General features: G+C 47.5%; 30 protein-coding genes and 2 pseudogenes (1 of these 32 cut by a window edge). 8 read left to right on the top strand and 24 right to left on the bottom strand.

Annotated features, from left to right (window positions below; all coding sequences use genetic code 11):
• The 10 genes and pseudogenes from DXT99_RS01415 to DXT99_RS01375 form a co-directional block, all read right to left on the bottom strand.
• Window positions 1-1,418, bottom strand: partial view of a glycoside hydrolase family 43 protein gene (locus DXT99_RS01415; RefSeq protein WP_115563713.1) — the 5' portion only. Its footprint begins 175 nt before the window's first position; 1,418 of the gene's 1,593 nt are visible here — the first part of the coding sequence; its start codon is at window positions 1,416-1,418; its stop codon lies beyond the left edge, outside the window.
• Window positions 1,419-1,679: 261 nt separating this feature from the next.
• Window positions 1,680-1,970, bottom strand: coding sequence for a glycoside hydrolase family 97 C-terminal domain-containing protein (locus DXT99_RS27460; RefSeq protein WP_262511348.1), 291 nt, complete (start codon window positions 1,968-1,970; stop codon window positions 1,680-1,682).
• Window positions 1,968-3,581, bottom strand: a pseudogene (locus DXT99_RS27315) (glycoside hydrolase family 97 catalytic domain-containing protein); the annotation flags it as partial. The pseudogene DXT99_RS27315 and the gene DXT99_RS27460, both read right to left, overlap by 3 nt.
• 67 nt (window positions 3,582-3,648) lie before the next feature.
• A complete protein-coding gene (locus DXT99_RS01405) occupies window positions 3,649-4,803 on the bottom strand; it encodes an endo-1,4-beta-xylanase (protein ID WP_115563712.1) in 1,155 nt (384 codons plus the stop codon).
• Between the two features lie 448 nt (window positions 4,804-5,251).
• Window positions 5,252-7,405 (bottom strand): endo-1,4-beta-xylanase, encoded by a 2,154-nt coding sequence (locus tag DXT99_RS01400; protein ID WP_115563711.1) that lies wholly within the window; start codon window positions 7,403-7,405, stop codon window positions 5,252-5,254.
• A 26-nt stretch (window positions 7,406-7,431) separates the two neighbouring features.
• On the bottom strand, window positions 7,432-8,463 hold the full coding sequence (locus tag DXT99_RS01395) for a DUF5627 domain-containing protein (protein WP_317048104.1): 1,032 nt from the start codon (window positions 8,461-8,463) through the stop codon (window positions 7,432-7,434).
• A gap of 52 nt (window positions 8,464-8,515) precedes the next feature.
• Window positions 8,516-10,264, bottom strand: coding sequence for a RagB/SusD family nutrient uptake outer membrane protein (locus tag DXT99_RS01390; RefSeq protein ID WP_115563710.1), 1,749 nt, complete (start codon window positions 10,262-10,264; stop codon window positions 8,516-8,518).
• Window positions 10,265-10,287: 23 nt separating this feature from the next.
• On the bottom strand, window positions 10,288-13,311 hold the full coding sequence (locus DXT99_RS01385; RefSeq protein WP_115563709.1) for a SusC/RagA family TonB-linked outer membrane protein: 3,024 nt from the start codon (window positions 13,309-13,311) through the stop codon (window positions 10,288-10,290).
• 44 nt (window positions 13,312-13,355) lie between these two features.
• Entirely contained in the window at window positions 13,356-15,242 is a 1,887-nt protein-coding gene (locus tag DXT99_RS01380) for a RagB/SusD family nutrient uptake outer membrane protein (RefSeq protein ID WP_115563798.1), read from the bottom strand.
• Window positions 15,243-15,252: 10 nt separating this feature from the next.
• Entirely contained in the window at window positions 15,253-18,363 is a 3,111-nt protein-coding gene (locus DXT99_RS01375; RefSeq protein ID WP_115563708.1) for a SusC/RagA family TonB-linked outer membrane protein, read from the bottom strand.
• A gap of 1,499 nt (window positions 18,364-19,862) precedes the next feature.
• Between DXT99_RS01375 and DXT99_RS01370 the strand changes: the two genes are divergently transcribed.
• A complete protein-coding gene (locus tag DXT99_RS01370) occupies window positions 19,863-23,972 on the top strand; it encodes a hybrid sensor histidine kinase/response regulator transcription factor (RefSeq protein ID WP_220273330.1) in 4,110 nt (1,369 codons plus the stop codon).
• Window positions 23,973-24,347: 375 nt separating this feature from the next.
• Here the strand turns inward: DXT99_RS01370 and DXT99_RS01365 are convergent, their stop codons facing one another.
• Together DXT99_RS01365 and DXT99_RS27670 are read right to left on the bottom strand one after the other, a co-directional pair.
• Window positions 24,348-26,039, bottom strand: coding sequence for a helicase associated domain-containing protein (locus tag DXT99_RS01365; RefSeq protein ID WP_115563706.1), 1,692 nt, complete (start codon window positions 26,037-26,039; stop codon window positions 24,348-24,350).
• Window positions 26,040-26,119: 80 nt separating this feature from the next.
• Window positions 26,120-26,251: a hypothetical protein gene (locus DXT99_RS27670; RefSeq protein WP_262511346.1), complete on the bottom strand. Its 132-nt coding sequence runs from the start codon at window positions 26,249-26,251 to the stop codon at window positions 26,120-26,122.
• A 589-nt stretch (window positions 26,252-26,840) separates the two neighbouring features.
• Between DXT99_RS27670 and DXT99_RS01360 the strand changes: the two genes are divergently transcribed.
• Together DXT99_RS01360 and DXT99_RS27915 are read left to right on the top strand one after the other, a co-directional pair.
• Window positions 26,841-27,077: a transposase gene (locus tag DXT99_RS01360; RefSeq protein WP_181884988.1), complete on the top strand. Its 237-nt coding sequence runs from the start codon at window positions 26,841-26,843 to the stop codon at window positions 27,075-27,077.
• Between the two features lie 33 nt (window positions 27,078-27,110).
• Entirely contained in the window at window positions 27,111-27,350 is a 240-nt protein-coding gene (locus tag DXT99_RS27915; RefSeq protein WP_115563704.1) for a DDE-type integrase/transposase/recombinase, read from the top strand.
• 97 nt (window positions 27,351-27,447) lie between these two features.
• Here DXT99_RS27915 and DXT99_RS01350 read toward each other — a convergent pair whose 3' ends face one another.
• Complete coding sequence (locus DXT99_RS01350; protein WP_115563703.1) at window positions 27,448-27,906, bottom strand: hypothetical protein; 459 nt, start codon at window positions 27,904-27,906, stop codon at window positions 27,448-27,450.
• Between the two features lie 260 nt (window positions 27,907-28,166).
• Here DXT99_RS01350 and DXT99_RS01345 point away from each other — a divergent pair, with 260 nt between their 5' ends.
• A complete protein-coding gene (locus DXT99_RS01345; protein ID WP_115563702.1) occupies window positions 28,167-28,718 on the top strand; it encodes a TetR/AcrR family transcriptional regulator in 552 nt (183 codons plus the stop codon).
• 246 nt (window positions 28,719-28,964) lie between these two features.
• Here the strand turns inward: DXT99_RS01345 and DXT99_RS01340 are convergent, their stop codons facing one another.
• Both DXT99_RS01340 and DXT99_RS01335 read right to left on the bottom strand, forming a co-directional pair.
• Complete coding sequence (locus tag DXT99_RS01340) at window positions 28,965-29,807, bottom strand: transglutaminase-like domain-containing protein (protein WP_115563701.1); 843 nt, start codon at window positions 29,805-29,807, stop codon at window positions 28,965-28,967.
• Window positions 29,804-30,547, bottom strand: a complete 744-nt coding sequence (locus tag DXT99_RS01335; RefSeq protein WP_115563700.1) for a peptidase — start codon at window positions 30,545-30,547, stop codon at window positions 29,804-29,806. Before DXT99_RS01335 ends, DXT99_RS01340 begins: the two co-directional genes overlap by 4 nt.
• A 288-nt stretch (window positions 30,548-30,835) precedes the next feature.
• Here DXT99_RS01335 and DXT99_RS01330 point away from each other — a divergent pair, with 288 nt between their 5' ends.
• Genes DXT99_RS01330 through DXT99_RS01320 form a run of 3 tightly spaced genes read left to right on the top strand, consistent with a single transcriptional unit; the run spans window position 30,836 to window position 34,138 of the window.
• Entirely contained in the window at window positions 30,836-32,182 is a 1,347-nt protein-coding gene (locus DXT99_RS01330; protein ID WP_246000386.1) for a circularly permuted type 2 ATP-grasp protein, read from the top strand.
• A 42-nt stretch (window positions 32,183-32,224) separates the two neighbouring features.
• The gene (locus DXT99_RS01325) at window positions 32,225-33,160 is read left to right on the top strand and encodes an alpha-E domain-containing protein (protein ID WP_115563698.1); all 936 of its coding nucleotides are present in this window, start codon (window positions 32,225-32,227) and stop codon (window positions 33,158-33,160) included.
• Window positions 33,161-33,169: 9 nt separating this feature from the next.
• Window positions 33,170-34,138 (top strand): transglutaminase family protein, encoded by a 969-nt coding sequence (locus tag DXT99_RS01320; protein ID WP_115563697.1) that lies wholly within the window; start codon window positions 33,170-33,172, stop codon window positions 34,136-34,138.
• A gap of 71 nt (window positions 34,139-34,209) precedes the next feature.
• Here DXT99_RS01320 and eutC read toward each other — a convergent pair whose 3' ends face one another.
• On the bottom strand, window positions 34,210-34,974 hold the full coding sequence (gene eutC / locus DXT99_RS01315; RefSeq protein ID WP_115563696.1) for an ethanolamine ammonia-lyase subunit EutC: 765 nt from the start codon (window positions 34,972-34,974) through the stop codon (window positions 34,210-34,212).
• Window positions 34,975-35,044: 70 nt separating this feature from the next.
• A pseudogene (gene eutB / locus DXT99_RS01310) lies at window positions 35,045-36,013 on the bottom strand (ethanolamine ammonia-lyase subunit EutB); the annotation flags it as partial.
• Window positions 36,014-36,613: 600 nt separating this feature from the next.
• Here eutB and DXT99_RS01305 point away from each other — a divergent pair.
• Window positions 36,614-39,049, top strand: coding sequence for a penicillin acylase family protein (locus DXT99_RS01305; protein WP_115563695.1), 2,436 nt, complete (start codon window positions 36,614-36,616; stop codon window positions 39,047-39,049).
• A 226-nt stretch (window positions 39,050-39,275) separates the two neighbouring features.
• Here DXT99_RS01305 and DXT99_RS01300 read toward each other — a convergent pair whose 3' ends face one another.
• The 7 genes from DXT99_RS01300 to DXT99_RS01265 all read right to left on the bottom strand — a co-directional run bounded on the left by DXT99_RS01300 (window position 39,276) and on the right by DXT99_RS01265 (window position 56,997).
• A complete protein-coding gene (locus tag DXT99_RS01300; protein ID WP_115563797.1) occupies window positions 39,276-42,089 on the bottom strand; it encodes a M14 family metallopeptidase in 2,814 nt (937 codons plus the stop codon).
• A gap of 87 nt (window positions 42,090-42,176) precedes the next feature.
• Window positions 42,177-43,535: a M20/M25/M40 family metallo-hydrolase gene (locus DXT99_RS01295; protein WP_115563694.1), complete on the bottom strand. Its 1,359-nt coding sequence runs from the start codon at window positions 43,533-43,535 to the stop codon at window positions 42,177-42,179.
• A 236-nt stretch (window positions 43,536-43,771) separates the two neighbouring features.
• Entirely contained in the window at window positions 43,772-46,234 is a 2,463-nt protein-coding gene (locus DXT99_RS01290) for a S9 family peptidase (protein WP_115563693.1), read from the bottom strand.
• Window positions 46,235-46,437: 203 nt separating this feature from the next.
• Window positions 46,438-48,864 carry an alpha/beta hydrolase family protein gene (locus DXT99_RS01280; RefSeq protein WP_115563796.1) on the bottom strand — a complete coding sequence of 809 codons (2,427 nt, stop codon included), beginning with the start codon at window positions 48,862-48,864 and terminating at the stop codon, window positions 46,438-46,440.
• Window positions 48,865-49,047: 183 nt separating this feature from the next.
• Window positions 49,048-51,945, bottom strand: coding sequence for a S9 family peptidase (locus tag DXT99_RS01275; RefSeq protein ID WP_115563691.1), 2,898 nt, complete (start codon window positions 51,943-51,945; stop codon window positions 49,048-49,050).
• Between the two features lie 430 nt (window positions 51,946-52,375).
• The gene (locus DXT99_RS01270; RefSeq protein ID WP_115563690.1) at window positions 52,376-53,845 is read right to left on the bottom strand and encodes a RagB/SusD family nutrient uptake outer membrane protein; all 1,470 of its coding nucleotides are present in this window, start codon (window positions 53,843-53,845) and stop codon (window positions 52,376-52,378) included.
• 11 nt (window positions 53,846-53,856) lie between these two features.
• A complete protein-coding gene (locus tag DXT99_RS01265) occupies window positions 53,857-56,997 on the bottom strand; it encodes a SusC/RagA family TonB-linked outer membrane protein (RefSeq protein WP_115563689.1) in 3,141 nt (1,046 codons plus the stop codon).
• Between the last annotated feature and the right edge of the window lie 674 nt (window positions 56,998-57,671).

Below are 57,671 nucleotides of genomic sequence, written 5' to 3'. Positions count from 1 at the left end.
GTTTTGCCATCCAGGCTATAATAGAAAGTGGCCACATCCCTGCGATCATTGAAATCTCCTTCAGCTTTCAGGTATACCTTTTTCTGTTTGAGCGGCACACTTTCCGCTACTACCGGGCTGCCTGTCTCGGCACTGACCATCACAATGGATGTAGCGCCCTTCTCATATGTGACTCCAACCAATCCGTACTGTTGCTGCAGAAGGGCAAGACCGGCAAAATCACCCGCCTTCATGTTCGACACATCGATTGCTGTTGAACCAGCGCTTTCAGGCCCAATAGTCCGCTGCGTTAAGGTATTTCTGGCCTGCAAAAAGTCCTTATCGACGCGCCCGGCTTTCAACCTCAGATGGCCTTTCCGCTCCGTAACCGACCAAAGCTCATCCACAGGATTGTGGTTCCACTGCCAAACTAAGGGCAATGCAGGCTCCCCTTTTTCGCGCGTAAACTCATCGGATGCCACAACACCTGGCATCAGGCCCTTGCTGGCAGGAAGACTTAGTTCATCAGGCACTTTGCCATCCATACCGATTACGGGCCAGCCAGCCTCCCATTTTACCGGAACAAGGTATGGGATGCGCCCGACCGCGCCATAATCGCGGAACAGGTAAGCGTACCAATCGCCATTGGGTGTATCAATCAGTCCTCCCTGCGCCACACCTTTATCCTCGAAGGCCACTCTGCTTTCGTAAGGACCTGTTAGCCTATCCGCCCGGTGAACGATAACGGTGCGCATTCCGCCTTTGGGCCAGGCGATATTAAACAGGTAGTACTTCCCATTCACCTTAAAAAGCTGGGACCCTTCGGCAGGCAGCCCTACATTGGGGCCAGCAGGTGCCGTTGCATTTTCTATCAGGACCCTTTCCGTACCTGGCTTTGTTCCTGAAAGGTCTTCCTTCAACTCTACCATCTTTAACTGCCCGCCGCCCCAGATCATGTAAGCGCGGCCGTCATCTTCGAAAAACAAAGTATGGTCATGAAGGGAAGGTTCGAAGGAATGGACTTTCCAGGGGCTTTTTTCGATGTCCTTCGTCGAATAAATATATGTCTTCCCGGTAGTTTGGGCGAAGGTGGTCACATAGTAGGTGTCGTTATGAAAACGGAGGCTGCTGGCCCAGGAGCCTTTGCCATAGGCACTTTCCCCATTGGTCAGATTCAATGCGTCCACGTCTCCCAGGGTGTCGTAGGCATAATTCACCAGCTCCCAGTTGACAAGGTCTTTGGACTTCATGATGGGCAACCCCGGGCTCATGTGCATGGTGGTGCTGCTCATATAGTACGTATCCCCTACCCTAATCAAGGCAATGTCAGGGACATCGGCATGAATGATGGGGTTCTGTGCACCTTGCCCTTGCGAAGGCAATGCCATGAACAGGTAAACAAGGGCTAATAAACTAAATTGCAAAAGCTTTTTTATCATTGGCATCATTCGCTTTCTATAAGGTATAACTATCCTTAAAAAATTGTTATCCTCTTGCTTTCATACTGAACGGGTATGACGGTTTCGAATGGCTACTTATTCCAAAGGTCCCGTCCGGACCTGCACTAAAACAAAGTGTGACTTCTGGTTCAGAGGGGTAGGCGAACTTCCAGGGAATGCAACATCTCTCTGCTTCAGCCATTCGTTTAGGTTAGGGCATCGCTAAAATCAATTTTCCATGTTGTAGCTCTCCAGGAATAACTATTGCTCTAAAACCACGCCACCCTGCGACTGAATCTCAATTGCCAGCTCTCCTTTTTTATTAACCTTCACCCGTTTCATATAGCTGGTTCCGTCTTTACGGTCTCCATACAGCTTTACCTCTTTTCCAGAAAGCATAGGTACACTTATTTTTAACTTAACAGGTTCTGAAAGGGCATTAACCCCTGCTACATACCATTTATCTCCGTGCTGTCGGGCCAGGACACAATACTTACCAGGATACCCGTCGATGAACATAGTCTCATCCCATGTAGTAGGTACCTGCTTCATAAAATCAATTGCGAAATCCGGGGCGTCGCTCAGGTTATTGGGCGTCAGGGCAAAAAACTGTACCGGGTTCTGAAAAAGGATGGCAGTGGCCAGCTGAAATACGTCGGTTGTTTTCCTGTAATTTCCTCCGTCATTGGTCCGGTTATAGCGCTTGTTTAAAACCACACCGCCAAATTCCATGCTGCCCACGGCATTTCTTATAAATGGATGCAGGGTGGCATGCAATGCCTCCATATCATTGGCTCGCTGGCTGAACATCAGGTTCTCAGATGCCAGAACAGCTTCACTTCCCACATAGTTAGGAAACATGCGTTCCCACCCGCGCGGCAGCGTCGTCCCATGAAAAACCGCCATCAAACCATAATCATTGGCATCTGATAAGATATCCTCATATAAACGCATGGTCTCTTGCTTATCGCCTCCGAAGAAATCCACTTTGATGCCCTTTACACCATTTTTCTTCATCCACTACATTTCCTTTTTCCGGGCGATGGCCGTGTTCATTTTGTTGATGGGAGTCTGGGGAGCATCATTAACTACACCGTTGGAGTTGTACCAGAGGAAAACCCCTACATTTTTGGTCCGTGCATATTCAATCAACGCCTCCATGCGCTCATAGCCAATGCGCTGATCCCACAGCGCATCTATTAAAATAAACTCGTATCCTAAGTTCGCCGCCAAATCAACATATGTAACCTGGTCCTCATACTTCATGCTCTGGTCCTGCCACATAATCCAGCTCCACGTTCCTTTGCCGTACGCATAGTCTACAGAAGGCTCGTACAGGGGTTCTACCACATCGTAGGGAATGGTTGTTTCTACAATGGGCTTCAGGCCCTGCCCAACGGTAATGGTTCGCCAGGGAGTTGTGGCTGGCAGGCCGATGGCTGCGCCAGTGCTTCCGAATCCGTTGTTCTCTGTCTCGTCAGGAAATGCAATGGTATAGATTCCATCAGGCGTCGGATCACTTAAATGAGAACCGCAGTAAAGCCCCCGCACACCGGTTTCAGAAATCATCGCCCATTTTTCGCCAATCTGAAAGAGGCATGGAAAGGTATAGCCCAGTCCGTTTGCTGATTGAGCTGCCATGTCCTGTTCTATCTGATATCCCTCTTCATAGCTGGGCTTTGTCCGTGCAAAGCCAACCATGCTCTTCGACTGCGGTGACAGAAATCCCTTCGCGCCCTGCGGTAAATTGAACCCGGTTGCCTCCCTCTCCACAACAAGGGCCAGCGGCTCTCCGGATGCCGGGATATCATACCGAAAGGCTATGTCATTATTGCTGACTCTAAACTCAACCTTCAGCTGTTTGCCGTCTTTGTTTTTTAAGGCGCAAACCAGTTTATTGGCCTGGTATTGAATTTCGGATTGCTTTATCTTATCCTGCCTATATGTTTCCTCGATAGCTTCCTGCTCTGTGCCTTCCCATGTCAGTTCTTTGGAGTAATCAACGAGGTTGGTGACCAGCCCTAAAGGAGAATCCTCCATGACTGCCTCACCTTTAAACGAGACACGATAAAAAGGCTGCCCACTTTGCAGGAACACCTCTACCTGGAGTTGTCCGTCAGGACTTTTGACTGTGCCGTTTTGTGCCTGTGCCAGGCATGGCATTAGGGTAAATAAAAAAAACAAAAGCTGAAATGATCTTTTTACACCTTCTGAACTCATGATAATCTTTTTATTGAGCAACCTGAATAAGAGCCTTAACGACGGACTTTGGTTGATTTTCTCTGTCGAAAAGCAGGGGATAGTCTGTCCTGCCTCTGACAGGAAAGTTGTTTTTCCAGGATTGCCCATCGTTTACGCCCCAAAGTGTCACCCTGGTAATCTTATCCTGATGCTTTAAAAAGAGCTTAAAGAAATCCACATAACGTGCGTTGAATGCCTCCGTCACGGAATCAGGAAGTCCTTCGGTATATGGGTTCAAGCTTTGCTGGTATTCAAAACTGGTAGCCACATCGGCCCCTACATTCCGTCTTGGAGAAGGAAGCGCAGAGAGGTCCAGCTCGGTAATGGAAACTTCCAGCCCCAGGTCAGAAAAGGCAAGAAGACTCTTTTCAAACTCCTCGAGGGAGGGATGGTCTAAGCCTATATGGCCCTGCATGCCGATCCCGTCTATCCGCACACCCTGCTGCTGCAGATCCTTTACCATGGCCACCACACCGTTTCTTCTGCCTGGCAGGGCCATAGAGTAGTCGTTGTACATCAACTTTGCATCAGGGTCGGCCTCATGGGCAAACTGGAAGGCCAGCTTTACAAAATCTTCACCGATGATTTCATAGAACTTAGTTTTCCTCCAAGACCCGTCGTCCATGATAGCCTCATTCACCACATCCCAAGTGTTCACCCGCCCTTTGTAACGGCCGACAACAGTGTAGATGTGGTCTTTCATGCGCTGGATCATCACTTCACGCGACACATCATTGCCCAGGCTGTCGGTGAAGAACCAACGTGGCGGCTGCGAGTGCCAGATGAGCGTATGTCCGTTGATGTACATGTTGTTCTGCTCACCGAACGCCACAAACTGGTCAGCCAGGTCAAATCGGAATTCACCCTCTCTTGCTTGGATCAACCCACTCTTCATGATGTTCTCGGCAACAACCGCATTGAAATGCTGCTTCACCACCTTGATGGCTGCCGTGTCCTGGCCTGTAATCTGCTGGGTGTTGAGCGCTGTACCAATGTAAAACTTGTTTTTGTAGGCGTCCTTGAGCGTTAGTTCGGCGGTATTGGTTTCAGCAGCACCTGTGTTGGCGACCTTACAGCCGCCACAGAGAAGAACAACTCCAAGAATAGCTACTATTGATTTATTTAATATTCCTCTTTTCATCATTCCTAAATTATTCGGCCCTTCGGAGTGTGCAGAAACATAGCTGCACTATCTAGTTCTATGCCATTCCAGTATGTTTAACTACTGCGTCTAACTAACATAACAACGCCCAAACTTGAACAAATATTAATATAAATCCAGATTAACAAATTTATATAATTAGTAAAAGAAAGTATACCTGTTTGTGGTACAGGCGTTTTACATCATGTTACATTGATAGAATGGATTGTAACATATACTTGCTCCCATGTAACATTTTAGCTGGATGTAGCCAAAACAAACTTTCCCAGTTGAGAAAGCTTGGCTGAAAGAGTCCGCTCTTAAGACAACAGCAATAGAAGGATAGGCAGAGACGTTTCCAATTGGGTTTTTTGTTGTTTATATGAACGCAAAAACCAAAATTGTAAAGTCTCTTGCCCCACCTTAACCTGTTGTATGTAATAAGAATCGCCTATTTCGCTCCACTTAGCCCTTTGGCAACTCCTGGATAAGCTGGTTTCCGGACAAAACCCTCTGTCCAAAGCCCAACCGGCTCATTGGCACGCCAGGAAGCAGTTTTAGGACTGTCTGTCGGGCTCCATACGGTTATGCCATAGCGCTGACTGGCAGGAACAATTTCCAGGTATTTCCCTACCACATACTGGTACATCTCTTCCTGAGCTCTGTAATCCTCTTCCGTGGCTGCGTCTGTCGTCACCCCTACCGCGACGTTTAACTCAGATACCTTTATTTGCTTTCCTGTATTGGCCAGCAGCTGGAACATCTCTGCAATTTGCTCCTTATCCGAATTCAAGTTAAGGTGCATATGGGTTCCTATTCCATCCACTCTTGCCCCTTTGCTTTCCAAATAGGTCACATATTCAATTAACCCACGGCATTTATCCAGGTTAGACTCGAGGTTGTTGTCATTGATAAACAACAGATCATTTTCATTTCCATACTTCCTGGCTAACTGAAAGGCCTTTACGCCATAATCCTTTCCAAGGTAGTCCTGCCAATAAAATTCATCCGCAGCTAAACCAGTTCTGCCTATCCCTGTTTTAAGTTCATTTGGTTTTGCCTCATCCATGGGTTCGTTCACTACATTCCATGCTTTTACATAGGGGGCACTATTGGTGACCATGCCAGAAATCCAGTGCTCCAACTGCCCGGCAATTATTGCTTCTTTTTCTTCCGGGGTTCTTTGGACCACCGTAGTTGTGCCTCCGGATAAAGAAGCACTGCTCAGACTGACATTATCAAGATGAACCGTTCCGGCAAACTCACCATAACTTATGACAAAGCGGCTTCTGTCAGCTGCCGTTGCGGTTGTGGAAATGTTCACGAGTTTCCATTCCTTTGTCACATTCACCATTCCAAAGCCATCCGAAGAATAATTAGGGCTCTGCAACTCAGGCCTGATAATGCCTTCTGCATCGCCTTTTACCCAGAAGCTCAGGTTATAGGTTTCTCCATTCTCCAGCGGCTCGGGTAGCTCGTAGGATGTCTGAACTTCCCAGTAACCACTGGTAGTGGATGGATTCGTAACATAGAAGGCCCGACCTTCATTACCGGCACCCTGGCCATCTTCTGTCACACCTCTTGTGGAGCTGTTACCCCAGCCTCCCCAGCCAGTTCCTGACTCAAAGTCGCCGTTTGCAATCAGGTTATTTTTGATAGGGTCACCTTGTGTATCATACACATAAAGGTTATTGACATCCAGGTAATAGGTTACATTGGGAACATAGCCCAGGTCAAACCGGATTTTGATGGATTCGCCCTCAAAATCACTGATCCTGAACCTAATTTCCTTCCAGCCGAGATTGGTGGTAAAGGTTTCCGTTTCCTCGCCGGTATTCATCCAGTCTTTCTGTGGCGTATTATTCATCAATCCTTCAAAAGTGATACGACCTTCTCCGGGAACATCTGACTTAAGGTAAAAAACAATCTCGTATTCATGCCCTGGCACCACCGGGATTTCCGGAGTTACCAGTTGCAAGTCCTCCGGTGCAGATGAGCCGGCACCCGAAGTCAGTTTCACGGCTTTTACTCCACCGCCCATTCCTTCATTTTCCACTACCGATGCGCTTGCTCCTCCACCTGTATTTGTCCATCCTTCCAAAGTTCCTGCTGTAAGGCCAGAAACATCCAAGGAGTTGGCAAAGGGGGGCGACTCCACAATCAGGGGAGAAAGTAAGCCGTTCAGGTAAGCAGCATTCTGATTACGATGCCAGCCAAGTGTGTGACCGTAAATTGTAGTGCCCGCCTTTTCAGCTGTAGTCAGCAAACCATTCACATTATTAAGGTTCAGGCTGCCGTCTGCCTGAACGATTGCCCCATGACTCATCCCGTTCATCAAAGTAATTTCATCGAAATTACTGTTAACAAGCCTGTACATGACACCTTTCTGCGTGTAGCCGGACAAGGACACACCCGCGCCTAACTTAAAAGCTGGATTGGCTTCCCGGTCTACATAGGTTTTAAGATCTGCATAGGCATTAATCTCCTCCTGCAATGCAAACTCTACTGGTTTATCAACGTGGAAATCCAGCGGATCATCATCGTCACAAGCCGTTACCATCGCTAAACCAGAAACGCAAAGCAAAATTTTATATAATTGTCTCATATGGTTTTGTTCTAACTACATAAAAATTATTTGATTACCGGAGAGAATGTTTCCATGGCGACCCCGCGATCCCGCAACACCAAGGTATCGGTAGAGGCAACGTGCATCTCCTCTAAATCAACCTCATATTGCAGATAGATGGCGTCGCGGTCTTTACTGCCCCAGCTATTCTTTTCTCCTCTTTTCACAAACTTTCCGCTACCAGTAGCTGTGTAACCCTCTGAACCGGCTCGTACTGTAATGTTACCTTGCTCATCAAAGTGCAGCAGTAGGGTCGCATCGATATTCTCTCCCTCGCTGTTCTTAAATACCAGCGGCAACTCTACCTCACCTAATGACTGAGTCGCTAACTTGATGACTTCATCTTGCTCCACATATTGTTTTTGTCTGACAATAGTCTGGTCCAGTGATCTATCTTCATTCTTCCCTGCTATTACATCTTTGCCTCTGCGAAGGTATATCCCGTGCCATGGGTTTACATACTTTACCGCATACAAGACGTAATCTTTCGGAGCGACACTCCAATTTGTTGCAACCACCCTTCTTGGGTTTTCAACCAATGGCTTACCTGACAAAATAGAATCTGCATTCACGACATTCGTCATGTACATCGGAAGAACATAAGTGTTCTTTAGAGCCAGCGGATCAGCAAAGAAGGCATCGGTGAGTTGTACTTCAACCCCGCCTATCAGTTCCCCCTTTGGAATGACAATCTTGTCTGATGCCAATGTATAGTAGTTACTGGGCAAAGGCAGAACTTCCGTTCCCCCCTCTGTGAAAAGCAAGCCTTCAGCCAGTGTGTTATCCACCACTACATCAATGGTTACATCTTTTGAATTGTCGTAAACACCTCCTGTCGTAGCCATTACCTTGAACTTGTGCTCATTGTCAAGTGAAGTGTCAAAAATGTCCTCCCCCAAGACGATGGTGCGCACAGGATACTGATAAGCGAAATAGGTTGACTGGTATTCGTAATCCGGGAACACCCATTCTTTGTTTTCACATGAAGACAGGGTGGCTAGTAAGAGCAAAAGCCCAAAGCATATATTTTTCATCATTCCTTATTTTAATTCTGATTTAGTAGGTAATTGGAATAAACTTCAACTTCTGTTACCATCCCACATTTTGAGAAAGCGCGTCGAATTTCAAGACTTCGCTGTATGGGAGAGGGCCATAATTCATATAGCTTCCATACACCCTGGCCTCTACTGGTATCGTCTCATGGTTTTCGTTTTCGATCCGAACACCCCTGGCTGTTTCCGTAAGGTCTTCGTTCCATCGGCGCAAATCCCAAAAGCGAAAACCCTCAAAGCACAACTCTAACCTGCGTTCGTTTCTGATAAGCGCCCGCATGGCCTCTTTGTCTGACTGAACAGACTCCAGGTAAGCATCAGGTTGGGCAATACCAGCACGCTTGCGGATAGCGGCTATGACATCATAGGCAGAAAACCCAAAAGCACCCGTGCCCATCGGCCCCCAGGCTTCATTGGCAGCTTCGGCATAGGCAAGGTAGAGCTCCGTGTAACGAATGCGGGGCTTATAGTGCTTTTGCCTGTTCGTCGTTGTCGGGTTAAGGTTCACATCCTGGCGAAGTAGCTTTCGCATGTAGTATCCTGTGCGTGTGGATGTTTCTACCCTGTTAAGGGCATCATTGGTAGTACCATCCACTGCCGTGATGATGTTGGAATTACCTGGTCCGGCCGTGCCTCCGTTCACCAGTATGTAGCGCTGTAAACGCGGATCACGGTTGGTGTATGGTGCCGAAGGATCAAACCCGCTGGACGCATCTGTAATGGGATAGCCGTTTGCCATCGGGAAGGAATTCACCAGGTTTTGAGAGGGATTCAACAGTCCGTTTCCATACAGCGTAGGGGGGAAATGCTGTCGTTCCAGATCATTATCTTCAGAGACATCGCTTCTCCAAAGAATCTCACGAGGATTGATACCTGCGGCCAAACCAGCAATTTCTGCAACATTGGAGTACCAGGTCGAACCATTAGGGTCCAGTCCATTTACACCTCCATTCAGATCCAGCACTTCCCCTGCGTAGTTTGCAGCATCAGCCCAGGTAGTACTGTTACCTGTGTTATAGGCAGGGCTTGCAGCCAACAAAGCGGCTTGCGCTCTGACTGCCTTCGCGATACGGGCTGTCATACGCTGGCGTGCGTACTGGCCAAACACGCGGTTGTAGTCGTCCATGTTACCGCTGTAATTAGCAGGCAGTTCCGATTCGTCTGATATACCCTCAAAATCCAGAGGAAGAAGTTCTTCTGCTTTCTTCACATCGCTGTAAATCTGCTGCATGCATTCCTCAAATGTTGCCCGCGGTTTATTGAAGTCTGAGTCCTTGTTCTCGGGTTCCAATACAATCGGAACACCTAACAATTCACCGCTTTGACTCCACCCTCCATGGTTCTGCAACAAATGAAACATGAAGAGTGCCCGTAACCCGTACGCTTCACCTTTCATGCGGTCCTTAAACATTTGGCTTACATTCTCATCTTTGGCCCAAGCCACTTTGTCTCCTTCCTGAAGCAGGATATTCAGATATTGAATGGCTGCTTTGGAATTGCTCCACTGATCAAACGGGTTGTTATTAGCTGTCCACTGCCCGGTGGCTACTTTCAAATAGTTGTTACTCCTGTTGTTGCTGACAGCATCATCCGTGGCCATATCACTGAAGGACCATCCGTTGGTCGGGATACGAGCATAGCCGTTCAGAAGAAATCCCTGGGCATACTCTGCCTCCTCATACATATCGTCAAGGCCCCGTAGGTTTTCTATGCTGGGTTCAAACATATCCTCGCAGCTGCTTACCATCAAGGCGACCGATAAAAATAACAGTAATCTCTTTTTCATATTCTTGAATGTTCAAATACCTATTAGAATAATGCTTTAACCCCGAAATTGTAAAACCGTGTCTGAGGAGAGCTTCCGACATTCAACTCCAACACTTCACGTTCCGGAGAAACTGTAAGCAGGTTGGAACCACTCAGATACACACCCCATTCATGAATAAAGGTGTTCTGCAGTATGCGTTCAGGAAGATCATAGGACACCTGCACTTTAGCCAGGTCAAACCGGTTTGTGCTGTAAAGCCAGAAGTCGGAAGAGCGGAAGTTGTTGTCACTGTTCAGTGTCGTCAGGCGTGGGTACGTTGCCGTGTTCATGGTTCCTTCGGTCCACCGCTCGCGTACCACTTCCGAATATTTATCCTCTCCGTCTACCCAGAAGTAGGAGTTGTTTTTCTGGGCGTGCGCGCCAAAGCGGCCAACACCCAAGGCCAAGAAAGTCAGGTTTCGCCACTTAGCAGTCAGGTTAAGACCCAATGTAAGAGGATCTCCGTACCAACCACCTTTTCCGAGGTAAACCTCATCCTGGGAATCGATGACACCGTCACCGTTCTGATCAAAGTATTTGATATCTCCCGGTTTCACCTGGCCGAATGCCTGAGTAGGTGAACCGTCTATTTCTTCCTGACTCATAAAGAACCCATCGCTTCTAAGTCCCCAAATTGCGTCCAGCGGTCTGCCCTGTCTGCTCTGGTATTCATTTTCGTACATTTCTGCACGCTTGGTGGCTTCAGTTCTATAGTAAGTTGCTGCCATCCCTAATGTCCAGTCTATCTCCCCCATGCGTTTGTTCAAATTAACATTGAAGTCAAAGCCCAGCCGCTGGTCATCGTTATAGTTGATGTAGGGAATAAAGGAAGAATTCGGCCAGCCTGTAGAAAAGTAGCTCGGATATAAAACAGAAGCCTGCACAGCATTACCCGTTATCCTGTTCGCAAAAAGGGACCCTTCGAACGTTAACAGTCTTTTAAGAAAAGATCCTTCCAGGGTAACATTGACTTCTTCTCTTTTAGAGAAAGTGAGATTAGGGTTCTCTCCACGCCTTGAGTCCGTGGTCCGGTTAAGGGCACCGTCTCTCCAACTGTACCATGCCCCGTCTGTCTGTGTGTATATGCTTTGATACAAATAGTAACCGGGTATGTTAAGGTCAGTATGCAATACGCCTCCCGATACCGATAACTTCAGGTTGTCAACTGCAGGTAAATCCTCCATGAAGCCTTCTTCACTGATGCGCCAGCCCAGCGCGAGGGTGGGCGAAAAAGCCTGGCGGTTACCTTCCGGTAATCGGGCAGAGTGCACCATCGCGCCATTAAAATCAACATAGTACTTATCCAGGTAGTTGTAACCTAAATGCAGCCCCAGGTTTGCATTGCTTGTTTTGTGGTACACCTCCGACACTGACTGTTGATACCCATTCGCTATCAGCATAGCGGAAATATGGTGGTTCTCGTTCACTGAGGCCAGGTAGTTGAATTGCCCTGAAAAGGCAATTGTTTGGCGGTACCAGCTGTTACTAATGTTCTGAACACCTGTTTTTGAATCCTCACCATATTTTGTGAGGCTACTGATCTGGTCGTATCCGGCGTAGTTGTTCCATGCCGCTTCATACACGGCATAGTTATTATTGAAAGACTGGTTATAGGAGGTGGAGTAATCCACTCCAAAGTTTGACAGGAAGGACAGCCCTTTCAGCACATTTTCTAAATTTGCACCCACTCCCGTGTTAAACTGAAACTGACGGCTGGTATACTTATTATTCCCTCCGGCATAGATGGACGCAAAGGGGTTTGTTTGGTCTAACTGGGTTCCACCGAGAAGATATTTGCCATCTATTAGGTTGTTGCTATTGTTTACCAGTTGCCACGAAGTCTCATCGCTCTCTTCTATCATGCTGACAGGGATAAGTGGTGAGAACCGGTGCGGACGAAGGGAGGCAACACCAGTCCAATAGTTGGTGTTTACGCCCCGCCCACTATTGTAAATGGCTGCGGCATCTACCTTCGCATAGATATACTTATTCAGATCAATGTCCACGTTTCCGCGGATGTTGAAGCGTTCATTCCCGTTGTTTTTTGCCTCACCAAAATTCAAAAGAGAACCTGCAGAATTGAAACCCACGTTAGTGTAGTAGCGGGCTTGCTGGTTACCTCCCGAAATTTCGACCGTACCATCGTAACGGTTGTAGGTTTCCTGCAGGTACTCCGATGAATAGTAATCGAGATTCGGATAGCGGTAAGGATTCGTTCCGGAGGAATGGTTATAAATGGTGGCACCCGTATACAGGTCATCCAGTCCGTCGTTGCGGCGCGCCTCATTATAAAGGGTCATATATTCCGCGGAGCCAAGGTACTTAGGATAACTCTTTGGCACGAACACGCCAGCGTTTACCCGTACATTGATTTGCTGATCCTGAGCCTCTCCCCTTTTTGTACTGATATAAACCACTCCTTTGGCAGCCCGACTTCCGTACAGGGCCACGGCCGACACTCCTTTTAGAAAAGTTACCTGTTCTATTTCCGTGGGCAGCACACTTTCGGCATCACGGGGTATCCCATCTACCAGTACCAGGTAGCTGTCCATTCCCCATATGTTAGCGCCGTTAAAGCCTCCTACGTAGGCTTCCAGGTCTTCTAAGCTGTTGGTGAAATAATTTTCTCTCAGGATACCTGGAACGTTAACAGCCGAGACACCTCCGAGCAGGTTCTTTTGGGCGACTTTCCGGAAAGCCACCTGTACCGGCTGAGCGCTTTTGTCGGACGCCAGGGATATTTCATTTAAATCAGGTGTCGCTTCTACAGACAATGTTTCGTATCCGGGAGCACTCACCGATAAAATGGAATTGGGAGTTACTAAAAGGGAAAACGTCCCCAGAGAGTCCGTAACTGTGTTGACGGCATCCGCCAGGTTGGTAACTACGGCACCTCGAAGGGGTTTTCCTTCAGCCCCGCGAATAATGGCCATGATATCAACCTTACTGGTTGTCTGCGCTTTTAGCATCACCGGAGAAAAAGCCACCACAGCACACAAAAACATTCTTATATGTTTATATTTCATTTTGTCCTCTTTTTAGACTAAAGCATTTTCAATTATCGTCCGTTTTACCAACCTGGGTTTTGCGCAAATTCCAGGTACATGTTTACATCGGTATTTTTCAGGGGTAACCAGTAGTGTTTGCTACTGAAATTGCGTTCCAGAATAACCTCTTCATGCAGGTTTACTACCCTGTTTTGCTTCGGATCTTCTGAGTTAAAGTCTCCTACCCTGTCAAATTCAATTGATTTTTTGAGCGTATAAGGGTTTTCGGTTAACAGTAACCAGCGACGGAGGTCATTGAACCGGTGCCCTTCAAAAGCAAGTTCCACTGCCCGTTCGCGTCTCACCTCACCCATAAAGGCATCTAATGAACCTTGGAACTTATCGGCCACGTGCCCCACGCCTGCCCTGTCACGAATAACATTTATGGCTTCAACAGCTGTCTTGCTGTAGTTGGGGTCTTTGCCATTGGCGGCACCGTATCCCTGCGCAGCAGCTTCTGCATACATGATATAGATATCAGCTAACCGCATCCAAGGGATATGTATATTAAGGCTGTTACCATAGCCGTATCCGTTATCGTATTTGTTAGCTGTCAGGGGGATGAACTTGTAAAGCAGGTATCCGGTACGGCTTCCGGTACCAACATTCCTGTAGCTCCCCCCCGTGTGAAGGTTAGCGTGACGATCCTGCTGAACATTGTCAGGCATAGATCCCTGCACCACTCTTACTCCATCGAAAACGATATCATTATAAAACCGGGGATCACGGCCACGCCAAGGATACTCAGGGTCATACCCTGATTCTGTGTCAGCCTGTGTTATATCTCCTATCGGTAACCCGTTTGCCATACCGTAATAATTCACATAATTCGATGTTGGCAAAAATTTTACATCGCCGTCGGCAATAACAGGTGCGGGCTGGTATTGCTTACTGGTTCCCCAGTTCGACCCATTTGCACCATAGTAAGGCCCACGGAAGATGGCTTCAGTACCACCTGGCATTTGCCAGTTCTGGCTCATCGTATAAAAGTTTTTAGAATACTCCGCGAAAGGAAGCAGCCGATAGGTAGTTTCCCCGCTTTCAACTAAATTCAGCAACTCAGCAAACGCCGCGGCTGCTTTCTGACTCAGTTCTGGATTATAGTTTCTGCTTCCTGTCGATTCAAAGTTCATCAACGGACTGCCTGCCCACAAGTAATTTTTACCCAGATAGCCCAGCGCCATCACCTTGTTGATACGCAGGTCATTTTTCCCTAAAGTTCTTCTGCCGGCAGTAGTGTTGTCCCAGTTGGCAGGCAATAAGTCGGCAGCTGCTCTGAAGTCCTGCGCTGCTTTTTCGGCACATTCCTGATAGCTGAGTCGGGGCAGTGTTAATTTCTCATCGCTGGGTAGCACATAGTCAATGTAAGGGAGCCCCCCATAGTACTGCATAAACTGGAAGTGGAACCAACCCCTAAAGAACAGCAACTGCCCCTTGATCAGGTTTCGCTCTTCCTCTGTAGCGCCCGTCATTTTATCAAGGTTTTCCAGTCCCATGTTGGCTTTCCGTATCCCGTACCAGCCCAGTTGCCATAAAGACTTTGTAAATCGGTCATCGTTTGTATTGGTGTTCCTTCGGTCCATCCAACCAGCTTGCCAGCCATCATGCTCTGACTGCCATCCCCAGAAATTTCCATTATCGATCTTAACACCAAAATGGAAATCACGGGCGGAAGACTGGATTTCGTCTTCTCCCCAGTTCCATGAATTAGTCCAATAGGCATTGGTAAAATCAGGGATGCAGTGGTAAAGCTCTTCCGTGTAGCCCTGAAAATTATTGAAGTTTTCAAAAGCTTCATCGGGCGATATGACAGATTCATCCGTTACATCAAGGTAGTCTTCGCAGGATGTGGTGAGAACCAGGCTCAAGGCGATACTGCACCTTAAAACAATTTTTATAAATGATTTCATGATATGCTGTTTAGAAGGTAAGATCAACACCTAGGTTATATCGCTTTACAGTTGGGTAGGCTCCCTGTGAGGCCCATCCCGTACCTGCAAAATTAGATTCACGATCGTCGGGCATTTTGGTCCACACATGGAGGTTGTTCCCGTTTATAAAAATCCGGAGGTTATTAAGCCCCATTTTTTTAATCGAACCAGAATTAAATGAATAGCCGATTTCCGCATTCTTCAGACGGAGATAAGAACCGTCATACATATAGCGGTGCGCACTAGTATAGCCACTTGGGGTGGAAAGCCAACGGGGCATAGGAGTGTCGGCACCGGTGTTGTCCTTTGACCAGTATCCACCCTCTTCGTAAACGACATGGTTCTGAGAGCTTAAACTGGTCAGCACTACCTGCCGTGTCACATTGTTCACACCGTAGAACTGCACGAATGCACTAAACCCTTTCCAGTCAGCACCAACAGTTGTATTGTAGGTGTTTTGTGGGGTACCCGTAAATCCGTAAGGGATATTATCATATGAATCAATCACCCCATCCGCATTATAGTCGACAATCTGGAAGTTTCCGGGTAACTTTTGATTGTCATTTGTATTGTGAATGGTGCTTGCATAGAGCTCATCCCAGGTGTTATAATAACCATGGCCTACATGAGCATAAGCCTGCCCGATCTGCTTGTCTTCTCTTTTCTGATACTCCGGTAACAAACCTGCGTCATCAGCATCAAGCACTTTGTTTTTAGCATGCGTCATGTTCAGGTTAGACCACAGGTTCACCCCGTTCCCGAAGGTGTGGTTCAGGTTCAGCACAAATTCGAAGCCCTGATTTTGAACCCTTCCAAGATTAGCTACCGGGGCCACTGTGCCATAATAAGACGGGATTGCCCTGCTGCCGCTGGTTATGAGAATATCAGTACGTTCATCGCGAAAGAAATCCACACTACCATCGATTGCCCCTTTCAGAATGCCAAAGTCAAGACCGACATTGTATTTACTTACCTTTTCCCAGCGAACCTCCGGGTTCCCAACAGCAGTTTCCCTGTACCAGGTATAAGGGCTCTGTTCTGCCTGCTCTCCTGATATGCCAAGCCGCGCCCGGCCTTGATACCCCCACTGCGTCATATAGAGAAACCGTCCGAACACATTGTCATCACCAACTTCTCCATAAGAGGCACGTAGTTTGAGCATGTCGAGAAAAGAGATGGATTCCATGAATTTTTCTCTGGAAACCATCCAGCCAACACCTCCAGAGGAGAAGAAAGCAAAGCGGTAGTCTCTACCAAATTTCTCTGAACCATTGTAGGCCCCATTGTACTCCAGCATGTACTTATCGGCAAAGTTGTAGGTGGCGCGGAACACCCAGTCTTCCCGATACTGTGGGACTTGACTACCGATGGCATATTCATTCCGGTTGAAAAGCCCCATGGCTGTGATGTTATGCTTCTCCCCAAGGGTAACGTTGTAGTTTAGCTGAGCCTGGTAAAAAAGCCTGCGTTGTGAAGCATTGTCTAAAACAGTTCCAGGGCTGGCAGACCATTTTACTCCCTCCTGAAAATCAAACCTGTTGTTTGGGTCATAGCTTTGTTTATAGGTAATCAGGCCGGTAACAGGATCAACCCATGACATTTGGGTATCATTGTACAAATCGTTTACCCCTCTATCTGCCTCAACAAATGTATTATCCAGGGCAAGGGTCCCCCTGAAGCTCAACCCCTTGGTTAACATATCCAGGTTCTGCTCCAGCGTAAAATCCGTATTCAGCCGTGTTGTTGTTCTGTACTGAATCCCGCTAATCGCCAGGCTTCTTACCGAGTTCTCCGCTTTACCCTCATTGGGCGCGTAATATCCCCAGGAGCCATCCGGATACTGTGGCAAGAAAGCATCGGGCGCGTTGCTGTAGGCAGCAATCCACATCCCGTATTCCCCACCGGTGGCTCCCCATGGGCTTTTCTTCACCCCGTGCGAACCGGCCAGATTTGCTTTGAAAACCGTGGAAGGCGTTAACTGAAAGTCAAGGTTACTGCGGACATTCAGCCGGTTAAAGCCATAACCAGGGTCGTACCCCCGGTTGTTATCGTATTGCTGCATGAGGTCTCCTTCGCGCAGGAAGTCAGCACTGGAAAAATACTTGACAAACTTGGAGCCCCCACTTACATTGACACTAGCGTTATAAGACATGACATAGTCTTTAAACAAGGTGTTTGCCCAGTCCACATTCGGGTATTGCGCCCTTTCTTCCTCATTGGCCGGAAAAAGATACTTGTCGAGAATTTCCTGCGGAAGATAATCCCCCCAGGCTCCTGGCTTAAGCCCGAGCTCGTTCTCAATTGCCTGGTTGCGAATCCTTAATGCATCGTAAGAATCGTACTTGCCGGGCAGTTTGGAAGGAACCTTCATGGTGGTGTTTACCCTCCCCCTGATGATTGCTTTTCCAGCCTGACCTCTTTTAGTGGTAATAAGCACCACACCGTTCGCTCCCCGGGAGCCATAAACGGCGGTAGCCGAAGCATCTTTTAATACAGAGACAGACTCAACCGAAGTGATGTCCACACTGCTCATGGGGCGCTCTATGCCATCCACCAGCACGAGTGGTTCGGAGTTGTTCCAGGAGCTGCTTCCGCGAATAACAATGCGAGGATCTTCCTCACCCGGCATCCCTGTACTAGCTGAGGTCACCACGCCTGGTACGTTACCTGTTAAAGCTGCACCGATGTTGGATACTCCACCAGCGCGCTCAAGCACTTTACCAGTCGTTTGTGTAATGGCGGCAACTACGCTTTCTTTTCTCTGTTCACCGTACCCCACCACTACCACTTCCTGCAAAGCCTTGGTATCTGCAGATAATGTAACATTGATTATCATTTGATCACCGACAGTCACTTCCTTAGGCGCATACCCTATAAAGCTATAAACCAACACTGCCCCCTGAGCAGGCACTTTGATGGTGTAGTCTCCATTCACATCTGTAACTGTACCGACACTTGAGCCTTTCAAGTAGACACTTACCCCGGGAATCCCCTGGTTATCATCACTTAATATTACCTTGCCGGTAATGACGAGGGCTTGCTGAGGAGCGCCTTGTTTACCTATCCGGGAGGTACTGTTATCAGGCAGACGGGAAATCATACCAATGCTTTTAGATGGGGAATCAACGGCCGATGCCCAGGATACCTCAACTAGAAAACACTGAACACAAACCCCGAGAAATGCATATTTTATCTTATGCAGGTTTTGTTGTAGTAATTTATTCATATTGTCATTGTTTTGTTTGAACGACTTGAATGGCCCTGCTTTTTAGCTTCAGCCCACCACTTAGTTACCAGGATAGCAAACCACAAATCCCTTCCAGGACAGATTGTGCATGTCACCTCCAGAATTTTCTAGTTCCTATCCATTCCCCGCCACCTACTGCATAGTAAAAATCAATAGTGCACCCTTTTTGATACTAACTTTAACCTGATGGGGCCACTGTCTTCTGGAACAGCCTTATTTGGTGAGTACCTGCACCTCTGACTCTGAAATTTTCTCACCAGAGACTTTTCTCCTGTTCCCCATCCTGCTTTCTTAAGACCAATATCCTTTTACCTTTATGCAAACCCCGAAACACCTTCATTAACAAGATTACCCACGCTTGAATAAGCAATCACTCACTCACATGTAAACAAATATAAATTCAAAAATGGCAAAGTGATTATATTGCTGTAACACGTGTTTCATGCCATGTTACATAGACAAAGATTCATGTAACACATCTTTATGTTCATGTTACATAATGTCTAATTATAACAGAAAGGGGTTTTTTACTAACTGTTGTTAGTTTAAGGATAGTGACTGGTTACTTGACCCGCACGCCACAACAAGTTGTACTGGCTGCACACCTCTATTGGAAAAATCCATAAAAGCACCTCACCTAAGCAGGACAAACTTCTACTGACTTTAAAGTATAGATCGTTAGAGGCAATAATCAGAAACAGACATCTTAGACGAAAGCCTGCCATCTCCAGCACACACACTTTGTACAGGTCATGGCGCTGCCTTAGGTACAAGCTTGCAATTCTGTAAGAGAAGCCATGACTTGGATAGCCCTGTGTTTCAACGCCGCCGCGCTTTTTCACCGGCACTAAACCTCGGAAGCTGCTATTAGCTGGATAGTATTGGTGTTAAGCGAACGAAAAGCGAAGATCGATTGTCCATACTTAATAAGCCCTGCGGCTGCACCTGTTTTACCTGATGCAAAAGCAGATGCTGGGAGCTAATAGCAGGTGTAATAAACACAGGATGGCGCACTCCCCTGCCAATGGGGTTCAAAGCAACAGGCTAAACAGGAAGCACGTGAAAGGGAACTGTTATCTTTTGGAATAATCTTACAGGATATCCCACTTTTCAATCATATATGTTTATAGTATGAACTAGCTAGGTGAAACTAAGCGCTTATAGTGTATCAGAAGATTTAAAAAAATTACAAATTTTCTTTAAAATTGATTAAACTCATCATCCAAAAGTGGGGAAGGCCTTAGAACATGTGGAAGTGGAAGCACACTGTCAACTAATTGTTGTTATTTTTACTAAATGTTATACCGAACGGTGTAGTCAATCACTCCTGTTAATACATAAATGACTTTGCTTTGAAAAACAAATACAAGCTTCTTTTTCTATTCTTTTGGATGTTTAGTACTGTGTATGCACAGTCCGGGAAAATGTTTTCCGTTGACCTGGAGCTCTCCAACAGTCTGATACACCAGGTTTACCAGGATAGTAGGGGTATCATATGGATTGCCACTGAGGATGGGTTAAACCGATACGATGGGTCAAAATTTACCATCTATAAGCATGAACAGCAGGACCCTCGTTCTATTTTGAATAACTACGTCAGTCTCCTTTTCGAGGACAGGAAGGGCCATCTGCTGGTAGGATATTATAATGGCCTGCAGCTATACGATCAAGCGACAGACTCATTTAAGCAAATCCCCATCTTATGGGAGGGTAAAGGCAAATTTGATGCGCATGTGCTCAGCATAACGGAACGGAAGAATGGGGAGGTATTAATCGGAACTTCTGGCTATGGGGTATTTTCGCTGGATTTAGAAGGCACGGAACCCAAAGTACAGCAAGTAAAGTTGCAGCTTCCAGCCGGCATCATCGATCTCCTTTTTGAAGACTCAAATCAGAATCTGTGGGTAGCCACACAGGACAAAGGGCTCTTCCGTATCGGAAAGAATGGGCAAATCAAGAACTTTCGCGAATCTGAACTGCCTAGAAGCTCCATCACTGGCATATGCCAGGATGTGGAGGACAATGTCTATGTAAGTACGGTGAGCAATGGGCTTTTTGTCTATAACAAAGCGACCGACGTCTTCACCCAGATTCCCTATTCGCCCTCCCCTAAATTATCCATCAGCTCCATGTATCAGAGCAAACAGGAAAACAGGCTTTACCTGGGAACCGATGGCGAAGGAGTTAAAATTTATGACCTGAAAAACAAGACTATAACGGATGGAAATTTCAATGTAGCGACCTTTGATTTCAAAAAGTCAAAAGTACATTCCATTCTGCAGGACAAGACGGGCAACCTTTGGTTAGGTATTTATCAGAAAGGGGTAATGCTGTTACCTGCCAGTGCCAGTAAGTTTGAGTACATCGGTTATAAGTCAATTCATAACAACACCATCGGCTCTAATGCCATTCTTTCTGTTCTTGAAGACCATGAGGGCACGCTCTGGATTGGCACAGATAGCGACGGCCTTTATGGAGTTAGCCCGGATGGAAAGCAAAAAGCGCATTTCAGCCGCACATCTGACCCCGCCTCCGTCTCCTCCTCTATCATGAGCATTTACGAGGATTCGAACCACACCCTTTGGTTGGGTTCGTACCTTCACGGCTTGGCGAAAGTGAACCGGGAAACAGGGAAGAGTGAATACGTAGCTGGAATAAGAGATGAAAACTCCGATCAGGTGGAGCGGATTTACAGCATGGTGGAAGACCGGCAAAAGACGCTCTGGATAGCCAGTATGGGTGCCGGCTTGTTCTCTATGGACTTAGGCTCGCAAGAGATCACCCACTACGATGCTGTTTCAGGTTCCCAAAACACAGGCACTGAAAACACCCTCCATAACCGCTGGATCAATAGCCTGCTGCTGACAAGCAACGACAAGCTTTATATCGGCACCTATGATGGTATTGGTTGCCTCGACTTAAAAACCAAAAGCTTCGTTTCCACGCATGGCACCAATCGCTTGCTGCATGGTTACATTGTCTACTCCTTGTATGAAGATACAAAAGGGGACATCTGGATTGGTACTTCGCAGGGCCTGATGCACCTGGACAGCAAAACAGGTAAAATAAAGCCCTATACGATGAATGATGGGTTGCCCAGCAATGTTATATGTGCGATAAAAGGAGACGATGCCGGCAATATCTGGATCAGCACGAATTATGGCATCTCCAAGCTGAATTCCAAGCGCAGTAGCTTTATCAATTATTATGCTAACGACGGCTTACAGGGAAATGAGTTTAGTAAGGGAGCAGCATTCGTAACAGGAAAAGAGCAAATCATTTTTGGGGGAATTAATGGTATCACTTACTTCCATCCCTCAGAAATACCAGAGGTGATTTCCGCTTCCGAAAAAGAAATGGAAGTCCGCATCACAGGCTTTTACCTACACAACCAGGCTGTAAAGAAAGGAATGAAATCCGGCAAGTATGACATTGTCGATACCGCTGTAATGGATGCTGAAAGCTTCCACCTCTCAAACAAAGATAACTCCTTCAGCATCGAGTTGTCTGCCATGGACTTTGCTAATCCAGACCGGATTACTTACCAGTACTCCCTACAGGATGGGAATTGGATTAGCCTGCGCCCAGGAACAAACACTGTAAACTTCACCGATCTGTCACCTGGAACGTATCGCTTCAGGTTTAGGGCAAAAGATTACAGCCACTATTCACCTGTCAAGGACATTTCAATTATTGTTTCCCCTGCCTGGTATTTTTCTCCCCTGGCTAAAGCCGCCTATGGACTTATACTGGCAGCCGTTTTCATATTGGTGGCGATGCAGATTCGCCATCGGCAGCGCACCCGCCAGAAAATGCAGGAGCACTTACATGCCAGGCAGATCATCGATGCCAAACTGCAGTTCTTCATTAACATCTCTCATGAGATTCGCACACCCATGACCCTGATCATTAGCCCCTTGAAAAAGCTAATAGCAACAGACAAAGACCAGGAGCGCCAGAAGTCCTATGCCACCATGCAGCGTAATTCTGAACGCATTTTGCTTCTCATTAACCAGCTCATGGATATCCGGAAGATCGATAAGGGAAAAATGCAGTTGAAATTCCAGGAAACTGAAATCGTAGGATTCATCCAGGAGCTTTGTACCGTATTCGATGAACAGGCACAGGCCAAGAATATCATGTTCCGCTTCCACCACACTATAGAACAATTACCGGTGTGGGTGGATCCCACTTATTTCGACAAGGCCATTCTGAATGTGCTGTCGAATGCCTTTAAGTTCACACCCAGGAACGGAGAAATAGATATTTATCTCCATGCCGGGGAAGGCGGAGACAAGCCAGGTGATCAGCGCCAGTATGTGGAGATAATTATTTCAGACAACGGCATCGGCATCGAGGAGGGTGAGCAGGAAAAAGTTTTTGAGTGTTTTTACCAGGTCCAAACACATCACAACCATTTCGTGGGAGGCACAGGCATTGGCCTGAACCTAACCCGATCCATTGTAGAACTTCACCACGGCAACATCAGAGTAGAAAATAACAAGGATGGCCGCGGGTGCCGCTTTGTTATGCGCCTGCCCTTAGGAAAGGATCACCTACAGACAGAAGAACTGTTAGCACAAACAGCTCTTGTGCCAAAAACAGAGCCTGCCATTCCTGCCTTACCAACACCAGCAGATGACGCAGAAAAAGTAAAAGTGAAATCTAAAACTAAAAGCCATGTGCTTGTTGTAGATGATGATGAAGAAATCAGGAAGTATATCTGCCAGGAGTTTGCTGCAGAGTACCACATGATGGAGAGCGCCAATGGAAAAGAAGCGCTTGCCATTTTGTTAAACAAAACACCTGATTTGATTATCAGTGATGTGATGATGCCGGAGATGGACGGAATTACCCTCTGCCGGAAAATCAAACAAAACGTCAATATAAACCATATTCCAGTTGTACTACTGACGGCTAAGTCCGAAGAAGAAGATAATTTAGAAGGTTTGGGTATTGGAGCGGATGCTTATCTTGTGAAACCATTTAACATTGAAATTTTAAGGAAGACGGTTCAGAATATCATCAGGAACCGGGAAATGCTTAGAAACAATTTTAGCGGCAATCAACACCATAGTGATAAAGTACAGAAGGTTGCCCTAAAGTCTGCAGATGAAAAGTTGTTAGCCAAACTCCTGGACGTTATCAACCAGAACATAGCCAATCCTGCCTTGAGTGTTGAAATGCTTGCCAGTGAGGCTGGTATTAGCCGTGTACACTTGCACCGGAAAATGAAGGAGTTAACCAACCAGACCACACGGGATTTTATACGGAATATCCGCCTGCAACAAGCAGCAGGCTTGCTCTCCAGCAAGCATATAAATATTTCTGAAGTAGCCTTTGCGGTAGGATTCACAAGCCTTGCATCTTTTTCAACTGCCTTCAAGGAACTTCATGGAGTACCTCCAACAACTTATATGGAGACGCACCTGAACCAGTGCGAAACTGCGAACAGCGTTTGATGAACAGCGCATAAGCAAAGAGGGGACTTCTGGGAAAACGATATAGCTGAAAGCCTCTTCTAAGCCATAAAGGACACACAATTTAACACAAGTTCTCCCTGACAAAAGATGGTAGAGGTGGCAATAATGGCCGCCTCTACTTGTATAAAAGGCATTTACTGATACAAAGAGAGGGGGTACCAGAGGCTTGTTATCTTATTCAAATAAGATAACCTATTCCGTGCAACAACAGGGGATTTATAATCTTTAATTTATTTTATAAACGAATGTTGAGACTCCAACCACTGCTGTCAAATAAATCCTATTGACCCTTATGATCAAAGGTCACATAATATTAACAAAGGAGACAACAGCGAGCCTATACACTATGGCAAATCAACCGTTGGTAGGGCTGTCTTTTTTACTGGCAAACCGGTGTCCCCATTCAAAGCCTATGGCCTCCAGGAGAAGCACCCGCTCCGGATCCAGCTTTTCCCTCGCATGCCGCATCCTGCTCACCCACTTACCCAGCTTTTGGTCTTCATGCCATTTAACTGGCACATGCGTATGTCCATTATTTTCTTTGAACTCAATTAAGCGCTTATACATTGATTCCCATGGAAGGATGCTTCGGCGGCGAAACGTCCATTTGAAACCAATCTGCTCTAACAACTCTACCTTCTGTGTATTCAAGCTCTGCTTGTTGGCCCTTATCCTGTACACCCATGCGGCCAGCTGTGGATTTGGCTCCCACCGAAAAGGTACACAAGTGTGGCCAAACTGAACCCTAAAATCAGCCAGCGCCTCGTACATCTTCATCCAGTACCCCTCCTGCACACTCCACGGAAAGTGAATCTCATTAAGAAGATTGATGCGCGCCTGCGAGAGCTTGCCTTTGTAGAAGAGCTTGCGCTGCCAGCTGGCCCATTGCTGAAGCACCGGGTCTATTTTTAGTGATACCTGGCAACTGCCATGCTCCTGCCTGTAAGCCTTTAGCTTTTCAAAGTTGTCGTTCCACTGCTTATCGTAAACCGACTGTAGCTTGTGCTTCACCCCCTTCCCCCACAAAAAGCCCAACTGGTCCAGCCGCTTCTTCTTTGCTTCCTGTAACTTGCCTTTCGCCTCAAGCCTCCTTTGTGTTGCTACCCAAGTACCAAGGCTCTTGTTCTCGCTGTAATTAGTGGGCACAAAGCAGTGGCCGTTGTTTTTCTTGTATTCCTCCAGTTGTTCATACCTTTCCTCCCAGCTTCTCCTTTTCATGTCGTCACAGCTCCAGATAAACCCGATCTCTTCCAGCCGCTTGTACCTATCCTGTGACAGCTGATGCTTTTGCCTGGAAAGCCTTTGTCTTTCTATCCAGCTGACCAGCTTTGTATGCTTGTACGGCACCCGGCAGTGGCCGTGCCTCCTACTATACGCGACCAGTTGTTGGAAAAAAACTTCCCACTGGGCGTCATACACATCCCGAATGCTCCAGGTAAATTTCAGTTCGTTTAGCCTTCGCTCCCGGTCCTCACTCAACTTACCCTTCATGTGCATTTTCCGCTGCATGATCACCCAGAGGGCAAGCTGCTTGTCTTCTGGCCACCGCCTGGGCACCCGGCAATGGCCAAAGGCTGTGTAAAAATCTGTTAACCTCCAGTACATCTGATTCCAGCGGTGATCCCTGCTGATGGGAATGTCCCAGTCCACCTCTAGCCTGTCTAATTGTTGTAGCTGGCTTTCTGACAGGAGTCCTTTGTTTATGATTTGCCGCATCAGCCAGTCTTTAAGCTGCTCATGCTTCTCATCATCTGGAATGAAGGTATGACCAGTCTCCTGCACGAAAAGGACCAGCTGCCCGTACATGGCATTCCAGGAATTTGTTGTTTCCTCTATCACACAGTTCAACTCCTCCAGTTTCTCCTTTAGCTCATCAGGAAGCAAATGCCTGATGCGCCGCTGGATGTTTACCCACTGCGCCAGCTCTTTATCAGTATTAACATTGGGGAGTTCATTCTTGCTAGCATAAGGCTTCAACTTCCGATAGTTAAAGTACCACTTGTCAAAGTACTCCTTATTGAATAAGCTTTCTCCTTGATATGTCATGACCACCTTTTAAGGAATATTTCATTACTGCTGATTTCACTTTAACACCCATCTGAAATAAATACCTCTATCACCCGAAATTAAATGAGCACCAGTTTCACCTTCAGGGCAGTGGCTGCTGCGTTGCCCCCTTTAAGACCATTCGATATTGAAGTGCCGTCAGGTCTAAATCTCCAGTTGCCTAACCATCCTGCTGTTCTCCCAATCACCATAGCACTCGGCTTTTAGTGAAGCCTGGCTTTAAATAGGTGTAGGGCTAACAGGGGACTTTGCGTCAAACGCCAGCATTCATTTTAGGTCGGTCTCCTGTGCCAACTAAACTAGTCTCTCCAGCAGCAGCAGCCAAAAGAGCGTAAATGCGTTCAACGGCTGATTTTAGTCTCACCAAACTAGCCGTTGAAGGAATGAAAATATTTAATTCAATAATCAATCTTTACTTCTTAGGTAATTGGCTTTCTTTAGGAAGGCTACAACCTCTATTGATTCTTTTCACAAATTCACCTTAACCAGAACAACACTCCCTCACTAAAGCAACTGCTCACTCGCATATAAACAAATATATATTTCTAGAGGATAAAGTGATTGTGATCATGTAACACGTGTGTTATGCCATGTTACATGAGCAAAAACGCATGTAACAAACCTTTGTGACTGTGTTACACTATGGCTTAATTAAAGCGAGAAGGCGTTTGAACTTGCTACATTTGACTGGAGACTTTTGATAGGCAGATTTATGAAAGGTATTAAATTTGACTATTATGGATAGACGTGTATTTGACGCCTCCTTCAAGCGGATGGCCATTGGCCAGGGGATCAGTAAAAGAAGTGGCTGATGAGTTGGGTATAGACCCTGGCCGGCTGAGCAAGTGGCGGCAGAAAGACAGCTCGCTAGTCCGGTCCGCCGAAGGGCTGACAGAGGAGCAGAGGGAGATAAAGCGGCTGCAAAAGGAGCTGAAGGAGGCGCAGCTGGAGCGCGATATTCTAAAAAAAGCGGTGAGCATCTTCTCCAGGGGAGACGGGCGGTATACGGGTTCATAAAGGAGTACCGAATCCAATTCCCCGCCTGAGAAGATGTGTCAGGTACTGAAGACCACCGACTCCAGCCACATGTATGTTGTGGCGGAGAATCACCTGTCAAGGGATTTTCAAGCGACAAGACCGGCAGAGAAATGGGTGTCGGATTTAACCTACATCAGGACCGGGGAAGGCTGGCTTTACCTGACGGTGGTACTGGATCTGGCCGACCGGAAAATAGTGGGCTGGGCGCTGAGTGAGACGATGGAGGCGGAAGCGACCACCGTGGCGGCCTGAGAAAGTCTCCAGTGAGGCATTGCAATTCCTGTCGTTTATTACCCTTAATCTGGCACAGTTTCTTTAGCTCCGATATCCTAAACCACATTATTCTTCTTTACAATAGACTGGTTCTTTGAGGGGAGGGCTTGGTGTAGTGATAGTTGAAGCCTCCTTTCCGGCCACAGATCATGTTTTTATAAAGCACCTCCCGCACACGTGTTTTTATCTCCCCGTCAGAGAGCACCCGCTGCGTATCAGCAGCACGCATACGGCTACTATTTGATGTACTCTTCCATCCTGCATAATATTGCGTTTTCAGGCCGAGCGGTAAGGCAAGGCCTGCCACGGCCAAACCAAGCACTGCGCCGGTCATACTTAATTCCGTTGGGCTGTTGCCCAGGAACCATGGAGCCACCGCCACGGCCAGACGAAGTAGAATATTCATGTATCGGCAGATGCGCATAGGCTCTTCCATGCTAATCACGGCCAGCACTACAATAAGCGAACCGCCCAAGTGGAAAATATCGGCTACTGTTTCCTGTATGCCCACTCCGAATACACCGGATGCTGCCACCTAAGCCATTGCAATTTATAAATGTTTAATTTACAAAATACCTTCTTTTTAAGTAAAAAATTAACAAATAAATAAGTATTTCGTAGTAATAAACTCAATATTATATCATATGAATTAAAAAAATTTCAATTTTACTTTGATTTATCTACAGGTAAATGATTTAGACATTAACTCTCCTCTGGACTAGTACTTCTTTGTACACACGTCTCGCCCCTCCTTGGAATTTGAAAGATGATTTATCTTTATTTTAAGAAACTGAAATGCTGAAGACGAAAAAAGAAATCATTCTAGAAACTGCCCTGCATCTTTTCGCTGATAAAGGGTATGAAGCTACTCCGACAAGTCTTATCGCCAAGGCGGCTGGCGTATCGGAAGGCCTGATATTCAAGCACTATGTTAGTAAAGGGAATTTACTGGAGGCTATAGTGAAGGCAGGATACAGACGCGCCACAGACAAAAGCAAAAGCCTTATAGAGGAAAAAGACCCGGCTAAATTTATAAGTAACATGCTGGACATGCCATTAAAGCTGGTGGAGGATGAGCGAAGTTTTTGGCGGATGCAGTTCCGTCTGGTGGACGAAGAAATTGCACAGAAACACCACCTTCGTTTCTCCCACTCTGTCAAGCAAAAGCTTGTGGCGGCATTTGCCCAACTTGGCTATGAGGAGCCGGAGATGGAAACGGAGGTACTGATGCTGCTGGTAGAAGGCCTATGGAAAGCTTACCTGACCAGCGCGGACAAGCCTCACTTTGTAAAGATGCTGGACTTGAGTAAGAAAAAGTACATTGGTGAGTTGATAGATAACAGATAAGCGCTATGAAATGTACCTGGGATTCAAGTTTATTATAGAGTATAGTATGTTGAGTTTACTTACCTAGGTTCCGTTTTCATTCCTAAGTTCACGAGTATTACTTTATTATCGGCTTTTACAGCGCACAATCTTCACTCAGACGCGCACGTAGATATACTTAAGGTGCGGTGCCATTTCTGTTGTGTTTGCCAGTACTAGACGCATAAAGAGGAGAACAGTTTTAAAGTGGTAATTGTGTCTCTCCGGTTACACATAGGCATAACCTTGGGTAGATGTACTATAGTCAACGCCCTGGAATTCATCGCCCAGAAAGCGTGAACTAACATCAAGGCTTCGGAAGTCCAGATTGCCGAAGGTGCCTGCAAAAGCAGTATCTGCTGCATCAGGGCCTGTCGCAATTTTTATCAACCCATTGATGGGAGCAAGCTTTGTGGCGTCAAAAATGATCCAGTACCCTCCCAAATATGCTTCAAAACAAGCGTGAAAGTCGGGTGGTTGAAGCTGATACGCATAGCACGTTAAGTAGCGGGCAGGAATGGTTAGTGCCCGGCATAAAGCAACACCAAGGTGCGCAAAATCACGGCAAACCCCGACCTGCTCCGTTATGGTATCATAAGCAGAAGTCTGCGCGTTTGTGTGGCCTCCGCTATACTCTACGTTGTCATTAATCCAGTCGCAGATGGCAATAACTTTGTGAAAGGCACTCTCCTTGTTGCCAAATTTATTCGACGCAAACTTGTATAGCCTGTCCGACTGGCAATACCGGCTTGGGTTCAGATACGATAAGGCTGCAACAGGCATCTTCTGAATAGGCACATCAACAAGATGTTCAGCAGGTATAGCCTTTATTTCATTCTCTACTGTGGCTTTATAATGGATCGAGATATTGCCAGCCTCCGCAACCTCGACAACCTGAAACCTTTTCTCTCCGGTATCGGAAAGAAGCTCCTGCATTTTTAAATCAGGATCCACATGGAAGTCTTCCTTAATTACCAGTTGCCCGTCAAACTTATAGGGTTGGACATTCAAAATAAGTGTAGAAGACGATTTTGCCTCATACGCTATATTTGCCGCTACTTCAAATTTCATATTGTCATGTTATTGGGTACGGGTATTTTATTGAAGGCTGCGTCCATCCAATCATTGGGAATATTTTTAAGAGCTTTTTTCAACTCCTCTGCCCATCCTTCCGAAATACTTTCCAGGTCCTTTTTATCGTACCGATGCTCGACCATCTGAAAGCTATTGTTACGGTACAACACCACATCAATTGGGAAATCAACATCATTGGCACTTGCCCGCGTTGAGTCAAAAGAAAGAAAACCAGTTTTTAAGGCCAGGTGCATGCTGGAGTCGCGGGTAAGCGTTCGGTTAAGTATTGCTTTTCCATGGCCGGAGTTCCCAATGACCACAAAAGGGGCTCCCTCGCCTAACTCAACCCAGTTTCCCTCGGGGTACAATAAGAAGAGCTTATGTTCCTCGTCATCCTTTAGCTGACCACCTATGATGGTGTTGAGATTAAACCTAAAACCGGCATGTTCCAGCGCTTCCCTATCCTCTTTTGCCACACGCCTCACCTGTGCACCAAAATCGTTTACTGCCTTATAAAGTTTATTGTGCTCAACGCCTTCATCTATTCGCTCCTTGAAATACAAAACAGCTTTATCCCGAATGGATCTAAGCCCACTGGTCATAATAAAGAGCGAGTAATGGTCCCGTTGCTGTATGTGTATCTTCTTTTTTTCAGTCGTGTCAGAGCCGGACGTAATCCTTGTGTCAGCTATTGCTACAAGGCCCTCTTTAACCTTTATTCCTAAACAGTACGTCATATATTGGCTTCTATTTTACTAATATAAGGATTGCTTAAATGCGAAATTTATACAAATAAAGATTATTTTTTATTAAATTGTATATCCATTAAAGCAATTATTCGTAATTTGTAAAAAATGAGTTTAACTTTAAGTTGTATTATTACATAGCGGTATTGTCAAACCGTTTCACCCTATGGTTTAAAAATGATTGAAAAAGGATACTCAAAAGATTATAACCCCCCAGCAAACACCTGGGATGAAATGTACGATCAATCAAAACAGATACGAACAGAATATAAAACCGTTATGGATTACCTAAGCCAGGAATCTATAGACGAACTCAATAAAAAAGAGGAGCTGTCAAAATCTCTTTTCATGAGTCAAGGTATCACGTTTACGGTGTATAACAGCGGGGAAGGTATAGAAAAAATTTTCCCTTTCGATATTGTTCCCAGAATCATCAAATCTGCGGAATGGGAATTCATAGAAAAGGGAATAAAGCAACGCGTAACAGCCTTAAACCTGTTCCTGAAGGATGTGTACAGCGAGCAGTTCATTATCAAAGATGGTATTGTTCCCATCGACATTATTTACTCCTGCCCTCATTTTCTCAGGGAAATGTGCCATGTCAAGGTCCCGCACGATATCTATATTCATATAGCCGGCATTGACCTGATCAGGGATAATGATGGCACTTATTATATTTTGGAGGATAATGTACGCACTCCTTCCGGTGTGAGTTATATGCTGGAAAACCGAGAAATTACGAAGCGCCTTTTTCCTGATCTTCTGCCCCAATGCAAAGTCAGGAGTGTGACAGAATACCCGGATGTGCTCTATAATAATCTGCGGGCGCTTTCGCCAAGAAAGACTCCAGACCCTACCATCGTTTTGCTAAGCCCGGGCAGCTTTAACTCTGCCTATTTTGAGCACACCACCCTTGCCCGTTTAATGGGTATCGAACTAGTGGAAGGACCAGACCTAATTGTTGATAACCAGAAAGTATACATGCGGACAACGGCTGGCCTGCAGCAGGTAGATGTGATTTACCGCAGGGTAGATGACGAATACCTTGATCCGTTAGTGTTCAACTCCAAAAGCTTACTGGGTGTAGCCGGTTTAATGAACGCCTACAGGAGCGGCAACGTGACGATTGTGAATGCCATAGGGAACGGTGTGGCAGATGACAAGGCTATTTATGTGTATGTGCCGGACATGATCAAATACTACCTGAACGAAGAGCCGCTCCTGAAGAATGTACCTACCTACCAATTAGGCAATCCGGAGGAAAGGGCCTATGTGTTTGATAATATATCCCGTATGGTAGTGAAGCAAACGAATGGCAGCGGAGGCTATGGTATGCTCATGGGGCATGCTTCCTCACCTGAGGAAATCGAAGCGTATAAACTTGAGATCATGAAGGACCCAAGGCAGTTCATCGCACAACCTACCATTAGCCTTTCTTCAGCACCATGTTATATGCAAGGCGAGCTTCAGCCCAGGAGGGTTGATTTCAGGCCCTTTGCCCTGTGCGGCCCTAACGGGATCAACATTATACCTGGCGGACTGACAAGGGTTGCCTTAAAAGAGGGATCTTTGGTTGTGAACAGTTCGCAGGGCGGCGGCAGTAAAGATACTTGGGTGCTATCTTAAGTTTTTAAATTTAGTTAGGTAAAGTAATATAACAGAAGAGATATGTTAAGCAGAGTTGCAGAAAGTTTATACTGGATCAGCCGTTACATTGAAAGAACAGACGGTATGCTGCGCATGCTTAAGATAAATTATGCTGCGTCTCAGGACGCAGTCTCCGAATTTTCCTGGAGTCCGGTCATCCGTATTTTTTGTGGTCCCAAATGGGCTGGGTTTGATGGTAGTGAGTTCAACAGCCGTGCGGTGCTGCTGTATATGGTTACCGAAAGGAAAAACCCCAATTCTATCATGAATATTGTCACTCAGGTGCGCGAGAACGCCAGAAGTGTGCAGGACCATATTACCAAAGATGTGTGGCAATGCCTGAATGAGTATTATCATACCGTTAAAGATCCAAAGTTAATTGCCATGCTCAAAAAAGAGGATCCCATCTCCGTGTTAGATATTCTTATAAAGCAAGGAATGCTTTTTTACGGCACCACAGAGATCACCATGCCCCGCAACGAGGGAAGTAGTTTTATGCGGATAGGAAAATACCTTGAGCGCAGTATCCAGTCTGTGAACATACTGGATAGTAAATTTGGCTCGGTAGACCATAACCCCGACCTTTTGACAAACGCTACCTACTGGAAGCATTTGTTGCTTTCCATAGGGGGATATGAACTGTACCTTAAAACCTATCGGCAGGGTTTTGAAGCTGAGAATGTGCTGGAACAGGTGGTGCTGAATAATGAATTTCCCCGGTCAGTAATCTATTCGCTGAACCACCTGAACAGGTATTTCGAGCGATTGAAAGAAGACGGGCAAATTTACAATGCTGCCAACCTGATTTTTCTTATAGGAAGGTTGCAAAGCAAAGTAAAATACACCTCAACGAAGGGACTGAAAAAAGGCGACCTTCATATTTATCTGGCAGAGATCAAATCCGAGCTCTACAGTATAGGTAATGCCATCAATCAAACATGTTTTAATTTGTCTTAGATATAAACCATGCCAGAATTCAACATAAAGCACATCACAAAATATACGTATGAGGCCTTGGTAAGGGATAGCGTCAACCATATCATCCTATATCCCCTGCAGGATGAGCATCAGCAGGTATTAAAGCATGACCTGAGAATCTCCGGCAATCCTAAAGTAGATACCTTTATTGATTACTACGGCAACCAAGTAGGCTTTTTCACCTATAGTGAACGCCACAAGGAGTTAGAGATATACTCTGAACTTACAGTAGCCACCTTTGCGAAGGAACTGCCGCCCGATGAAACCGCTTACCCGGAACAGCAATGGATAGAGATAAAAGAGCTCCGTTTTCAGGTGCCTTACATTGACTATTTGAAATGGGAAACGTTTGACAGCTTACCAGAGCTTCAGGAGATTGTAGGCGGCCATCTTAAACCAGATATTACCCCTTATAGGACTGCGCTCAACTGTTGTAATTTTGTTTATGAAAAGTTCAATTATATACAAGGAGTTACTACAGTGCAAACCCAGCTGAATGAAATATGGCAGCTGAAGGCAGGCGTTTGCCAGGACTTTGCTCATATTCTTGCACAAATGCTGCGTATGGCCGATATACCAGCCAAGTATGTGAGTGGCTACATCTGCCCGAATAAGAATGGAATAAGAGGCGAGGGAGCAACTCACGCCTGGGTAGAAGCTTACCTCCCATCTTATGGCTGGCTGGGACTTGACCCTACAAACAATTGCATTGCGAATGAAACTTATGTTAAGTTAGCAGTTGGCAGGAGTTTTAATGATTGCTCCCCCGTGAAAGGTGTATACAAAGGCCCATCAAAACATGAACTGACGGTACAGGTAATTGTCAGTTACGATAACGGCCTATCCGAAACAACCAAACCGGTAGTTCAGCAGAAAGAACCTGAACCTACCGCCGATTTTCAAGGAAATAGCTACCGCCGAAACCTGGAGTTAATGCAACAACAGCAGCAACAGTAATGTTTATTTACCGCTTTTTGTTATGCTGAGTTTACCAGCATCTCGCATGCATACACAGTTAAAATCTGTAGCTAACCCTGTAGTAAACCTATCCCGTCTTTTAGCTTTACACCTGTCAGCTTCTTTCTCATGGCCTCCTGGATTAGGTAGAGTATCTTTTCTGCAGCCAAAGAATATGGAAGTCCTTCGGGCCGAATATTGGAAATGCAGTTTCGTGCCTCATCGGTCAGGCCTGGTTTTGGAGCATAGGTAAAATACACCCCTAAGCTGTCTGGGGAACTTAACCCAGGGCGTTCACCGATCATGATAATAGAAAGTTTCGCATGAAGCAATTCTCCAATTTCGTCTGCAATGGCTACACGCGCCTGCTCCGCAACCGTAAGAGGAGCGAGCGTGAAGCCTGCCTGCCGCAAGGCTGGCACAAGCAACTGTAGCAACGGAATAGCATGCTCGTTAACGGCAGTCGCCGACAGGCCATCAGCCAGAACAAAGGCAATTTCAGTACTGCTGCTTCCCTCCTCCTTAAGCTGTTCAGATGAAGCCTGGTTTAACATTCTCCCTAAATCTGGCCGCTGCAAATACTCCATGCGGTCACTGGCCATGCTGTGAAGCACATGCACCGGGAGGTTAAATGCATGCAGACCCTGCAAAAGCACCTCCAAGTTGAGGCTTGAATAAACAGCGTCGCGTGCATGGGCATGCGCCATCTTGAAAGCGAAGGATTCTTTTAGCGGCACACTGGTTCCTGTCCGGCCGAGCGCAATGCGCGCAGCCGTATACATTTTCAGACCGCTCCAGGGATCAGTTTCAGTGTTTCTTCTCTTAGGTTTATCCATCTGTTTAAACAAACAATAGCATCAGGACACAGGATTACATACCCCAGATTGCCATTTATTTACTGTTCAATTACTTAATGATTTTCATGAGCAGGTGTTGCTTCTGAGCAGGCTGGAGTTGTCCCTGTCTATCTATGATATCCTGCCCCACTAGCCACTGCTCAAATTCAGGCGCCGGGCGAAGCCCAAGTACTTTCCGTATGTAAAGTGCATCATGAAAAGAGGTAGACTGGTAATGAAGCATGATATCGTCGGCCCCGGGCACTCCCATAATGTAATTACATCCAGCCACTCCCAACAGCGTCAGGAGGTTGTCCATATCATCCTGATCAGCTTCGGCATGGTTTGTATAGCAAATATCCATTCCCATGGGCAAGCCCAGGAGCTTACCGCAGAAGTGGTCCTCTAGGGCAGCCCTGATAATCTGTTTTCCGTCATACAGGTACTCAGGGCCTATAAAGCCTACCACTGAATTCACTAACAGCGGTTTATACTTCCGCGCCACGGCATAGGCCCGGGCCTCACAGGTTTGCTGATCCACGCCATGGTGTGCATTGGCTGACAGCGAACTACCCTGCCCTGTCTCGAAACACATGACATGCTTGCCTACTGTACCCCGGTTCAAAGACAAGGTGGCCTGCCACGCCTCTTCCAGTAAGGCTAAATTTACCCCGAAACTTGTATTGGTCTTCTCTGTGCCTCCGATAGACTGAAATGTCAGATCGACAGGAGCCGATTTGTTCAGTAATTCCAGTGTTGTTGTCAGGTGGCACAACACACAGGACTGCGTGGGAATGCTGAACTTTTCACGCACATCCTCCAGCATCTCCAGCAAACCTCTTACAACCGCAGGACTGTCTGTAGCCGGGTTGATACCGATAACAGCATCGCCGCTCCCATAAAGCAAGCCATCTACTATACTGGCCGCTACGCCACGGGCGTCATCTGTCGGGTGGTTCGGTTGCAACCTGGTGGAAAGATGTCCCCTTAAACCGATAGTGTTCCGGAATTGCGTCACGACTTCACATTTACGGGCCACGAATGATTCCTTTTTTCGTCTTGAGCATCTCAATTACTTATAACAATGATTTTCACCTTTCAGAAACACATGTAGGAGCGAGACGTGTGTACAAAGAAGTACAAGTCCAGAGGAGAGTTCGTATCTAAACTATTTCCCGTTTAGATAAATTTCATTATATTGCTAAATATAAAATAATAATCTATATTTATTAAAATATTCAATACTAATTAATTAATTTTTTGTTAATTAACTTAAAATATATAAATTAAATTAATAATTTTTTAATTATAAAGATTTCTTAATTTTAAAATTAAAGAAGTGCCTGTACTTCTACCTACTCTTAAACGGGGAGTCAATGCTAGTTTAATTTAGACGATGTTTGATTACATTTTAAACTCGGTAACAAAATGAAAATTTGTGTCACTAAGTCAATACCTATTTAAACAAGCACTTCCCTGAGTCATATAAGTTTCTGCGGAAGACCCGGTATACAGTCCATTGATCTACACCAAAACTCTCCGGCAGAAAACAGAAGCAAAATAATGACTATTTTATCACCCACTTATCTACCTCAAAATCGGATATCTAAACTATTTCATAGTTTCAGAAACACCTCTTATGCGTGACTTATACCAACATGCTGCTAGCTGGGCAATAATAGTTGTAGCTGTGCTTTCCTGCGGCAGCGCAACGGCTCAAACCAGAAGTAATTTAGATGTAAAAGGGCTAAAGGCACCCGTAGAAATACTTCGCGACCAATGGGGAGTAAACCATATTTATGCGGCCAACCAGCACGACCTGTTTTTTGCACAAGGCTATGCTGCCGCAAAAGACCGCCTGTTTCAGTTTGAGGTGTGGCGCAGGCAGGCGACAGGAACAGTGGCCGAAATACTGGGCCCAGACGAACTGAAAAGAGACATCGGGGCCCGGCTGTTTAAATTCAGGGGCAACATAAAAAAAGAGCTGAACCACTATCACCCGCAGGGAGAGGCCATCATAAACGCTTACGTGGAGGGTGTGAATGCCTACATCGGTGAAGTGCTCCAGCAACCGGAAAAACTGCCGGTGGAATTCAGGATTCTCCAAATAAAGCCTGCATACTGGACGCCCGAGGTAGTAATTTCACGCCATCAGGGCTTATTGGGCAATATAAATGAAGAACTAAGCCTGGGAATGGCAGTGGCCAAAGCCGGGGAAGACAAGGTAAAGGAGTTGATGTGGTTTCACCCGAAAGAACCCCAGTTACAACTTGACAGCGCCATTCGGGGCGACCTGCTCTCCAAGGATATTCTGGAAATCTATAATGCCTACCGAAGAGGAATAACCTTTGAGCCAGGTGATATCAGTGCATCGGTTAAAGATACTACCGGTATGTTAAACAGGCTGAACCTGCTGCAGCAGAATCCTTACAATCAACCTTTTGAGCATGGCCTGGAAGGCAGCAACAACTGGATTGTGAGTGGCAGCAGAACAGCCAGCGGACATGCCATGCTTGCCAATGACCCGCACCGTAGCATCGCGGTTCCGTCTTTACGCTACATGGTGCACCTGGTGGCCCCCGGTTGGAACGTGATTGGTGGCGGTGAACCCGAGATTCCGGGAGTATCCATTGGCCATAATGAGCACGGCGCCTGGGGGCTTACTATCTATGAGACTGACGGCGAAGACCTGTATGTGTATGATCTCAACCCGGCCAACCTGAAGCAGTACCGCCACAATGGGAAATGGCAAACTATGACGGAGCTACACGAGGCTGTTCCTGTAAAAGATGCCGAACCCGTAGATGTAACGCTTCGGTACACCCTCCACGGTCCGGTTACCTTTATCGATTCTGTTAACCACAAGGCTTATGCCGTAAAGGGTGCCTGGCTGGAGCCGGGCGGCGCCCCCTATCTTGCCTCCCTGCGCATGAACCAGGCGAAGAACTGGGAGGAGTTCAGGGAAGCCTGCAGCTACAGCTATATACCAGGCGAAAACATGATATGGGCCGATAAGAAAGGCAATATTGGCTGGCAGGTGGTGGGTATAATACCTGTTCGCAAACATTTTAGCGGTATGGTTCCGGTACCCGGTGATGGCAGGTATGAATGGTCCGGTTATCTGCCCATCAAAGAAAGGCCGCATATGCTCAACCCCGGGAAAGGATTCTTTGCAACGGCCAACCAAAACGTAACCCCGGACACGTACACGCGCTGGAATACCGTAGGCTATACCTGGGCCGATCCCTTCCGTGGCAACAGGATAAACGAAGTGCTGGAAAAAGATGAGAAGATAACCATGAAAGAAATGATGGCGCTTCAGACAGATTATTTTTCTATCCCCGCCAGAACGTTGGTTCCGATGCTGAATGCTGTTGCATTTGATGCCGCGTTGCCACAGCAGGCCAAAGCGCAACTGACCAACTGGAATTTTGTATTAGATAAGCAGTCTACAGCGGCAGGCATATATGCCATGTGGGAGCGCAAAATTATGCAGGAGGCCCGGAACAGGTTTATTCCTGAAGAATTGAAAGGATTGGTTGGCTTGCAGCTGACCCGGGTAATAAGCTGGCTGGAAAAACCTGAACAAAAGTTTGGCACTGAGGCAGGTAAAGATGCTTTCCTTAGGGAGACGTTTGAAATGGCTGTAAACGAGCTGAAAGAAAGGTTGGGTTATTCCGTGGAGCACTGGCAATACGGACAGGAGAAATACAAACACGTCACCCTGGTCAACCGCCTGCCCGGCCTGGTGAATGCGCAATGGAAGGAAAAAGTAGACATCGGCCCCTTACCCAGAGGAGGCAACAGCCACACACCCAACTCTACAGGTGGTTACGATAATCAATCCAGCGGTGCCAGCTTCCGGATGATAGTGGATGTAGGGGATTGGGACAAAGCGGTTATGATGAATGCGCCGGGACAGTCCGGGAATCCTGACAGCCCTTATTATAAGAACCTGTTTGAGTTGTGGGCCAACGATTCATACTTCCCTGCCTACTACTCGAAGGATAAAGTTGAAAAAGTCACAAAAGAAGAGACCATTCTGCAACCATATAAAAAGAAAGTGTCAAAGTAGTTATGTATAATTAATGCATCTCAAACGGAGCAGCATCTGCCATGCTTAAATGGTTAAAATCTATCGCTAGCCCAGTAGTAAACTCGTCTCGTCTTTTAGCTTGACACTTGTCAGCTTCCTTAACAAAACTTTTTCTCAAAATGGCTGAATTACTTAAACGACAAGGCACCGCTAAAGCGGTGCCTTGTCGTTTAAGTGTGTGGTCAGATGATTAAAAAGCACCTCATTACCTCATCGTCTGAGATGTGCCGCTGGTGGAGTAAAGCTGGTTAAAGAGCAGCTTAAAGGTACCGTGTGCCTGCCCCCGGAATGTAATCTCCGGGCCAAAGGCAAAGAGGTTACCGGCACCAACAGGTGCCACAAAGGCTGCGACGCCATTTTGTAAATACTCCTGTCCCCATGCCCAGCCACTACGGAGCGGCTTTTTTGTAGCAAACCATGCCAAAGGCTTTACGCTGCCGTTCGAGATAGCAACAGGGCTGATGTTAAACACCGGGCTATTGTCAAAGTATACGTCTCCCTCCGCTGGCATACCCCATGCTGCCGGATGAGTAGTGTCATAATTTAACCGCAGTATACTGCCTGGTATATAATATTTCGTGGCTGGGAGTGGCCGTTCCTGGCCGGTGCCGGTCATCTCCACGAGTGCATTTTGCACGGGCAGGCCAAGGTGGTAAGCCAGGTTTGTGCTCGAGCCTATTGTAACCACAGTGCCTCCCGCCTCCATGAAGCTCTTCAGCTGCGGGATAGACTTATCGGCCGTGATTTTGCCCAGGTGCGCCCGATACTCGGCCGGAACCTCATTCGGGTTTAGTTCTTTTACCTCACGCCCTCTGTTTCTGTCGCCTTCCTGCTCATTGACAGGGGGAATAGCCCTGGTGACAAACAGAATCACATCATACTTCTCCTGCAGGTTGCCTGCGTCAATGTCCTGCGGATAAATGACCTGAACCGGAAAGTGGTACTGCTCCATGAGCCAGCGCACCCATCCGGAGGGCATAGAACCGCCATAGGTATCCCAGAGAGCGATGCGCATCGGAGAGACCTTTGTAGTGGCGCCGGCAGGCTGCTGTGCCACGCCTGTTATATCAAGACCGTAGTCAGCGGCGGCTTTTGCGACCAGTGTTTTTGATTTATCTGTCGCGGGAACAAAGAAGGCTCCTTGTCCGGCTTCTGCCTGCGGCATGCGGTAAACCTCTGCCCCGGCCTGCAGCAGGTCATTGACGGCAATAAAGGAGTTGTTGGCACGGGCGTCCAGCACAAAGCCTGCCGTTGACGGGGAGGAAGCGGTTAAATGCCCTTCAGGAGATTGCAGTTTTCCGTATGGCACGCGCTGGAACGGTCCTTCGAAGCCGTCGAGCATGCGGTCGAACTGCACTCCCATTTGGTAAGCCAGCGTCCAGCCGGCCGCGTCATACGGGCGAATAGGAGGGCCTCCCTCATACTGAAAGTCATTCGGGTGCTCCTGCGGCTCGAACATGTCTATCACGTGTGGGCGGAAGGCCTGGTTTGTTTGGACAATGTAAGACCCGGCTGGATAACTCTTACCTGCCACCGTGAAATCGGAAGTGGCCTTGTGCACCAGCACCCCTGATTTGATGAGCGCGTTCACAAAGGTGACAGCAGTAGGAAAATCAGGCTGGTCGGCCGGAAGGATATAGCCCCGCGGATCACGCAGCGCTGGGTCCTTCAGTATAGCATCAAAATATTTGGCTGGAATGCCACTGCCCCGGCCATAGGAGAAATCTCCGCCGGAGCTTTCCGCATCCCCGGATTTGGCTTCCTTTGCCTTGTCCTTCTCATGCGCCGCGTTGATGGCATCAACGTGTTTAGGAGAAAGTGCCCAGTAGTCTTTGCTGCCACGCTCAATGGAGTTCCTGCCCATGCGGTAGATGTTGTAGAGCAGCTCGTCGCTGTGGCGTGCGGCGTAGTTGAGTACGGCGTAGTTGAGCGAAACAGAATAGTCGATGGACTGGCGGAAGTGCCACTTCTGCGGTGCTACGGGGTTTGGAGTAGCACCATTCGGAAGGAGTCGATGCGGCACGAGCGGCACGTCCTCCGGCGTTGGCCCGCCGATGATTTCCGTCAGCAGGCCCACCATGTTATGGAAATAAGGTGTAGTGCGCAGGCCGCCGTTCCACCAGGTGGAGAACTGCGAACCGGCGCGCTGCGTGTAACCAGGCTTGTCTTCCGCATTCAGGCGGTTATTCATGGCGGCACCCACCGCATCTATACTTGTTACCAGCAGGGGGTCATATACATAGTTGAACGGGTCGCGGTAGGGAGGCCCGGCAAGCACGGAGCCGGCAGGTCCCCGCTGGTGGTGATTGTACATAATCTGGGGAATCCACTCTACAAAAAGCTGGCGGCTTATGTTCTGGGATTCCTTCATGTTGGTCATGTAGAAGTCGCGGTTGTTGTCGTGGCCAACATACTTCTGGTAGAGCCGGGGCAGGTGGCTCAGCGAGCGCTTCTCCGGTTTGCGCGTACGCATGTACCAGTTCGACACCAGCTCCTGCCCGTCCGGGTTAGCATGCGTCAGCAGCACAACCGTCTGGTCCAGCAGGCGCTTTGTCTCCGCGTCCTGGCGGCTGGTCAGCTGCCACGCCGTTTCTATCAGCTGATGGATGCCTACTGTCTCGGTGGCATGCAGGCCCCCGTCAATCCAGATAACGGCTTTGCCCTCGGAGGCCAGCGCCTGCGCCTGCTCGTCGGTGAGGTCTTCGGCGCGGGCTAGCTTCTGTGAAATCTCCTTGTAGCGGTCAAGGCGCTGCATGTTTTCCGGAGAAGTTACTATCAGCATGTACTGGTGGCGGCCTTCCTCTGTAAGCCCAATGTCTTCTATCCTCACACGGTCGGAGGCAGCGGCCAGCTTCTTAAAGTATGCTTCTGTCTGGGTATAGGTAGCCAGCTGGTAATCATCGCCAATGTTAAAACCGAAGTGCTCTATTGGTGACGGAATCGCCTGCGCCCAACTCAGCGAGACACGCAGCAATAACAATACGGCCAGCGAGCAGTAGAATTTGTTTGATCTTATCATATTCAGGTACTTTTCATTACAATTAGATACTTTGGTTTTATACAGGCAATTCTTTTTCTGCATCTTATCCTGTACTGCCGGAACGCCTTATTGAGCGGCTACCTTACCTTTAGCTACGCCGGTTTCTGACAGCAGCAGAAGCAGTGCTCTTTGTATGGCTACATAGCCTTTGTCGTTATACCACCACTCATCCAGCGCATGGGCCCCGCCACCAGTGCCACCGCTTCCGATGGTAACAGCGGGTATGCCTTTAGAAAAGGGAATGTTAGAATTGGTTGATCCTACTCTTAAAGTAGGCTCTGTACCCATAAAACCAGTGGCAGCCATGGCACGTTGCACTAAAGCCGTAGTAGGCTCAATACCACCAGCGGGACGGTCACCTATCAGTTTCACGTCCACTTCCAGGTCTGGTCCACTTCGTTTCATCTGGTTTTCCTCTTTGAGGGCCCGCTGAACAGCAGCCTGTAAGAGTTTGTCAATGCCTTCTACTCTTTCAGGGCTCTCGGATCGCATGTCCACCTCCATCCAGGATTCAAAGGGTATAGAGTTCACCGAGGTGCCGCCGCTGATGACACCCACGTTATAGGTGGCACGGATGCCTTCCTTCGTGAATTCATCAGCATCAACGGCAAAGTAATGGATGGCCCTTCCCAGGGCATTGTGCGGGTTCACAAGTCCAAAAGCACCGGAGGAATGGCCGCCCGGGCCTTTGAAGGTGATGCGGTAGCGGTGGGAGCCCAAGCCGCGGTTCGTGATTCCGTTTACACCCCATCCATCCACAGCGATGTGAGAATCTATTTTAGGACCGTTTTCACTGAACAATTGTTTTACCCCGCGCAGGTCGCCTTGCCCTTCTTCGCCAACGGTTCCGATGAACAGCACGTCAGCCTCTGTCTCTATGCCTGCACTTTCCATTGCTTTTAATACTGTGAGCACTAAAGCCAGCCCTCTAGTGTCGTCTGCAACACCCGGGGCAAAAAGTGTGTCTCCTTTTTGCTTCACCTTCACGTCTGTGCCTTCCGGAAATACAGTGTCCAGGTGCGCCTCCAGCACAACTGTTTTCTTCCCGGACCTTCCTTTTCGTTTTCCGATGGCATTGCCTGCTTCATCAATCCAGACAGAGTCAGCACCGGCTGCTTTCAGCATTTCCGCATACTTCTTTCCGCGCACTTCCTCCTTGAAAGGAGGCGCAGGGATTTCTGTGAGCAGGATGTGGTCCTGACGCGTCTGCGGCTCCAGGTCGACGATGGTCTTAAAGGCTGATTTCACGGCCGGATTTTTTGCCAGGGCCTTTATTTCATTTTGGTACTTTTTGTCAATGGTAACTTTTTTTTCTTCTTCGGGTGCCTTAGCTGCTGCCGATTGGGCAAATGCCGGTGATGAACTGTAAAAGGCAAAGGCTGCAGGCAGAAGACCCAGTAATACTAGTTTTGTAGATTTAGTCATGAATCAAATTAAATCGGGTATTTTATTTCATAAATGGATAAGTAACAAAGAAACTTTAGCAAAAGGAGTTAGAGCATGTACAAACTTTATCCTTTTGCAAATGTGCGCTTTTAGAACCTAGTGGAACTACCTTCGCGCAATCGCGCTGCTAACAATTTTGTAATAAATACTCATTAGAATCGCCCTTGCTACAACAGCAGCCAAGGGCGATTCTAAGTTAAAAGTCACTTTGAAGCCTACTGCACTGAGCGGTTCTTAACATAGGTGTTCAGCCACTGGTCCATCTCCCAAAGCATATGCAGGATAGATTCTTTGGCGCGGTAGCCGTGGCTTTCAGCTGGCAGGAACACCAGGCGGGTTGTGACTCCATGCCCTTTCAAGGCGTTGTAGAAGCGCTCGCTCTGAATCGGGAAGGTGCCCGAGTTGTTGTCGGCCTCCCCGTGGATGAGCAGGATCGGGGCCTTCACTTTGTGGGCGTAAGAGAACGGTGACATGCGGAAATACACCTCCGGGGCCTCCCAGTACGTTCGCTCTTCCTGCTGGAAGCCAAAGGGCGTGAGTGTGCGGTTGTAGGCCCCACTGCGCGCAATGCCGGCGGCGAAAAGGTCGGAGTTCGCCAGTAGGTTGGCCGTCATAAAAGCGCCGTAAGAGTGCCCACCTACCGCTACCCGCTTCGGATCTGCCACTCCCATTTTTACAACCTCATCAATGGCGGATTTGGCACTGTTTACGAGCTGCTCCACATACGAGTCGTTGGGCTGGGCTTCGCCCTCACCTACAATCGGAATGTCCGTTCTGTCAAGCACGGCATAGCCCTGTGTTACCCAGAACAGCGGGGAACCTGAACTGATGCGGGTGAACTCATAGGGAGAACTTTTCACCTGGCCGGCCGCATCGGCATTCTTAAACTCCCGCGGGTAAGCCCACAGCAGCATCGGCAGCGGAACGTCTCCCTTCTTGTAATCTTTCGGCAGGTATAGGATGGCTGTCAGTTTCACACCGTCATTACGCTGGTACTGCAACATCTGCTTCTGCACGCCCTCCAACTGTGGTGCCGGGTGCGGAAACATGGTTACCTGCGTCAGCTGCTTTTTGTTCAGGTCGCGCACAAAGTAGTTTGGCGGGTCGTTTTCAGACTCTCTCCGGGTAATAATCTTCTTACTGCCCAGGTCAATAATATCCACCGGGCGCTCATAATAAGGCGCTTCAGATCTGAAGAGGATATCAGCTTTCTTTGTTTTCAGGTTTAACTCGCTCAGGAACGGGCGGTTGCCTTCCGGTGACCCGCCTTCGCTGATCATGTAGATGTGCTGGTTTTTCTTATCAGTGAGCAGCACGCTGCGGCCATACTTGTTTTTAGTCATTACCGGTGAGCCCGGGTCGTTGTAATTGTCTTCGTAGGAGCGCTCAATGAGCACAGTAGCCGCCTTGCCTGGCTTGGAAGGCTCTATCACAGACACACGCTCTGTGCGGGTTTTCCACCAGCGCTCATTCATGAGCGCTACGTTCTCGCCCCACTGCACGCCCCGATAGCGGTATTTGGTGGAGGCTAGTTTGGAAGGTTGGGCTGAGAAAGGGGCATCCAGGGTATAAACCGCATCCCGGAAAGCTACCTCTTTGCCCGGGTCACCTTCGTCCTGCGCCTCAGCCCAGTAGAGGGTGGCAGGCTTGTCAGGACGCCAGTTGTAACTGCGGGGGCCTTTTGCTACGGCATCGAAGGCAATAGGAATGTCCTCTGCCAGTGGAAGCTGCGCCAGCTGCTTCACCACTTTGCCATCGCGGCTCCACACTTCCACCTGATAAGGGAAATAGTAGTGGGGCACCAGGTAAGAGTAAGGCTTCTGAATGGTCTGCACCAGCATGTACTGGCCGTCCGGTGATACCTCCACACTCTTCACTATGCCGGCCTGGCCAAGGTTCTGCTGCTTGCCCTCCAGCGTCACAAGCTTCAGCTGTGATTGCATGTAGTAGTCGAACAGCTGCTCGTCGTTTCGGTTTTTAAGTAAATCCTGATAAGTGCGGGATGGGTTGGCCTTGCCGATGTTCTGCTGCACCGTTGGGCCGGCGGGTACAGTATTCGCCTTTGGTGTTTCTCCGCGTTTTTCATCCACAAACTTCACCACCAGGCTCTTGCTATCCGGCATCCATTCAAACGGACTACCTGCGTATGCATCATTCAGGACAGCATCTGTAAATTTTCTGGCCTGCCTGGTCGCCAGGTCAACCAGCCACAACTCAATGCCGTTGGCTTTGGTGTTGGTGAAGGCCAGGTGCTTTTCGTCCGGTGACCAGGTGACGTTAGCTATCTGCGCTTGCTGCGGAAGCCCCTGGAGTGTAAATTCCTGCCCTCCACTTACCTGCTTTAGCTTTATGTTTGTATAGTAGCTGCCTCGGCTCTGGCCGTTGGTAGCCGGGTTGATGCGCAAACCGGCAATACGGTTTTCAGGTGCTGACACTTCTTCTATACTCGGGTAGCCGGGACTCTCGAGCAACAGCATCCAATCGCCTTTGGCGCTGATCCGCACTGATGGCGTGGCCGGTGCCTCAATGATGGCTGCCATCGTCTCTGGCGGGCGTTGGTAGCCCGAATTCGTATCCTGCCCGCCCTGGGCAAAAGCTGCCGGCGTAACTCCCAGTAGCGACAGGCACAGAAGCCATGACGCCAGTCGTTTTTTGCTTATTTGAGTGTTAATGCTCATTTTTTGCTAGAAAAGTTTAATCAATTTAAAAACACGAAGTATCAAATTCAACCTTCAGCGACATTTTCAATGCTTAACCATGCGTTGCAGGTGCTTTTCATGACAATGAAGCTGCTCCTTGTACTTGCCTTAGAGTTTTGCAGGCTTCATAATAAAACCAATAGCAATGTTAGATTCCCAGGTTATTAAAAGTCTGCCAGTATTTATTCTTGCTTACTGGAAGTTATCGTTCCTTTGTTTTTCACATACTTCTCCAACCACCTATCCTGCTCCCAGAAAGTATGCAGCACAGACTCACGGCTTCTGTAGCCATGAAACTCTTTTGGCAGCATGACCAGTCTTACTGTTCCGCCATGTCCTTTGATAGCACTGTATAAGCGCTCGCTCTGAATAGGGAAAGTGCCTGAGTTATCATCATCAATGCCGTGCGTCATCAGCAATGGCGTTTTGATTTTATCTGCGTAGTTGAAAGGTGACATTGTGTTATACACATCCATCGCCTCCCAGTAAGTACGCGCCTCCGCCTGGAACCCGAACGGGGTTAAGGTTCTGTTATACGCTCCGCTCCTTGCAATTCCGGCTGCAAATAAATCAGTATGTGCTAACAGGTTCGCTGTCATAAACGCACCATAAGAATGACCTCCTACCGCAATACGCTCCCTGTCTGCCACGCCCATCTCCACTACATAGTCAATCAAGGCAGTGGCATTGTCTTCAATTTGCTTCAAGAAAGTATCATTAGGCTCTTCTTTTCCTTCGCCCACAACCGGCATGTCTGCCTGATCGAGAACCGCATACCCTCTGGTTACCCAATAAACCGGGGAGCGGAAAGCCAGCCTTGTGAAGCGGTAGGGAGATCCTTTCACCTGGCCAGCTGCGGCAAGTGTTTTAAATTCTCTTGGGTAGGCCCAGATTAATACCGGCAAGGGTGCATCTCCCTTTTTAAAGTCCTTTGGCAGGTATAACGTGGCAGATAACTGGATACCGTCTTTTCTTGGATAAGACAGTAAGGCTTTCTGCACACCCTTCAGCCCCGGATACGGATCTGAAAAGTTAGTCAGGGCTTTTGCTTTTCTGTTTCTGAGGTTGACGGCAAAGATATTCGGCGTTTCATCTGTCGATTCCCTGGAGATGTATACTTCTCCGGTGTTGTTAAAGAAAACCGGCTCTTCATAATAGGGAGCCCTGGATTTGAACAAGGTATCCTGCTTGTCAGAAAGCAGGTTCCATTTTAATATAAACGGACGATCGCCCTTTGGAGAAGCTCCTGCACCTTCTGTGAACACCACTGGCTGACCTGCCTTATCAAATAACAGGGTTTCGTCTTTACTATGAATAAAATTGCCCGGATCGGTATAAGTATCTTCTGAAGACCTGTCTGCTATCTGCTTTATCACCTTTCCGGTCTCCGGGTTTATCAAGGTCATTTTCATTTTGCGGTCCTTTCTCCAGCGTTCTTCCACAATGGCATAGTCCTTATCTCCCCACTCTACTCCTCTGTATCTTAAAGGCATAGAGAACAACTTTTTAGGTGCACCGTTAAATGGTGCGCTTAAAGTAAATACGGCATCGCGTACTGTTGCTTCAACATTCGGATCTCCCTTATCCTGTGCCTCTGCCCATGCCAGTGTAGCCGGAGCATCGTCACGCCATTCATAACCCCGCGGGCCGGTTAGCACCGCATCAAATCCTGTTGGGAGTTTATCTGCTAAAGGAGCCTTATATAACTCCTTTACCACTGCTCCCTTCGTATCCAGGATGGTGGTATTGAAAGGAAAGTAATATACCGGAACTAAATAAGAATAGGGCCTTTGAACAGTCTGAACCATCAGGTAGTTACCATCCGGCGAATAAGCTGCATTACGATAAATAGCAGGAGAACCGATTTTAACTGATTGCCCATCAATTGAAATCACCTGTAGTTGTGAGGTGAGGTAGTACTCCATCAGTTGCTCATCATAAGCGTTCTGCAATAAATTCTGATACGTTCTGGAGGGCGTGGTCACACCGAGGTTTTCCTGTACAACCGGTCCGGAAGGCACAATATTCTCAGCCGGTTTATTTCCGCGTTCAGCGTTCACAAACTGAGCCAGAATATGCTTCCCATCCGGGTGCCATTGCATTGTTTTGCCGAATGCATCGTTCAGGTAACCGTCCGATAGCTTCGCTGCTTTCAGTGATTTTATATCTGCCAGCCATAATTCAACACCACTAAACGTGTTGTTACTAAAAGCGAAATAGCTGCCGTCAGGGCTCCAGACAATATTTGTCATCCTTGGGTTTTCAGGAAGACCGGTGAGTTTAAGTTCTTTTCCAGTCTTAACATCTTTAATTGTCAACGTGTTATAAACGCCGGCAACTTCAGATTCCGTGGAATTATTGGCGGGATTCACTTTGATGCCAGCAATTCCAATTACAGGTTGAGCGACCTGCTCGATGGAAGCATAACCTGGTGCCTGCAGCAGCAACATCAGACTTCCATCCTTACTAAACTGAACTTTCGGACTACTTGGGGCATCTACCAGATCTACAATACTTTTCGGAGGTAGCTGGTACGTTAAACTGCTTTGCGCATACCCTGATAGGGTAAGGCCTCCAAAAAGGAACAGACCCAGATAGTATCTTTTCATGTTCTGTAAATGGTATTTGAGTGTCATATCATTACTTGTTAAGGTATAAATCATTCATAGCGTCCTAAAAGAAATATGTGGTTGAGCGCTGAAGCAAACTCACCTCATCCTTATGATAGACCACAAGCAGCTTAAATGCAGGAGAGGTGCTGATGGTAAATCATCAGCACCTCTCCTGCAAGGTTATTCCTGAGCCTCAGCAGCTGTCTCTATCAACTCAAAGCCGTACTCTTTCCCTTTTAAGATAGAAGGAACACCCTCCATCCACTTTGGAGCCGGTGCGCCTTTCAGGTAGTAGTCGAAGTACTGTGCCATGCGCACCGATAGGTCTTTGCGGTTTTTGCGCTGTACCAGGTTGTGGTCCTCGCCATTGTAAACCAGCATCCAGACAGGCTTGTTGAGGCGACGCAGCGCCATAAAGAACTCGATTCCCTGGTACCAGGGCACTGAACCGTCCTGGTCGTTGTGCATGATCAGGAGCGGCGTTTCCACTCTGTCGGCAAAGAACAGGGGAGAATTCTCAATAAACTGCAGTGGTTTCTCCCAAAGCGTACCGCCAATCCGGCTCTGCGTACGCTCGTACTGGAATTGCCGGCTCAGGCCCGTGCCCCACCGGATACCGCCATAGGCACTCGTCATGTTAGACACAGGAGCTCCCGCCATGGCAGTCTTGAACAGGTTGGTGCGCGTAATCATGTACGCAATCTGATAGCCGCCCCAACTCTGGCCCTGCAACGCCATGTTTTTCTCATCCACAAAACCTTTGTCCACTAAACTCATCACGCCCGGCACAATACAATCCATGGCACTCTCGCCTGGGTAGCCGTCTTTGTATACAATATCCGGTACAAACACGAGGTAATCGTTGCTGACAAAGTATGGGATATTGATGGTCGAGGCGCTCGGTGCAGGCACACGGTGGTTATGCATCCTGTCAGAGGAACGCTCGTAGAAATACACCAACATCGGGTATTTCTTCCCCGGGTCGAAATTTTCGGGCTTATACAACAAGCCCTGCAGCGCTATTCCGTCTGACGAGCTCCAGTTTACCAGCTCAACTGTCCCCCATAAATACTCTGCCATCTGCGGGTTGGCATTACTTAGTTTCCCGGCGCTGGCGAAGTCCAGGCCAGTGGCTGTGTATAGATTATTGTACTCCTGGAAAGAGCCTCGCCGGAAGGTATAGCGTTCGCTGTTCTTGGCTTTGCTCAGGCGGTTGTAGCTGTGTGGTGTCATCACGAGCTTTTCGGGCTGTACTGTTTTGCCCATATAGTCGCGGAAGTAACCACCGGATTTATCTTTCAGGTTGAAAGCAGATAAATGCAGCGTAGCATTGGCACCGATGAACTTCTCTTCCTCGTCGAGTTTATCGTAACGCAAACGCAGGTCATTCGCCCGCCCGTAACTATCCGTCAGGTTTACGGCTGCTTTTTTGCCCGTTGGGTCCAGTTGCCAGATATCGTAGCGGTCGTACACCAGCAGATAGCTGTCTTTCTCTACCCAGCCGGCTGAGCCGTAATCGCGCGGCAGCGAGGGCACGTCGTTGTCTTCGTTGTAAAACGGCACACCGACTTCCCTGGTCAGGTTAAGATCTGCTCCGCCTTTTGTAGACATGGCGTGCCAGCTGCTATCAGAAGGTTCGTACCAATACAGGTACCGGCCCAGCGGAGAGAGGCCTGGTGTCCCGCGTGCGCCTTTTAAAACTTGTTTGTACTTGCCGCTTTTCAGATCAATGAGGTAAGCATCTTTGCGGGTTGGTGTATCGTAGCCAATCGACTGCTTGTATTCCTCGTCGCTCACGCCTAAAGCCACATCCGCCTGCCCGTACGCATCCAGGTAAACATCCGGCACTTCCAGCGTTGCCAGTTGCTGCATGCGTTTTCCTTTGATGTCATACATCGCCAGAAAAGACCTTCTCAGGTCCCGGCTCTGCTGCTTTTGCTGCATCGGTTGAATCAGAGGGTCCTTGTAGGTCCAGATATCGAGGCTTACTTTGTCCTCCTCCAGTTTGGTAGTATCTTTTCCGTAATGCTTCGGGCGTGGCACGGTACCAAAGAACAGGCGTTTCCCATCATCAGAGAAACGCAAAGAACCATTTTCGCTCACCATCCAGGCAGCAGGCATCCCTTTGGAAACAGTATCTGCCACCAACTGTGTTTTACTGCTTTTGCTGTTCCAGAGGTGTAGGCTGAAATTGCGGATTTCTGTTCCTAAGGTATCTTCTGTTGCCATAAAAGCCAGCTGCTCCCCTGCTTTGTCGGCACCCAGGCCCTGATAGGAAACACGGCCTGTATCGATTGGAGTTGCTGTAAGAGAAGTGGTATTAAAGGCAAAAACGCCGGCGTTGTGCAGGGAATCCTGTTTCTCCCGCACAAAATAGAGCATGTTTCCTTTCTCAGAAAAACTGTAGTCTGTTACACGCTCAAAGCGGTGCTCCTTCCCCGACTGCAGGTTTCGCAACACCAATTCTGACGCTTCTTTTTTACCGCCGACCACCGGATCTGCACCGCCAGATCTGCCGCCTGCCCGCACGGGTGTGCTTGGAGCAGGCGTTTCAGGAGCCTTTTGCTCTCCTCCTGTTTTTTTAGAGCCTTCATTTTTAGCCGGCAGAGGCTTCTCAAGCTGATACGCGACCCAATCGTTTCCTATTTTGGGTAGTGCGTATGATTTAACACGTGGCACTTTTACCACAACATTCGTCTCCAGCGTAACAATTGCCAGTGAATCTTTGGGCAAATCATCCGCTTTGGTTTTCTTGAGCTTCAGCTGCCGCACTTTGGCATGCTCCGGCTTTATCTGGAAAACTGCAAAGCGGCTATCGTTGGTAAATTCGGCTTTTGTGGCACGCGCAAAGCGCATAGAGGCGTTGTTAGCGTAGTTCCTGATAATGAGCTCACCATCGCCTTCCTGCGGGTTTATTTGATACAACACAAAGTTGCCATTGTTTGAAATACGGTCACCCTCCACATCTTTCCAACTGTCATACACCTCATGTGTCAGAGACTTTTTGGTACTCTGCTGGGCATAGCCCGCTTGCATGCAGGCTCCGTAAAGCACCATTGATAGTAAAAGTGTTCTCATCGGATTCAAGGTTTAAGTTATAGTAGTTGCGGCTTTGGATTCAGAAATTATCCCTGGATTGATTGTGTACCATTTCGGAGGACCTTCGGCTGGTGCCTGGAGTTAAATTAAAGAATCGTATTTAGCTACACCCGACATGCCTCACCCTCCTCAGGTGCTTCTTCGGAAAGTTCGACAGCAGACTTATCTGTCTCTTTTCAAATTGAGATTTAGCTTTGGCCAGGCATACCGGAGGCCGTTACAGGATTTCATTCTATGCTACCACTGCGACAGTCTCAGACATTTGCCTTACGCTGCTGTTCAATGTGTAAGTAGTGCCCTGCTATAGGAGCATGTTTAAACTTTATTTCTTAAGAAGTAAACCACTACCTCATGTTTCTAAGGTAGTGGTTCATTTATTCTTATAGGCTGTAAACGATGCTGTTTATTTTTATAGCGGGTTCTGCACAATTTGTGGGTTGGAATTGACTTCCCCTTGAGGTATTAAAAACTCCCAGTCATTTACTCCTGGCTCTACTGTCATGGTCACCGCGTAAGCCGGATTGTGGTTAGCCCCCGTTCTGTCGAGCCCACTGTTTGTCCGCTTTAAATCCAGGAACCGGAAGCCCTCGCCCCATAATTCAATGCGACGCTGAAAGAGGATCTCATCCACAAGCGCTTGCCCTGTGTTGGCAGACTTTACATATTCAGGGTCTCTGTTGGATGCCAGAGTATACAGTGCCTCAGCGGCTGCATCATCCTGCTCCATACGTGCGTAAGCCTCTGCCTTTATTAAATACATTTCTGCCAGCCGCATGTGCGGAACATCCCCTATACTAAGGGCGCTGCTCTGGGACAGGAATTTCTTGGAAGCGTACGGTGCCTTGGTTCCATTTGGTGGCGCAGGAACAGACTCCCCTGTTGGATCCCACATTTCGGATCGGATATCAGTGGCAGGTATCCGGTCGTATAGCGCAGAGTTGATAAGTTTAGGGTTAACTCTGATGTTTGTAGAATTGAAGTTAGCGGACATGTAGGCGAAAAAAGAAGCAAAATAAGTTTGCTGGTCACCTATCTGCCTGCTTCCCCATATCCATTCAGGATTATCAACATTGTTGAACCCCTCCGTGTATTGCGCACGACTCATTAATGTTGCCCCAGACTCTTCTATCACCTCAGAAGCATACTGAGCGGCTGCCTCCCAATTGTGCATTGTTAAGGCAACACGTGCCTTTAGCCCCTTTGCCACATTTACATCAAAATGGGATTTATATGTTCTCTCATACCCCTCCAACAGCATCATGGCCTCGTCCAGATCTGCGTTAACCTGGGCGTAAACCTCTTCAACCGTTGCACGAGGCTGTCCGTCTGTAGTATTGCTCAACATGATAGGCACCCCAAGCTGCTCGTTGTTCGCCCCTGCATCATACCGTTTGCCATATACCTGCACAAGTTGGTAATGCGCCCAAGCCCTGTAAACCAGCGCCTGTCCTTTTATAGCTTGCTTATCTGCCTCAGGGCCATCCGCAGCATCAATGTTGTTGATGATCATGTTGGCATTCCCAATCATCCTGTAGTAAAACTCATACACATACTGGGCAACATTGCTGCTGGTGTTACGGTGATCGTTCCACCTGTAGGTATTCCGGTGCCAGCTGTTAGACGCAGAGGCAAAAGCCAGGTCTTCTCCCAGCATATCCATGTTCACTTTTACGCCACCCTCCCCAAACTCGCTTTGATCGTCCTGGCGGATCAGCATATTCCGGTGTATACCGTTTAAAGCGGCCCAGGCATTTGTAGTAGTGGTAAAAACAGCCTGCTCAGATACGAAGTCGGTAGGCTGCACCTCCAGGTAATCCTTATCGCAGGATGAAAAGACAAACAGGAAGGCTACAAGAGGAGTATATATGATTTTTTTCATTTTCTTAAAGCTTAAAGAGTAACATTCAATCCTAGTGTAAGCACACGGGCAGCGGAGTAGTAATTAGAAGTAACACCACTAAACGCCTGTGTAACATTCAGGCCTTTGCGGGCACTGATGAGTGCAAGGTTCTCTCCCGTTATGTATATGAGCGCATGCTGCATCTGCAGCTTTGAGGCAATGCTCGCAGGAAGACTATAGGAAAGGTTAACAGATCTGAAGTTTAGATAGGAGGCATCTACTAACCAGCGGTCTGAGTTTGATGCGTTAAAATTGGTGGTTTGGGAATTGTCCATTCTCGGCACATCTGTTACATCACCAGGATTTTGCCAGCGGCCTAGTGCATCCACATGCAAAGCTGTACCATAAGAGCCTGCACTCATCAAAGACGCATAGGCGGCGTCATACACTTTACCCCCTACCTGGTAGGTTAGCAAAGCAGAAAGAGAGAAGTTCTTATAAGAGAAGGTGTTTGTGATACCTCCCGCAAAATCAGGAATGGCACTACCGCTATACTGGTACCTTGCGTTGTTGATGTTTGTCGTTACAGTGTCGCTACCAATGATCATGCTGTTACTCTCATTGTATGTGTCTGCGCGGTAAAGTGCTGCACCGGTTGCCGGATCAACTCCATACCAGTCACGCAACCAGAAATCATAAATAGACTGGCCTGCCATCAGCTTTTTAGTGCCGTCAATAATCTCATCCTGTGGCAGCCTTGTTATCTGGTTTTTATATGTTGTCCAGTTCAGGTCTACGTTCCAGTTAAAGTCTGTTCCCCTGATAACATCAGCAGATACCTGAAACTCCACCCCTCTGTTATACATGGCCCCTACGTTTTCAAACCGGGTCAAGACCCCGCTGGAGATTGGGAGAGGTACTTCGAAAAGAAGGTTTTCTGACTGCCTGTTAAAGAACTCCACGCTACCTCTGGCCCTGTCGAATAAGTCAAAGTCTATGCCTACGTCAAAGCTGTTGTTCGACTCCCAAACTAACTCCCGGTTGCCCAGCGTGCTCTGGAGGTAACCAGGCTCAGAGGCATTGTTATAACCTAATTCATATAGCGCCTGCCAGGCGTAATAATCACCGACATCATCGTTTCCAACCTCTCCGTAAGAGCCTCTTACCTTCAACATATTCACCCAGTCTGGCAAGTTGATGAAGGACTCCTGGTCAAGACGCCAGGCTGCACCTAAAGACCAAAAATCGCCCCAGCGCACATCACTATAAAACCTGGACGTGCCATCGCGACGGTAGGAGGCGGAAAGCGAGTACTTATCATCGAAGCTATAGTTAACTCTGGAGAAATAGCCCTCTGTTCTGTACAAATCCTGGCGTGACTCTATGTTGTTTGTAGTCGTGAAGTTGATCAGTTCACTGTTGCCTTCCGAGATGATGCCCTGGCGGGAACCTGTAAAATAGTCATAAGTCCAGTCATAGTTTTCATGACCTAACAAGGCATCCACGGTATGTAACCCAAAGGTCTTGGAGTAATTGAGCAGCTGGTTAAAGTTATAGCTGGTGGTGTTCGTGCTGGTACGGCTCGCCCTACCTGCAGGGGCACCATCCCCTACCAATGTGTTTTGGTAAGTTTTATTGTTGTTGTTGGTTATGTCTACACTCAGGTTTGTGGTAAACTTGAAGTCTTTCAAAAAATAAACCTCTCCATACGTTCTTGCGCTTAGCACATTCCGCTTAAACCCATAGTCATTCAGGTTTGTCTCCGCTATAATATGCCTGCCCGGGCTGTTGGCGCGTGTTGGCAACCCTAAGTCACTCATACTACCTAAGTCGTATATCCTCTGACCGTTTTCATCCAGTATATATTCTCCTGTAAGCGGATCATGTGCATACACGGGGTATATCGGCCCCATGGTACGGCTCAGGAAGAAAGGATTGACAAATGTTGTACTACCGGTAGTGGCTACCTGGTTGGAGTTGGTGACAGTGCCTGCAATATTCAACCCTCCTTTAAACCAGTTCAGCGGTTGTGTGTTTACATTTACACGGCCTGTAACCCGCTCATAGTCTGTTCTGATGGCAAATCCTTTGTCATTCAGATATCCTAAGGAGACATAATAATCACTCTTCTCAGAACCGCCACTGTAACTGATGTTATAATCGGCGCGGGAGCCTGTTCGTGTGATTGGTGCTTCCCAATCCAGGTCGTCAGGGTAAAGCAGTTGCGCATCTGAATTGATAGTGCCATCGGGCAACACAATCTGGTTATCAGGAACATTGAAAGGATTATACCCAAGCAGTCCCTTGATGCCTTCTGAAGCCCTTTGGTTTGCCTGATCAAGCGATAACGGATTAGAAGCACGATAGGCTAAGCTGTTTCTGTAGGCTTCCCACATAAGAGGGTAGTACTCAAATGCATTCAGGCGCTCATACTCCGGAATGGCTCTTTCAGATACACCCTGAGATAATTTGACATTGAGTTGATTACGCCCTTTTTTACCTTTCTTGGTAGTAATGATGACCACACCATTCGCGGCACGTGCACCATACATAGAGGCTGAAGCAGCATCTTTCAGTATCGACATATTTTCAATATCATCAACATTAAGGTTTGCGATAGAGCCTGAATAAGGAACACCGTCCACAACATAGAGCGGATCATTGTTACCGTTAATAGAGCCAACACCACGAATCCGGATGGTAGGCCCTTCTCCTGGCTGGCCGCTTCCGGATGTTGTCTGAACCCCTGCTGCTTTACCAGCTATAGCATTGGTGATGTTAGTGACAGGCCTTTGCTCAAACTCCTCACTCCCTATTTGCGAGGCGGAACCTGTAAAGGAGCTTTTATCGGCTGTACCGTAAGCTACCACCACCACTTCTTCCAGCTGTCTCTGGTCTACGCCAAGCGCTACATCGATAGTGCTTGCATTGCCAATAGTGCGCTCCATAGCCTGATAACCTATAAAGCGAAACTCAAGGGTTTGGCCATCAGCAGGAACAGAAACGGTATAGGCGCCATCTGCTCCTGTAGCCGTACCCACTGTAGTTCCTTTTACAATCACCGATACTCCCGGCAATCCTTCTCCAGTTGCCCGATCTGTTACCGTACCAGATACGCTCTTACGCTGCGCCGCAACCTCGTGCGTCAGAATAAACATCAGAGCAAAACTTAGTAGTAATAGTCTTATCATAAAACTTCATTTAAGGTGAATATAAATTAACAATTAAGGTTATTATCTGCTGATCATCAGCTCTACATCTACAGAAAGCACTTAGAAAGTCGCTGCACTAAGCGTAAAAATCGCTGGCTTTTGCGCCAGCATGAATGGTAACCATAAGGGGTTTTATTACATTAAAAGTCCCATTCCTTTTATGCAATCGCATTATATAAATATAAAAAAGCACAGGAGTGATAGAGCACAGAAACAACTATACATATGACTGGATGCCACACACAGCCTGATGTCCATTCATATGTTAATAAAGAGTCGCCATCCGTTTAACAATAATATTCTATAATTGAAACAAACGCAAATATTTGTCAATTATTTTTTATAAATATCATTATAAATGCTTTAATAATAAAATATTCGCAAACAACTCACCTTTTAATTGAAACAGCAGGTGAGTAAGTACATACTATTTTTTTGCACTATTCAAACCTTTATTAGACCAGCAGAAAGAGACCCTGTGGCAAGCATTGGCACTCCAGGGATCCTATGTTGGTCAGCCGAAAAAGCTTTATAGAGACTGAGGGTATTATGTGAAGGTTAAAAGTATTGATTGGACACTTACCCTCCCTCAGCGGATGTACTTATTGAACACAGCCGTATAGGAGCAAGAAGTTTTAAACAGTATATAGCAC

It is taken from the genome of Pontibacter diazotrophicus, assembly GCF_003367245.1.
In the GTDB taxonomy this organism is placed as follows: Bacteria; Bacteroidota; Bacteroidia; order Cytophagales; family Hymenobacteraceae; genus Pontibacter; species Pontibacter diazotrophicus.
The sequence above is the reverse complement of the archived record's forward strand: the minus strand, read 5'-3'. Positions and strand labels throughout refer to the sequence as shown.

Excerpts from the sequence above, each read along its gene's own strand:
- DXT99_RS01400 (WP_115563711.1), bottom strand. The coding sequence starts at position 7,405 with ATGAGACAATTATATAAAATTTTGCTTTGCGTTTCTGGTTTAGCGATG.
- DXT99_RS01365 (WP_115563706.1), bottom strand. The coding sequence starts at position 26,039 with ATGACATATCAAGGAGAAAGCTTATTCAATAAGGAGTACTTTGACAAG.
- DXT99_RS01270 (WP_115563690.1), bottom strand. The coding sequence starts at position 53,845 with ATGAAAAAAATCATATATACTCCTCTTGTAGCCTTCCTGTTTGTCTTT.
- DXT99_RS01295 (WP_115563694.1), bottom strand. The coding sequence starts at position 43,535 with ATGACTAAATCTACAAAACTAGTATTACTGGGTCTTCTGCCTGCAGCC.
- DXT99_RS01380 (WP_115563798.1), bottom strand. The coding sequence starts at position 15,242 with ATGAAATCATTTATAAAAATTGTTTTAAGGTGCAGTATCGCCTTGAGC.
- DXT99_RS01385 (WP_115563709.1), bottom strand. The coding sequence starts at position 13,311 with ATGAAATATAAACATATAAGAATGTTTTTGTGTGCTGTGGTGGCTTTT.
- DXT99_RS01330 (WP_246000386.1), top strand. The coding sequence starts at position 30,836 with ATGGATTACCTAAGCCAGGAATCTATAGACGAACTCAATAAAAAAGAG.
- DXT99_RS27915 (WP_115563704.1), top strand. The coding sequence starts at position 27,111 with ATGTGTCAGGTACTGAAGACCACCGACTCCAGCCACATGTATGTTGTG.
- DXT99_RS01390 (WP_115563710.1), bottom strand. The coding sequence starts at position 10,264 with ATGAAAAAGAGATTACTGTTATTTTTATCGGTCGCCTTGATGGTAAGC.
- DXT99_RS01340 (WP_115563701.1), bottom strand. The coding sequence starts at position 29,807 with ATGAAATTTGAAGTAGCGGCAAATATAGCGTATGAGGCAAAATCGTCT.
- DXT99_RS01325 (WP_115563698.1), top strand. The coding sequence starts at position 32,225 with ATGTTAAGCAGAGTTGCAGAAAGTTTATACTGGATCAGCCGTTACATT.
- DXT99_RS01345 (WP_115563702.1), top strand. The coding sequence starts at position 28,167 with ATGCTGAAGACGAAAAAAGAAATCATTCTAGAAACTGCCCTGCATCTT.
- DXT99_RS01320 (WP_115563697.1), top strand. The coding sequence starts at position 33,170 with ATGCCAGAATTCAACATAAAGCACATCACAAAATATACGTATGAGGCC.
- DXT99_RS01375 (WP_115563708.1), bottom strand. The coding sequence starts at position 18,363 with ATGATTTCCCGTCTGCCTGATAACAGTACCTCCCGGATAGGTAAACAA.
- DXT99_RS01305 (WP_115563695.1), top strand. The coding sequence starts at position 36,614 with ATGCGTGACTTATACCAACATGCTGCTAGCTGGGCAATAATAGTTGTA.
- DXT99_RS01300 (WP_115563797.1), bottom strand. The coding sequence starts at position 42,089 with ATGATAAGATCAAACAAATTCTACTGCTCGCTGGCCGTATTGTTATTG.
- DXT99_RS01335 (WP_115563700.1), bottom strand. The coding sequence starts at position 30,547 with ATGACGTACTGTTTAGGAATAAAGGTTAAAGAGGGCCTTGTAGCAATA.
- DXT99_RS01290 (WP_115563693.1), bottom strand. The coding sequence starts at position 46,234 with ATGAGCATTAACACTCAAATAAGCAAAAAACGACTGGCGTCATGGCTT.
- DXT99_RS01280 (WP_115563796.1), bottom strand. The coding sequence starts at position 48,864 with ATGAAAAGATACTATCTGGGTCTGTTCCTTTTTGGAGGCCTTACCCTA.
- DXT99_RS01275 (WP_115563691.1), bottom strand. The coding sequence starts at position 51,945 with ATGAGAACACTTTTACTATCAATGGTGCTTTACGGAGCCTGCATGCAA.
- eutC (WP_115563696.1), bottom strand. The coding sequence starts at position 34,974 with ATGGATAAACCTAAGAGAAGAAACACTGAAACTGATCCCTGGAGCGGT.
- DXT99_RS01265 (WP_115563689.1), bottom strand. The coding sequence starts at position 56,997 with ATGATAAGACTATTACTACTAAGTTTTGCTCTGATGTTTATTCTGACG.
- DXT99_RS27460 (WP_262511348.1), bottom strand. The coding sequence starts at position 1,970 with ATGAAGCAGGTACCTACTACATGGGATGAGACTATGTTCATCGACGGG.
- DXT99_RS27670 (WP_262511346.1), bottom strand. The coding sequence starts at position 26,251 with ATGGTGATTGGGAGAACAGCAGGATGGTTAGGCAACTGGAGATTTAGA.
- DXT99_RS01405 (WP_115563712.1), bottom strand. The coding sequence starts at position 4,803 with ATGATGAAAAGAGGAATATTAAATAAATCAATAGTAGCTATTCTTGGA.
- DXT99_RS01395 (WP_317048104.1), bottom strand. The coding sequence starts at position 8,463 with ATGATGAAAAATATATGCTTTGGGCTTTTGCTCTTACTAGCCACCCTG.